Below are 53,703 nucleotides of genomic sequence, written 5' to 3'. Positions count from 1 at the left end.
CGCTGCTGCGCTACCTGGCGACCTTCGAGCACACGGTCGCCGTGATGCAGACCCCCGAGGCGCTCGTGCGCTGCGCCCGGGAGTACGTCGAGGACCTCGTGGCGGACGGGGTGGTCCACGCCGAGGTGCGCTGGGCCCCGGAGCAGCACACCGCCGGCGGCCTGTCGATGGCGGAGGCCGTCGAGGCCGTCCGGCTCGGGCTCTCGGAGGGAGTGCTGGCCGCGGAGGACGCGGGCCACATCGTGTCCGTCACCCAGATCCTCTGCGCCATGCGCCACGCCGAGCGCTCCCTTGAGGTCGCCCGCCTCGTGGTGGACAACCGGGACCGCGGCGTGGTGGCCTTCGACCTCGCGGGACCCGAGGACGGCTACCCGCCCGCCCGCCACCGGGCCGCCCTCGAGCTGCTCGCGGACGAGCTGGTGCCCGTCACCCTCCACGCCGGGGAGGCCGCCGGCATCGAGTCGATCCGGGACGCGCTGGCCACGGGCCGCGCCCTGCGCCTGGGCCACGGGGTGCGCATCGCGGAGGACATCGACATCGACTACCTGGAGGACGTCGCCGTCGTCGACCTCGGCCGCACGGCCGAGTGGGTCCGGGACCGGGGCATCGCCCTCGAGGTGTGCCCCACGTCCAATCTCCAGACCGGGGCCGTGGCGGCGTTCGGCGGCGGTCCCGAGCGGCACCCGGTGGACATGCTCTACCGGACCGGCTTCACGGTGACCATCTCCCCGGACAACCGGCTGATGAGCGGGACCACGGTCACGGACGAGCTGGCCCTGCTCGTGAAGCACTTCGGCTACGGGCTCGAGGACCTGGAGCGGCTGCAGCGCAACGCCGCGGCCGCCGCCTTCCTCCCGCTCGAGGACCGCACCGCCCTGGACGGGATGATCACCGACGGCTTCGAGGGGATGCACGCATGAGCCAGGGGCACGGCACCGACGACGTCGCGGCGGGGCTCGGCGTCCCGGAGCGGACCGGGCAGCGCTTCGCGGAGCTCGTGGCGGTCATGGACCGGCTGCGCTCCCCGGGCGGGTGCGCGTGGGACGGGCAGCAGACCCACGAGTCCCTCGTGCGCTACCTCGTGGAGGAGGCCTACGAGGTCGTCGAGGCCGTGGAGGCCGAGGGCGGGCCGGCGGCCCACGCCGGGCTGCTCGTCGAGGAGCTCGGGGACGTCCTGCTGCAGGTGGTCTTCCACTCCCGGGTCGCCCAGGAGCGCCCGCGCGCCGAGGGCGGCTTCGACGTGGCCGACGTGCTCGAGGCCATCACCGCCAAGCTGGTCCGCCGCCACCCCCACGTCTTCGGCGCCGGCGCCACCGGGGACGTCGCGGGGGAGCAGACCCTCGAGCAGCTGCACTCCCGCTGGGAGGACCTCAAGCGGGCCGAGAAGCCCGAGCGGACCGGGCCCTTCGACGGCATCCCGCCGCACCTGCCGGCCCTGGCCCTCGCGGAGAAGACCCTCGCGCGGGCCCGCAAGCACGACCTCGAGCCCGCGGTCCCCGCCGCGGAGGAGCCCGGCGGCCCGCGCACCGAGGAGGAGCTGGGCGAGGCGCTGTTCGCGCTCGTGCGCTCCGCCTCCGCCCGCGGGCTCGACGCCGAGCGGGCCCTGCGCGGGGCCGCCCGCGCGTACGCCGCCGCCCGGAACGGGGACTGATCCCGTCACGGGCCGCCCCCGCGGCCGGCCACCGGCGCCGAGTCGCTAGGCTGGAGCCGCCGGGGGCGCCCGGCCCCGCCGGTGCGGACCCTCGGCCGGTGCCCCGCACCGGGGCCCCGACCGCCCCACCACGCACGTTCCACCCACGTCAGCGACAAGCTCAGCACCAACGTCAGGAGCAACCCATGGCCATGATCACCGCAGTGCACGCCCGCCAGATCCTCGACTCCCGCGGCAACCCGACCGTGGAGGTCGAGGTGCTGCTGGAGGACGGCAGCTACGGCCGGGCGGCGGTGCCCTCGGGCGCCTCCACCGGTGCCTTCGAGGCCGTCGAGCGCCGTGACGGCGATAAGAAGGTCTACCTCGGCAAGGGCGTCCTCGACGCCGTGAAGGCCGTCGACGAGGAGATCGCCGAGGCCGTGATCGGTCTCGACGCGACCGACCAGCGGCTGGTCGACCGCACCATGCTCGACCTCGACGGCACGGACAACAAGGGCAGCCTCGGCGCCAACGCCATCCTGGGCGTCTCCCTGGCCGTGGCCCGCGCCGCCGCCAACGCCTCCGACCTCGAGCTCTACAAGTACCTGGGCGGGCCCAACGCCCACGTCCTCCCGGTGCCCATGATGAACATCCTCAACGGCGGCTCCCACGCAGACTCGAACGTGGACATCCAGGAGTTCATGATCGCCCCGATCGGTGCCGCGACCTTCTCCGAGGCCCTGCGCACCGGCGTGGAGGTCTACCACTCCCTCAAGGGCGTGCTCAAGGAGCGCGGCCTGGCCACCGGGCTGGGCGACGAGGGCGGCTTCGCCCCGAACCTCGAGTCCAACCGTGCCGCCCTCGACCTCATCTCCGAGGCGATCGAGAAGGCCGGGTACACCGTGGGCACCGACGTGGCGCTCGCCCTGGACGTGGCCTCCTCCGAGTTCTTCGAGAACGGCAAGTACAGCTTCGAGGGCAAGCAGCTCAGCGCCGCGGAGATGACCTCCTACTACGAGGAGCTCGTGCGCGACTACCCGATCGTGTCCATCGAGGACCCGCTGGACGAGGACGACTGGGCGGGCTGGCAGGCCCTCACCGCGTCCGTGGGCACCCAGGTCCAGATCGTGGGCGACGACCTGTTCGTCACCAACCCGGAGCGGCTGGCCCGCGGCATCGACGAGGGCGCCGGCAACGCCCTGCTGGTGAAGGTCAACCAGATCGGCTCCCTCACGGAGACCTTCGACGCCATCTCCCTGGCCCAGCGGCACATGTTCCACTGCATGATCTCCCACCGCTCGGGCGAGACCGAGGACACCACGATCGCGGACATCGCGGTGGCCACCAACGCCGGGCAGATCAAGACCGGGGCGCCGGCCCGCTCCGAGCGCGTGGCCAAGTACAACCAGCTGCTGCGCATCGAGGAGGAGCTCGGGGACGCCGCGCGCTACGCGGGGGCCTCCGCGTTCCCGCGCTACACCGCGAAGTGACCACCGGCGGCTGACCGGCCCCGCCGGTCCGTCGTCGTGCGGGGGGAGCGGCCGTTCCCGGCGGCCGCTCCCCCCGTGAGCGCTACACTGGTCCCCGTCCCCGCCCTTCCCCCGTGAGGTCGCCATGCCCGCTCCCCGCCCGCGCACCACCCGCCTGCTCGGCGGGCGCGACGCCGCGCCGGGCACCCGCGGGCGCGACGGCGGGACGGGCGGCGGCCCGGGCCACGGGCTGGGTGGCGGGTCCAGCGCCGTGGGGTCGCCGGTCCCCGCCCGCACCTTCAGCGGGCGGTTCCTGATCCTCACCCTCGTGGCCGTGCTCATCGTGTTCCTGGCGGCGCCGACCACCAAGATCTTCCTCGAGCAGCGGGCGGAGATCGCCCAGCTCGAGCGCGCCATCGCCGCCATGGAGGCCCAGCAGGCCTCCCTGGAGGACCAGGTGGACCAGTGGTCGGACGAGACCTACGTCAAGCAGCAGGCCCGGGACCGGCTCCTCTACGTGATGCCGGGGGAGCGGTCCTACCTCGTGGTGGGCGCCGAGGAGATGGACGGCGCCGTGGTGGACTCCTCGGCGGCGCAGGTCGAGGCCGAGAAGCCCGCCTGGGTGGACGCCCTCTGGCAGTCCGTGGTGGCCTCCGCCTACGAGGACGCCCGTCCCGCGGCGGGCACGGGAGCCGCCGGGGACACGGACGCCGCCGGGGACGCGGACGCCGACGGGGAACCGACCGGCAGCGAGGACGCGGACACCGCCGAGGACGCGGACACCGCCGCCGAGCCGGGCGGCACCGACGAGCCCGCGGCCCCCGGACAGCCGGGCAGCACGGACGAGCCCGGCGCGGGCCAGGACCCCGGCACCACCGAGCAGGCAGAGCAGACAGAGCAGAGCGTCCCGGCCGCCCCGGCGGACGGGGCCGGCGCGCCGCAGGACGCGGCGACGGACAGCCGCGGCAGCGCCGCGGAGTGAGGAACGGCGTGAACCCCCAGCACGGACACGAGCCCGGCGACCGGCCGGCCCCCGCACCCCGGGGACTCGGCGTGACGGCCGCGACGGTCGAGCCCACGGCCCTGGACCTCCAGGTGCTCTCCCGGCAGCTCGGGCGTCCCGTGCGCGACGTCGTCGAGATCCCGGCCCGGTGCACGTGCGGGAACCCGCTCGTGGCGGCCACCGCGCCGCGGCTGGCCAACGGCACCCCGTTCCCCACGGTGTTCTACCTGGCCCACCCCGTGATCACCGCGGCGGTGTCCCGGCTCGAGGCGGCCGGCCTGATGTACACGATGACGGACCGCATCGCCGAGGACGAGGCGCTGGCCGCAGCCCACCGGGCCGCGCACGAGGACTACCTCGCCGAGCGTGCCCGGATCGGTGCCGCGGCCGGCACCGGACCCGTACCCGAGATCGAGGGCATCTCCGCCGGCGGCATGCCCGTGCGGGTCAAGTGCCTGCACGTGCTCGCCGGCCACGCGCTCGCGGCCGGGCCCGGCGTGAACCCGCTCGGCGACGAGACCCTCACCGCCATCGCCGAGTGGTGGACCCCCGACGCCTGCCACTGCGACCCCGCCTGGCGCGAGGCCTGAGACCCACCCGCCCCCGACACCCCCGAGGACTCCCCATGCGCACAGGCGCCATCGACTGCGGCACGAACTCCATCCGACTGCTCATCGCCGACACCCGGGAGGAGCAGGGCCGCACGGTGCTCGACGACGTGGTGCGCGAGATGCGCGTGGTCCGGCTCGGCCAGGGCGTGGACGCCACCGGGTGGCTGGCAGAGGCGGCGCTCGAGCGCACGTTCGCGGCCACGGACGAGTACGCCCGGCTGCTGGCGGAGCACGGGGTGGAGCAGCTGCGCTTCGTGGCCACGAGCGCCACCCGCGACGCCGGCAACCGGGACGTCTTCCTCGCCGGGATCCGCGAGCGCCTCGGCGTGACCCCCGAGGTCATCAGCGGCGACGAGGAGGCCGAGCTGTCCTTCCGCGGCGCCGCGGCCGCCGTGGGCGGCGCGGATCCGGAGGACCGGGTCCTGGTGATCGACCTCGGCGGCGGGTCGACCGAGTTCGTGCTGGGCAATGCCCAGGGGGTGCGCGCGGAGCGCAGCGTGGACATCGGCTGCGTCCGCCTGACCGAGCGCCACCTCGGCTCCAACCCGCCCACCGCCGCCCAGCAGGAGGCCGTGCTGCGCGACGTCGACCACGCCGTGGACGTGGTCCTGCAGACCGTGCCCCTCACGGAGGCCACCCACCTCGTGGGCGTCGCGGGCACCATCACGACCGTCACGGCCCACGCCCTCGGGCTGTCCGCCTACGACCCCGCGGCCATCGACGGCGCCGAGCTGCCCGCCGAGCGGATCGCGCAGGCGTGCCGAGAGCTCACGGCCATGACCCGCGCGGAGCGCGCCGCGCTGCCCTACATGCACGAGGGCCGTGTCGACGTCATCGGCGGCGGCGCCCTCGTGTGGCGGCGGATCGTCGAGCGGGTGGGCGCCGCCACCGGTGGACGGGTGGACTCGGCGATCGCGAGCGAGCACGATATTTTGGACGGGATCGCCCTGTCCCAGGTCGGCTGACCCGCCCGGACCCCCCGACCCGGAAGGACACATGTCTCCCAGCGCACCCCGCCCCCGCCCCCCGCGCCACCGCGCCCTCACCCGGTGGGGCGCGGTGGGGGCGGCCTCGGCCGTGGTCGGCGCCGGCGCGCTGGTCCTGCCCGGGGCGGGGCCGGCGCAGGCCCGGCCCCCGGAGCCCGGCCCCGCCCCCAGCATCCCGCTCGAGGACCCCGTCAGCGTGGCACCCCCACCCGGTGACGGCGCCACCCCCGCCCCGGACACCTCCCGCATCGCCGAGGACGGGATCCGTCCGCTGCAGTACTGGCTGGACGAGTACGGCGTGCGGGAGGCCTGGGCGGAGTCCACGGGGGAGGGCGTGCGCATCGCCGTCATCGACACCGGGGTGGACGGCTCGCACCAGGACCTGGAGGGCGCCGTGGTGGCCGGCACCGACGTCTCGGGCGGCGGCTCCGCCGACGGCCAGGAGGGTCTCGGCACCGAGCCCGAGCACGGGACCCTCGTGGCGTCCGTGGCCGCGGGCCGCGGCCACGTGCCCCCGGGCGGTCGGGACGACGACGCCCCGGGCCGGCCCGCCGGCATCGTGGGCGTGGCCCCGGACGCCGAGGTGCTCGCCGTGTCCACCTGGCTGGGCGACGAGAGCCCGGAGGTCCGCAGCGTCGACGAGCAGCTCCCGGACGCCGTCCGGTGGGCCGTGGACAACGGGGCGGACGTCATCAACATGTCGGTGGGCTCCAACGCCACCTCGTGGCCCGAGAGCTGGGACGAGGCCTTCCTCTACGCCGAGGAGAAGGACGTGCTCGTCGTCGCCTCCGCGGGCAACCGGGGGTCGGGGCTCGTCCAGGTCGGCGCCCCCGCCACCATCCCCGGCGTGCTGACGGTGGGCGGCGTGGGCCGCACGGGAGAGGCGAGCTGGGAGTCCTCCTCGCAGGGGATCTCGATCGCCGTGGCCGGCCCGTCCGAGGACATGGTGGGCGCCATCCCCGGCGACCGCTACGCCTCGTGGGCCGGGACGTCCGCGTCCGCCCCGGTGGTGGCCGGCACCGCCGCGCTGATCAAGGCGAAGTGGCCGGAGATGAGCTCCGCCCAGATCGCCAACCGCATCGTCTCCACCGCCCGGGACACCGGCTCGCCGGGCAAGGACCCGCTCTACGGGTACGGGGTGCTGGACGTCGAGGCCGCGCTCACGGAGGACGTCCCCGAGGTCGACCGCAGTCCCCTCGGCAGCATGGAGCAGTGGGTGCGGGTGCACCGCCGCAGCGCCGCGGCGACCCCCACGGCGGGCCCGGCCGAGAGCTCGGCGCCCGTCACGGAGGAGGTCGAGGCGGAGGTCGCCCCGCCCGAGCCCGTCGCCCCGATCGACGAGACCGGGCTGCTGCCCGTCGTGGTGCTCGCCGGGTTCGGGCTGCTCGTGCTGGGCCTCACGGCGGGTGCCGTGGTGCACATCCGCCGCATCGTGGCCGCCGACCCGGACGGGGACCCGGGCGGCCGTTCCTGAGGCGTGCGCCGGAACACGGCGCGGAGGCCCCGGACGAGAACCGATATCGACAGCGTTCTGAGTAGACTCGGGGGCATGTCTTTCACTCAACTGGCCAAGGACCGTCCGCGCCTTCTGATCGTCGGCGGCGGCTACGTCGGCTTCACCGTGGCGCAGGAACTGCAGAAGCGGATCAAGGACTCCGGCGGAGTCGTGACCGTGGTGGATCCCAACCCGTACATGATGTACCTCCCCTTCCTGCCCGAGGTGGCCGGCGGCAACGTCTCCGCCCGCAGCGCGGTGGTGCCCCACCGGCAGCACCTCAAGGACTGCGAGATCGTCACCGGGCACGTGCTCGGCGTCGACCACGCGAACCGCACCGCGACCGTCAAGGGCATCGACGAGGGCGAGACCTTCGAGCTGACCTACGACGAGGTCGTCATCGCCGGCGGCTCCGTGACCCGCGCCTTCCCGATCGAGGGCCTCGCCGAGAACGGCATCGGCCTCAAGACCATCGAGGAGGCCGTGGCGGTGCGCAACTGGGTGCTCGAGCGCATCGAGGTCGCCTCCCTCACCACCGACGAGGAGGCCAAGCGCCGGGCGCTGACCTTCGTGGTGGTCGGCGGCGGCTACGCCGGCACCGAGACGATCGCCGAGATCGAGGACATGGCCCGCAGCGCCGTCGAGCGCAACGAGCGGCTCACGGTCTCCGACCTGCGCTTCGTGCTCATCGAGGCCATGGGCCGGATCATGCCCGAGGTCTCCGAGGAGCGCGCGGAGAAGGTCGTGGCGCACCTGCGCAGCCGCGGCATCGAGGTGCTGCTCAACACGTCGCTCGCCTCCGCGGTGGACAAGCACCTGAAGCTCGTCAACATGCAGGACAAGTCCCCGGCCGGCGAGTTCGGCACCGACACCCTGATCTGGACCGCCGGGGTGCAGGCGAACCCGCTCGTCAAGAGCACGGACTTCCCGCTCGACGAGCGCGGCCGCGTCCGTGCCGGGGCCGACCTGCGGATCACCGGCGACGACGGGCCCCTCGAGGGCGCCTGGGCCGCCGGCGACGTCTCCGCCGTCCCGGACCTCACCGGTGGGGGAGTCGGCGGGTTCTGCGTCCCCAACGCCCAGCACGCGGTGCGCCAGGCGCACACGATGGCCAAGAACATCATGGCCGCCCGCGCAGGCAAGCCGCTCGAGGACTACTACCACGAGAACCTCGGCGCGGTCGCCGGGCTCGGCCTCTACAAGGGCGTGGCCAGCATCAAGGGCCTCCCCGGTCTGCCGGCGAAGGGCCTGGAGTTCTCCGGCGTCGCCGCGTGGGCGATGCACCGGCTCTACCACGGCTACGCGATCCCCACCGTGGACCGCAAGGCCCGCGTCTTCACCGAGTGGGCCCTGAACTTCATGTTCGGCCGGGACACCACCACGCTGCGCCACGAGCGGGACCCGCGCACGCGGTTCCAGACCGCTGCCGGCAAGGCCCCCGCCCCGCGCAAGGCCAACCTCTGATCCGATCCGTCCACCGCTCGACCCCGTCCCGGCCACGTGCCGCGGCGGGGTCGAGCTGTTCCACGGGGCCGTGACGCCCCCGGCCCGGCCCCCGTGGCGCCTGCCCCGGGGGCCGGCAGGCCGCCCGTCCGTCAGTGGGTGTTCCGGGGGTGGGCGATCTCGCGGGCGTCCAGTTCCACGCTCAGCTCCTGGTGGCGCTCGAGCGTGACCGGGTGGGCGCCGGACGCGCTGCCGAGGTACTCGAGGTCGAGCTGCCGGCCGACCCTGCTGTGCAGGACGTGCAGCTCGGCCAGGGACAGCTCGGTCAGGTCGGCGGGGAACGCGTCCTCCGGCGCCAGGTAGGTCCTGCCGGTGGGCCGGGCGACGACCTCGCTCATGCCGCGGTCGTCCGGAACGGCATCGGGGTGCACCCGTACGGGGCGGGGACGGGGGGACGTCCGGATCCCGGCAGGAACCGGTGGGACGGGAGAGCGGGGTGGTGCACGGGAGCAGCCTCCTGCGGATGCGACGACATCGCGGCCGGCTGCTCGACCACCGTGCCAGCGTACTGGATCCTGCGCCCGGCCGACAGGCGCGGTTCCCGGCCGCGGCCCCGGCCCGTCCTGGTGGTGAGAGCGGGACGAGGCGATAGGGTGGGCGGCGTCCCGGTGACGCGTCCGGGACCGGCCCCCATAGCCCAATCGGCAGAGGCAGCGGACTTAAAATCCGCTCAGTGTCAGTTCGAGTCTGACTGGGGGCACGAAGAATCGTTAGCAATCCGCCCAGACTGGCGGAGTTGCTCACCGTCACTTGGGGCCGATTCGACATTTGGCCTCCATTTCCGACATGGAATCTGCACCGGAGGCGGCCCGAGGTCCGGTGGGAGCGCGTTCTGCGGTCGCCATCCGACTGGCAGTCCAAAAAGCACTCCACCAGGCTCGACGCGAGGCTCGACGCCGACGATTTCCACCATGAGGTCATTCTGGCCGAGCATTGCTACCCGGTGCTGCTCGCCGTCTCGGCCGCGCTGTTCCTGGCCGCCGGCGGCTTCCTGATGTCCGGGGACTGATCGCCTTCGCCACGGGCGGCGCGCGCCGACAGGGGCGTTGCGTGCTGCGCGGCCACGCCCCCCGACGTGGCCTGCGCTGTGTCGGGCCGCTCGTGAGCTGCTCACCGACAGCTTCAGCTTAGAGAGCCTGACCGCACCCCGGCAGCCCCACTTCCGTGCACAAGCATGTGGTGCTGCGACGCCGATTGCCTGGACTACTTCGGCGCCTCGACGATCCGCAGGCCCGGAACATCCTCGGCGACTTGGTAGGCGACGGCCCGCCACCACCTGGCCGTGAGCGGCAACGGTGCGCCCGGCAGATCGAGGGCCGGCATGTCGGCGTCGCGGTCGTAGACCTCGAAGACCGGGTCGGGCCCGGTGTGCTCGAGCAGGTGGGCGGCCAGGTGATCTGCGACCTCGGCGGTGTACGCCTCGATCCGTTCCACGTCCTCGCGCACGACCTTCAGCTCGATCGGCGTCATCCGCCCGTCGGCCGGCGACTGCACCGCGGGCACCGACTGCGGGCGGGACTGCGCCCAGGCGGCCAGGTCCTCGCTCACGAGCCCTCCACCGTCTGCCCGGTGTCGTCCTCGGGGTGGGCGGCGCCGAAGGCCCAGTTCCACGGGGTGGTCAGGAAGTCGTAGGCGTCCTGCGGGAAGCCGTCGGCGTCGATCAGGTCCCGGGCGGCGAGGGCGATCAGGGCGTGGGCCACGGGCATCTGAAAGCTGGTGGCGGTGGCTTCGGCGGCGCGCTCCAGGGCGTCTCCGGACGGGGGAGCGGAGTCGGGGCGGGTGTGCCGGTGCATCAGGAGGAACAAGTCGGTGGCGATCGCCTGCGACAGGCTCCGCCACGACCCGAGGATCTGGTCCAGGGCGTCCTGGCGCCCGGCGGCGGCCGCGGCGCCGACCGCCAGCTTCACGGCAGCCTGACCGAGCGCGTCGTAGTCCACCTCGACGGGGGTGTTGTCGGTGACGAACTTCTGGTGGAGCTCGGCGGCCTTGCGCAGCGCCTGCGACTGCTCGAGGCCGATGTCCGCAGCCTTCTCGAAGACGGCCTGGACCTGCGGGCCCTGGGGACCGGCCGCGGCGGCGAGGACCTCGGGGTTCTGCCAGGTGGGGGTGCTCATCGCGCGGTGCTCCTCGGGGGGTCGGAGGCGGTGAGCGACGTGTTCGCCCGGTGCCTGCTGGTCGCACCGTAGCAGTCGTCCCGACGGCGACAACGAGCCTTCAAGAGCCGGTAAGCGTCTGGCCGCGTTCGCCGCTCGAGCCGAAGGATTGCTCGAGAGATGTCCTCGAAACGCTTCCGGCCCCCTAGGAGGCGCGGACCTTCAGCGCGTCCTCGGCGTTGAAGTCATCAGGGCCCACCGGCCAACGGCAAACCTCGCTGTCCAGGTCGGAACCGAGCCGGCCCAGCGGCAGCGGGTCCATCACGGAGAGCATCTTCGCCTCGGCGGCGAAGCGGGTGGGACCGGGGACGTTCACCGCGACGCGGCCCGTGGCCCGGATCTCCAGCACCAGCAACCTTCCGGTCTCGAAGCAGTACTCCCCATCTACCTCGACACCCGTCACACCTCCGCTACCGCGGCCGACCCGCACGACCTGAGGGCCGCGAGCAGGCGAGCATTTCGTGCTCGAACACCGGGGCGGAGACACCTGCCCTACCGGGCGTGGCCTCAGCCCCTCGACGCGCCCTCCGTGAGACGGTCGAAGGCATCGGAGGCTTGTGTCGGTGAAGCGAAGGAGCAGCAGATGATGACCCGGTGCACGCGCGCGATGCTGGCGGTGACGATCGCTCTCGTCGTCGCTGGTTGCTCGCAGGACTCGGTCGACCTGTACGCCGGCGAGCAGACCGAGGACGACACGCTTCCCGCGGAGATCGATGCCGCGGAGTACGGCTGGGATGCCGACAGCTCTCGGTTGCTGGCCATCCACGAGGGCGCCGAGTTCTACCTCGTGGCCGGGGAGGAAGGCGACTGCCTGCTCACCTACGACCCGACGGCAGCCGGGGACTGGGTCGCTGGTTGCACTCCCGGCGGGCGCGTGGGCACCAGCGGGCAGTTGGGCATCAAGGCGGACTTCGCTCCGGCCGGCCTTCCGGGGGAGGAACCAGAGGGATGGGTGCGGCTCACCCCACAGCTGCAGATCGAGACCGGCTGATCCAGTCGCGTCGCGGCGACAGACTGCGTGCCGCCGGCGGCCGTGAGGGATGTCGGCCGTTGTTCCGGGGATCGGGTCTACCCCCGGCCGGTGTGGTCGGCGATCATGAGGCATGGCCGAGCACGCAGACCCGGAGGAGACACCGCGGTTCGTCACGTTCCAGCCGTGGCGGATCCGGATCGCGATCGCCGTCGTGTTCCTCGTACTGATCGTGGTCGCGGCCGAGCTCGTGCCGGAGGGACCGTATCTGCTGACGACCGGACCTGTCTTCGTAGTCGGCTACACAGCGCTCTCGTTCGCTGTGCATCGATCGGTCGTCCTCAGTCTGGGGGACCACGCCGTGGAGATCCGGCAGGGCTGGCGCAAGCAGCAGCAGATCCCGTACGAGCAGATCACCGAAGCAGCCGTCGGGCCGCGCACCGAGTGGTGGCGCATCGGCCGGCGCCGAATGGACGACGGGGCCACCGGCTACCTGATGGGCGGGCCCAGCGTGCGCATCGCCACCGGGGAATCGTCGGTGGTGGTCTCGGCCGAGGAGTCCTACCGGGTGGCCGGGGCGATCCAGCGTCAGCGCGAGCACGTCATCGCCGAGCGAGCATCAGGCACGGAACCGACCGGGCGCTGAGACAACCGAGTCGGCGCCCCATCAAGGGAGAACAATGAGATGAGACCACTTCGATACTCGATCAACGTCACGCTCGACGGCTGCTGCCATCACGAGGCAGGGCTTCCCCCGGACGAGGAGTCGATGCGCTACTGGACCGCTGAGATGGAGCGAGCCGATGCCCTGCTGTTCGGCCGGGTGACCTACGAGATGATGGAGTCGGCGTGGCGGAAGCCGGCCACGGGCACGTGGCCTGACTGGATGGAGGAGTGGGAGATCCCGTTCGCCGAGGCCATCGACCGGGTGAAGAAGTACGTCGTGTCGAGCACACTGAGCGAGGTCGATTGGAACGCCGAGCTGGTGCGAGGCGACCTGGGCCAAGCGGTTCAACGGCTCAAGCAGGAGCCGGGCGAGGGTCTGTGGGTGGGTGGCGTGACGCTGCCGACGGCGTTGGCTGATCTGGGACTGATCGACGAGTACGAGTTCGTGGTGCAACCGGTCCTTGCCGGACACGGGCCGACGCTGCTCGCCGGTCTGCGCGAGCGCGTCCAGCTCGAGCTCGTGGACCGCCATGAGCTCCGGTCGGGGGCGGTCGCCCAGCGATACCGGCCCGCGCGAGTGACAGCCTGACGACCCGAGCCAGGACAGCGGCCGGCCGATGCCCGGGTACTGGGAGAAGCACCACGACCGGACACCCGAGCACGTGCCGCACCTGCCGGTCACCGGCGTCGTGCGCTCCGTCCAGGCGCTGCACTACGCCTTCGACGAGGGCGCGGACCCCGGCGTGCTGATCATCCGCCCCGACAGCGAAGTGGCCGTGGAGCTCGACGCCGTTCCCGGCGCCGGGACGCAGCTGCCGGGGCGCACGCGGGAGCACGAGGTGCTGGCCTACCGGGTGCAGCTGGAGGTCGCCGACGACGCGGAGCTGCCGGCCTACGTGCCGGACGAGCAGGCCTTGCTCGTTCCGGTCATCGGATCGTCGACCGGTGCGGCAGGTGCGCTATTCGGGTGCAGTCGTCGGTGCGGCGGACACGCCCCAGAAGGCCTCGTAGCCCTCGGCTTCAGCTGCCACCGTGACCGTCTCCGGCGTCGTGTCGTCGGGGGCGCCGAGCTGCACGGTCGTGGTCACCGGTGAGCCCGCGCAGTCCCCTTCGCCGTAGGACCCGTGTTCCCCGATCAGACTGATCCGTCCGGAGGATAGATCGGCGTCAGCCCCCGGGTCAGCCGGTGCGCACGCCATCGTGACCGCGTACCACCCGGGCTCCACATCGGTCGTCGAACCGGTGGCGCGACTGCCGTCGGTGCCGGTGCTGCCGGCGATGGAGAATCCTCCCTCGGCGACAGCAGGAAGGGTGTTGGCCGCCCACGTTTCGAGGTCGACCGAGGTAGCCGATGAGGACTCCGTTGACGGGCCGCAGGCTGTGATCATCAGCAGCACGGCGGCGGCAGCCAGGGCTGCGGACGTACGGCTTGTCATGTCCGTCACCCTAGTGCCCCGCCGGGGCAGCAGGCCGTCAGCCGGTGCGCTCGGCGGCGTGCAGGGCGTCCAGGTAGGCCCAGCCGCGGCGGGCGCGGAGGACCGGGACCACTGCGATCAGCATCATCAGGACGGCGGTCACCGCCCACCACGTCTCGGTGCGCAGGATCCAGACGGCGACGACGCCGGCGATCCCGGCCACGATCGTGGTCGCCGACTCCAGCTGAGTGCAAGCCAGCACCCCGGCGGCGACGCGGGTGCCCGGATCGTCCGGGACCAGACCGGAGGAGGCGGTGATCCCGATCGATCGGCGCAGCGCTCCCTTGTCCTGGTGGACGTCGAGGCGGGCACGGGGCGCCTGGACGAGGCGCTGCACGATGAGCGCCAGTCCCAGGAGCAGAGCCGGTCCGAAGGTGACCCAGGGGCTGCGTGCGGTACCGCTGTCGTCCAGTCCCCAGTGGACCAGGGCTGGGAACCCGACCGTGAGCACGGCGGCCGCCGGCACGGCGCGGGCGAGGACCTGGCCGCCGGTCGGCACGGGCACCTCGGCGGTCTGCTGGGCGGACTCGTTCATGGTGCCGAGGCTACCGGCCCCGTCCGGGCGCCGGCGCGCACGGCCACGAGGCCGGCGGCGGAGATCGTGACGCCGGCGGGTCATCGCAGGAGGTTCCGCTGCAGCCACAGGGTGCACCACATCTTCAGGCGCAGCTCGTCCCAGCCGGGGACGTCGACGATCAGGGCGGCGGGTCCGTACCGGTGGACCGATACGACGCCGTCGCGATCGCACAGCTCGGAGATCAGCAGGGGCACGATCTCCGGGCGCTCGGCCGGGATGTCTTCGCGCAGGCCCAGGTCGAAGCAGTCGAGCTCGGCGACGACCGTCACCAGCGGCTCGTCGACGGCAGCGGCCTCCGGTCCTCGCCCGTTCAGAGCGTCGACGGTCCGCTGGACGTGGGTGCGCATCTCGGTGCCGGACATCGGATCGCGGCCGTGGGCCGACTGGTAGACGCTGTAGAGCGGCAGGGCCGGCAGGAAGATCTGGTGGTGGTCCGAGGCGAGCACCGGGTAGTTCAGCAGCGGGTGGTCACTGATGCGGTGCTCACCGACCTGCCAGGACGCAGCGGGGACCGCGGCGGTCAGGAGCTGGCCGAGGTAGGTGGCGAAGCCGTCGACGAGTGCGATCGTGGCGACCGGTGGGTGCGGGTCCACGAGTCGTCCGTGGCGTGCCCAGGACGGCCAGGAGGGGCGGGTGGCATCGTCTTCCAGTGACCGCGGGTCGACGCCGAGCCGCGCGGCCCGAGCGGTGAGCCATGCCCACAGCGGGGAGACGGAGTAGAGGGACCCGTCGAGCGTCTCACGCGTGTCCAAGCCGGCGCCGGTCAGTGCTGCGCGAAGCCTCTCCAGGGCCGGTTCGCGTTCGGCGAGGTAGACGTCGAGGGCGTCGGCGGTCTGGCGCGCGTCCATCGATTCGTACGGCTGGTCTCCCATGGGCGTGACCCTACTGCCGGGTTCGCAAGCTGCGGAACCTCTGGTGCGCTTCGCGGCCAGCCGACCAGGCGGATCGTGCTGAAGGCCTCCCGGCTGCCACCCTCCGTGTGCGTGACAGCCCGGGGGTGCGGGGACAACGGCGGGTGGGAGGATAGCTTGAGACCATGGCCGACCCCCGACGAGCCCTCTGCTGCGCTCCCTGCGTCCTCGACTCCGGTCAGGCATCGACGATGCCCGCCGCCCCGCTGGTGCGCGGCGGTTCTGGGATGCCCGGGTGAGCACCGTGCTGTACGCGGTCTGGGCGCTGTTCGTCGCCGGGGCCGCCGGCTCCGTCGTCCACACGGTCCGGAAGAACAGGCGGCACGAGCGGCTGACCGCCCACTGGCCGAGGGCGGAGGCCACCGTGACCGGCAGCCGGGCCGGCTGGACCAGCGGCGTCGGCAGCACCAGCCGGTCACGCCGCTTCTGGCCCACGTACCGGTTCGCCGACCTGCAAGGCACAGCGTTCACCGGGGCCTCGGAGATCTCCTGCGGCGCACGGCCTGTGCCGGGGACGGTCGTGGAGGTGGCCTACAACCCGGAGGACCCGACGGAGTCCTTCCAGGTCTCGAACCAGACGAGGGTCGCGTTGGGCTGCCTCATCCCGTTCTTCGTCGTCTTCGCCGCCGTCCTGTTCTGGTTCATCACCGTCCTCCCACTGCCATGACCACAACCTGTCCCTCGTGGAGGGGGCCGCTCTCCAGTCGATGGCGGCCCCGGCCGCCGAACCGATGAGCAGACGCGGGCGTCATGCCCGGGCAGCGGCAACCGGGAGAGAAGTAGCCGCTGCGCTTGCGCGCCCCACCGTTCATCCCACTCATCAGCGAGGACAGGCCATGATGCAGGACCGCCAGCGGCGTGATGACGCCATACGGGCAGAGCACCAGCAGGCGCTGGCGAGAGGTGAGAAGCGGGTGCTCCGCACGACGGCCACCGGCGCGCTGCACAGCTACGCGGGTGACGAGATCGGGTTCACCCCGGGCCGCGGCCATGTGCAGGTCAGCACCTGGTGGGGCATGGGCATCGTGACGACGGTGCTCTGGATCGGCGTCGTCTTCTCCTTGGTGCTGCTCGTCGCCCCCGTGGCGCAGGGCGATCCGCCGATGTGGAGCGCCCTGTTCCTCACCGGGATCGGGGGACTCCTCGGCTGGTACACCTTCAGGATGGCCAGGGACGAGCACCGCGCGTCCAGGGTGCGCAAGCAACGCGGCGTCCCCGCGCCCGGCACCAGCGGGAGCCTGCCCTCGTAGCGGATGACCGCAGGCCGCGGCATCTGCCGGCGCCGTCGAAGCTGTCGGGACCCGAGCGGACCACCTCGAGCACACGAGGCGCGGGCGCTCTAGTGGATCGACAGACGCCGGCCGGCCGGCACGCGCAGGGGCGGGCCGTGGCCCGGTGCCAGGACGTCGAAGTCCGTGTCGGAGAGCAGCCGGACCGCGGTCCGCGATGCGGTCGGCAGATCGTGGTGGAACGGGTCGGCGAGAAGCTGCGGGACACCGTGCTTCTCGGCGACCATGTGGTCGGTGATCACCGCGTCGCCGGAGGCGAGCACCCCGGTGCCACCGATGAGGTAGGAGGTGTGCCCGGAGGTGTGTCCGGTGGTCGCCACCGGGCGCGGGCTCCCGGGGACGTCCAGGGCGGTCGCGTCGGGGGTGAAAGGAGTGAGCGCCTCGGGGTCCACGGTGACGTCCTTGAGGCCGCCGACCCGGATGGCGTGGATGCTCCAGGTGAGCCACTTCCACGAGCGGGCAGCGCGGGGGAGGGACTCCTTGGGCCCGATCTGCTCGCGGGCGGTGCCGGCCATGTTCGGCACCTCGGCGGCCGAGCAGTGCACCGGGACGCCGGCGGCGACGAAGCGGCCCAGGGTGCCGATGTGGTCGGCGTGGGCGTGGGTGATGACCACGGCGTCGGGCAGGCCGGGCACCCCGGCCGCCCGCAGGGAGGCGTCGACGAGCGTGCGGTCACCGGGGTAGCCGCAGTCGATCAGGGTGCAGCTGCTGCCTTCGCGCAGGATCAGCCAGTTGGCGGCGGGGCCGGTCACCAGGGTGGTGCCGGAGCCCAGGTCGTGCAGGTTCTCCGCGGTGGTCCATCGGGTCATGCGGCTCGAAGCTCCTGGGCGAGGTTGAAGGCAGTGATGTACAGGGTGTCACGGAAGCCGGCCCAGCTCATCCGATGGGGACGCGCAACGGGCCCGAAAGTACGCCACCAAGCCGATCCTTCGAGAACTCACCACCGGCGGCTACCGACCCGGGCCGGAGTGCGCCGGGCTCGCCGGCGAAGATCTCCGAGGAATCCTCGGGGACCGATCGGGTAGACCGCAGCAGTGCGGACAGCGGTTCACAACTGCAACTCCTAGGCTGAGGAGTGCCGGTGGAGAGCACTGCCGGGCCGACCTGGAGGGAGCCTCACGTGGGCATCGCCGTCATGGCTCCGCTGTTCCTCGTGGTGACCGCCAACATCGTGCTCACCCTCGCGCGCAGACCGATCGCGGCACGTCTGTCGTCCACCCCGCGGGAGGTCCCGAAGGTGGCCGCCTCGCTGGCGGTGACGTCCTTCCACGTCGCGATCCTGGCGATGAGCGTGGTGTTCACCGTGATGCTGATGCTCCAGGTGCTCTACGCCAATCCGTCGGTCTTCGCGACCGTAGCCCCTGTTGGGGCACTGGCCCTGTTCGCGATCTTCTACGCTCAGGCACGCTTTATGTCGGAGAAGATGGCACGCAGCGTCCATCGCAGCTGGCGGATCGGTGCGGCTCGCGGTGAGACCGCGGAGATCTACGCCGAGGTGTTCCGTGCACGGTCCTGGATCCTGGCCCTGGGACTGATCGGTCCGGTGCTGGTGCTGCTGGCCAGGGTGTTCTTCTTCGGGGCGCTGGGCGATGTCGGGCAGATGCCGGCCGGGATGCTGCTGGACTGAGCGCTATTCCTCCCCGTCCTGGTGTTTCCGGCGCAGATCCCGAGCGCGACGCCTCTCACAGCACGCCTTCGCCGACGTCTTCGTCGTCGGGCTCCTCGTCGGGCCGGTCCTCGGATGCGGTCACGACGCTTCCTTGCTCCTGCGCGCGTGCTGGGCTCGACGCCGCCGCCGCACCATGCGCCGGAAACACTCCGCCGCGGCGACCTCGCCGGTCCTGCGTCATCGGGACGCCTCCATCCCCGGGTCGCGGCGGGGCCGGGCGTCCCAGGCCATCCGGGTCCCCAGGAACACGGCGCCGATGCCCGTGATGAACCAGTCCCACTCCCCGAGAATGAGACGGATCCCGATGACCCAGGCGATGAGGATGACGACGTCCAGCGTCAGCAGCTTGGCTCGTCTCGACAAAGTGGACCTCCCGGATCGCCGTCGTGGTCCTCGCATCGTGCCACGCAGCAACCAGGACGGTCTGACCCCTCATTCGGGGGCGGCCGGCGCCGGCGGGATCCCGCGGAGGGCGTCCATCGTCCTGGCGTGAGCGGACTCCGTCCGAGCACCCAGGATGAACGCCGTCCCGATGATGGGTCCGATCACCCAGGCCGAGGAGAATCCGGCCACGACGAGCAGCAGCACGGTCACCGCCCAGGCCACCACCCCGGCCATCCAGCACAGCACCACCGTCGGTGTCGCCGTGGTCACGTAGTCGGTGGTCCGCGGCAGCACCTCCGGGTCGCCCTCTTCCTCGAGCTTCTGGTGCCTGGCCCGGGTGCGGGAGTGCATCACGAAGCACACCGTCAGAGTGATCAGCCCGGCGACGGCATTGGACAGTCCGTACCCGCCGGTGGCGAGCACCCAGTCCCACACCGCCGTGCCTACCGTGTCGAGGACGAAGGTGGTGGCGAAGTACGCCGGGATCCACCACCACCGGAACGCCCACCGCTCGCGCGGCGCACCGGCACTGCCGGCGTCGCCGATCCCCTCCGTGCTCACGCGCCACCCCCGCCCTCGGACCACCCGTGGGGACAGCGTAGTCAGCAGCGCCGGTGCCGTCTCCGCACACATGAGTGGTGAGCCAGGCGTGGCGCACGGATCCTCAGCCGGTGCGGCCGGTGGTGTGCAGCGCGCGGAGGCAGGCCCAGGCGTGCCGCGCCCGCACGACCTGGGTGACAGCCAGGGCACCGATGACGACGGCGAACGCCGCCCACGGCGGCTGCGGCACCAGGAGCCGGGCGACCAGGAACTCGATGAGCAGCACCGGCCGCCACGGGGTGTGCTGCGTCAGCGGGTCCACCTCGCCACGGTAGGGGGAACGGGCGGTCCAGGCGGCCGAGCACCTGCCCGGAGGTGTGTCTCAGCGCGGCAGGTGGCGCTGCAGCCACAGCGTGCACCACAGCTTCAGCCGCAGCTCGTCCCAGCCGGAGACGTCCACGACCAGCGCGGCGGGCCCGTACCGGTGCACCGACTCGACGCCGTCGCGGTCGCACAGCTCGTCGATCAGCTGCTCCACGACCTGCGGGTGCAGGGTCGGGATGTCCTCGCGCAGCCCCACGTCGAAGCAGTCGACCTCGGCGACCACCGTCACCAGCGGCTCTTCGACGGCGGCGGCCTCCGGGCCCTCGCCGTGGAGGGCGTCCACGGTCCGGCGGATGTGGGCGAGCATCTCCGTCCCGGTCATCGGGGCGCGCCCGTGGGCGGACTGGTAGGCGCTGTAGAGCGGGATGCCGGGGAGGAAGACCTGGTGGTGCTCCGAGCCCAGCACCGGGTAGTTGAGCAGCGGGTGGTCGGCGATCAGGTGCTCGCCGACCTGCCAGGTCGCCTCCGGTGCCGCGTCGCCGACGAGCTGCTCGAGGTAGGAGACGAAGCCGTCCAGCAGCGCGATGGTGGCGGCCGGCGGGTGCGGGTCCACGAGCTTGCCGTGCCGGGCCCAGCTCGGCCACGCGGGGCGGGTGGGGTCCTCGGCGAGCGGACGCGGGTCCACGCCGAGCTCGGAGGCCCGGGCGCTGATCCAGGCCCACAGCGGGGACAAGGAGTAGAGGGAGCCGTCGAGCATCTCGTCGGGCTCCAGGCCGTGCTCGGCCAGTGCCGCGCGCAGGCGCTCGAGTGCCGGACCGCGCTCGGCGAGGTACGCGTCGAGCGCGTCCGCGGCCTGGCGCGCCGTCATCCACTCGTACAGCAGAGTCCCCATGGGCGTGACTCTACTGCGGGGACGCCGGTGGCGGGACCGGTGGGGCGGCCGGCGCGTGGACTCCGGGACCTCGGCGCGTGCGGTGCCCAGCAGGGCGCCGGACGCGCCGCGGCCCCGCTCCGACAGGACGGAGCGGGGCCGCGGCGGGACCGGTGCCGGGTCAGCGGTAGTCGATCCGGATGGATCCTCCCGGGCGCCAGGTGATGGAACCGCCCTGGTAGTACTGCACCACGGAGCGGTCGGCGCGGGTGATCTCACCCGTCCGGGGGAAGCCCAGGCGGCTCTTCGTGCCGCCGAGCGCCACGTAGGCGTTGCCGATCGAGCCCTTGGTCTCCTGGGCGTAGGTCCTGGGGCTCCAGTAGATCCGGCCCTTCTGGAACACCTGGTAGACGCCGCCCGTGCCGGTGGACGCCTCGTCGGTGGTGGGGTAGCCCAGGGCACCGGCCGTGCCGCCGGAGCGGTTGTGCTGGGCGCCGATCGAGCCCTTGAGGGCGTGCGCCCCGCCGGCGGCGCTCCAGACGATCCGGCCCTTCTGGAAGGACTGGGAGGTGCCGCCCCGTCCGTCGGCGACGGCCCCGGACGTGGGGTAGCCCAGCGACCCGCGCTCGCTGCCGGCCCGTGAGTAGGCCGCGCTGGTGGCGCCGGTGATCGGGTGGGCGCCGTGGGCGGAGCTCCAGAGGATGCGGCCCTTCTGGAAGGTCTGGTAGAACCCGCCGATGCCGTTGCTCCGCCGGTCCGCGGTGGGGTAGCCCAGGGCGCCCTTCTCGTTGCCCGCCGCGGCGAAGACCGTCTCGATGTCCCCGGTCAAAGCGTGGGCCCCGGTGCGGGAGGACCAGAGGATCCGGCCGTTCTGGAACAGCTGGTAGGCCCCGCCGATGCCGTTGGACTTCTCGTCCGAACGGGGGAAGCGCAGGACGCCGGCGGCGGTGCCGTTGCGCTTGTAGGCGGTCTCGACGCCGCCCCGCACCCAGTAGGCGCCGGTGGCCGAGGACCAGTAGATGGTGCCCTTGGCGAAGCTCTGGCGGACCCCGCCGGCGACGGCCTGCTCGTGGGAGGTCGGGGCCCCGGTCTGGCTCTTGATCCGCTGGTACAGGGCCCCGATCGCGCCCTTGGTGGTGTAGGTCGGGGTGGGCGCGGCCGGTGCGGCGGTGTCGGCGGCCTTCGTGATCCACAGCGCGTCGTGGGAGTTCAGCGTCTTGCCCCCGGGGAGGCTGTCCCAGGCGTCCCCGGAGTCGAGGATCAGCTGCTTGTACTGGTCGGAGCTCAGCGTCGGGTTCTTCTGCTTGAGCAGGGCCAGGGTCCCGGCCACGTGCGGGGTGGCCATCGACGTGCCGTAGTCGAAGCGGCTGTTGGGCGCGACCGGTCCCCGGGTGCCCGTGTTGCCCGCGGACAGGATGTGGTGGCCCGGGGCGTAGATGTCCACGGCGCCGCCGTGGTTGGAGTAGCTGGCCCGCACCCGGTCCGAGCCGATGGCCCCGACCGTGATGACGTTGTAGCAGTTGCCCGGGGCGTACTCGATCGCCGGGCGGCCGCTGTTGCCCGCGGCCACGGCCACCGGGATGTTCCGGAACCAGGCGGTGTTGATGGCGTTCTGCAGCGTGGCCGGGCACCCCCCGCCCATGGACAGGGACATGTTGATCACGTCGGCGCGCTTGCGCGGGGCGGGGGCCCCGGCCACGGCGTCGCCGGCCAGCCAGCGCACGGCGTCGGCCATGTCGGAGACGTAGCCGAAGCCGCACGCGCCCAGGGCCCGGGCGTTGAGCAGGGTGGCGTCGGGGGCGATGCCCACGGTGCCGTAGCTGTCCCGCTTGGCGGCCACGGTGCCGGCCACGTGCGTGCCGTGCCAGATGGAGTTGGTGGCCGCGGAGCCGGCGTAGCACTGGCCGGCCGTGGAGTAGGTGCCCGGGTCCCGCGGGTCCGCGTCCCGGCCGTTGCCGTCGTTGCCGAGAGCGGCCGTGGAGACGAAGTCGTAGCCGCCGATGGTCTGGGAGTCCAGGTCGGGGTGGTTGGCGAAGCCTGTGTCGACGACCCCGACGGTCACGCCCTTGCCGGTGGCGGTGTCCCACGCCTCGAAGGCGCGCAGGTTGGTGAGTGCCCACAGGGACGGGACGCCCGGGTCCGCGGCGGTCGCGGCGACGGAGCCCATGTCCTCCGGCTCCGCCTCGTCCGAGCCCGGGATCCGGGCGGTCGAGACGAGCCGGTCGGGCTCGGCGTAGGCCACGGCCGGGTCCTTGGTGAGCTCCTCGGCCAGCTTCTCGGCCTGGTCGGTCGAGACCTCGCCGGCCAGCTCGACGACGGCCGCGCCGTCGCCGGTGGTCCGGACCTCGGTGGTGTCCTCGGCCTCCGGGACGTGGGCCTCGGCGGCGGCGTCCTCGACGACCTGCTCCGACTCGGCGTCGGTCACGGGGGTGCGGTACTTGACGATCATCCGGTCGGTGATCTCGGGCGGGGCCTCGGCGCTGACCTGCTGGGCGGACAGGGTCGTGGCGTTCTCGGCGGGGGCGGCGGTCGCGGGCGTGAGAGGAGCCAGCACGAGGGCCAGGGAGAGGGCGGACAGGGTGGGGGCGAGCATGGATCGTTGCATGGGCGAACTCCTGGGGGCTGGGGGGATCCCGGAAAAGGTTCTCACATGCAAATCAATGCGAACAGATCTAAAACAAGATCACGGCTTCATCACGAAGTGTGACGCCAGCCCCGTCGGCCCACGGTCCCGTCGGGGCGGTTCAGGCCGTCCCCACCAGCACGGCGAGCCACTCGAGATGGCGCAGCAGCGAGGGGACGCCCGCGGTCAGCAGGGCCACGGCGGTCGCGGACGTCGCGCGGCCCAGGTGCCTCCGCGCGGAGGCGCGGGCGCCGCGGGACCGGCGGCGGGCGGCCGGGGCCAGGTCGAGCGCGACCTGGACGAGGCTCCACAGGGCAGTGGCGCCCGCCCCGGCGACGACGAGGCAGCCGTAGAGGAGGACGGCTCCGGGCAGCGGGACCACGGGGCGTGCCGCCGCTCAGCCCGCGAGGACGGCGGCGGTCAGGCCCACGGCGAGCACCGCGGCCACCGCCCAGGTGAGCCTGTAGGCCCGGCGGTAGTGCTCCTCGCTGCGGAGCTCGAGCCAGGCGGCGGTCGCCGGGGCGGCGTCCGGAGAGGTCCGCGCGCGCTCCAGCCGGCCGATCGCCCCGAGGTAGCGGCTCCAGTGCAGGACGGCCAGGGCCCCGACGGCGAGCAGCACCGGGATCGCGGCCAGCGGCACCCAGTGGGCGGGGGACTCGGGCATGAGGGGCCTCCGGATCGGGACAGCGGTCGTTCTCCCCAGCATGTGTGCACCAGCAAAGACCTGTCTGTCCGCTCTCCTGGGGGCCGGGGCCCGCGCCGGCCGGGCCGCCCGCACGCCCTCGGCTTAAGCACAGCAGTTCTCATGCTTTCGTCAGGCAGGCCTTGCTACGCTGGTCGCACATCTCGCACATCAGTGCCACGGAAGGACCCCTCAATGGCCGGCGGTAACCCGCTTCTCCGCGATCTCTCGAAGCCGGGCGCAGGCAGCGCCCAGTCCCACGGGAACCAGTACGGACAGACCTCCTACGGAACCCCCTACCAGCAGCAGCCCGGCTACGGACGGACCGGCTACCAGCAGGGCGCCCCGTACTCGGCCGAGCGCCTGGACTCGATGTACAACGCCCCGGCCGCCGGGACGAACCAGACCGGCCGGATGACCTACGACGACGTCATCATGCGCACCGCCACGGTGCTCGGTGCCGTGGTCGTCGGCGCGCTCGCCGGCTGGATCATGCCGATCCTCACCATCCCCGGCGCCCTCGTCGGTCTCGTCCTCGGCCTGGTCAACGCCTTCAAGCGCGAGCCCTCGCCCGCGCTGATCCTCGCCTACGGCCTGTTCCAGGGCATGTTCCTGGGCGGCATCTCGGGGATGTTCGAGGCCATGTACCCGGGCATCGTGGTGCAGGCCGTCATCGGCACCATCGCCGTGTTCGTCTCGGTGCTCGTGCTCTTCCGCTCCGGCAAGGTCCGGGCCTCCCCGCGCGCCACCAAGATCTTCATGGTCGCGCTCATGGCCTACGCCGTCTTCGCGCTGGTCAACCTGGGCGCGGTGCTGCTGTTCGGCTTCAACATCCGCACGGACAGCCCGCTCGGCCCCTGGCTGGGCCTGCTCATCGGCGCCGTGGCCATCCTGCTCGCGGCCTACAGCTTCGTGCTGGACTTCGACAACATCAAGCGCGGTGTCGAGGTCGGCGTCCCCGAGAAGATGGCCTGGTCCGCGGCCTTCGGCCTGACGGTCACGCTGATCTGGACCTACGTCGAGATCCTGCGCATCCTGGCGATCATCCGGGAGATGACCTCGAACTAGGTCCCCGCCCCGCCTGCACCACCCACGACGGCCCGGCACCCGCGCACCGCGGGTCCCGGGCCGTCGTCGTGCCGTGACCCGCGGGCGGACGCGGGGGAGGGGCTCAGTGGTACGAGATCCGAGGCCCGGGCGTGGGACGGGTGGCCGTGTGCTCGGCGGCCACGGCGCGGGGCGGGCGGCCCACGAACAGCCAGCCGAGCAGCTTCTCCTCCTCCGTCAGCCCGTAGAACGCGCGGACCGCGTCCTCGCCCTCGCCGTCCCGGTGGGCCCACACGGTGCCCCAGCCGGCGGCCCAGAATGCGGCCTCGAGCAGGGGGCGGGCCCCGTGCGCCGCGTTCAGCTGCTCCTTCCGCGGGATGCCCAGGGTGTCGTCGGGGCTGAAGACGAGCGCGCACCCCAGGCCGCCCGTGCTCGCCCACTTCAGGGCGCCCCGGAAGGCCGCGAGCCGGCGCAGCTGCTTGCCCTTGAGCCGGGGGAAGGGCGCCGACATGTTGGGCACCCGGGTCAGCCCCGCCAGCGCGGCCGCGAGCTCCGGCGCGGAGCGGCGGGTGGTCACGGCCACCCGCCAGCTCAGGCCCGGATCGGCCGCCGCGGTCCCCGCGGCGGCGCGGAGCACGGCCTCCAGCTCCTCCCGCGGCGGAGCGTCCGGGGTCAGGCCGGGAGCCGGCCGGCGCTGGGCGAGAACGCGGAGGAAAGTGCGTGACATCCCGCCAGTCTTCCACCGCGCGCGCCCCGCGTGCCGGACCGGCCCGCGGAATCGTCGTCCGGCCCCGGCCGGGGGGCGCCCGGCGGTCGGACCGCCGTGCCAAGATGGCTCCATGCCTTCGACATCGCACGACGCCGAGCGGCCGCTGCGGCCGGGACCCGGCACCGAGCTCCCCCCGCTGCACGGCAACGCCGCGGGTGGCGTCGCGGTCTCGGTGCGGGTGGCCGCGGCGTGGTCGTGGCGGCTCATCATCATCCTCGCGGCCGTGGGGCTGCTCGGGTACATGCTGTCGACGATCACGGTGGTCATCATCCCCGTGCTCATCGCCGGCCTGCTCGCCGGGCTCCTGTTCCCGCTGGTGAAGTGGTTGCGCGGACAGCACGTGCCGGCGGGCCTGGCCTCGGGCACCGCGGTGCTCGTGCTCATCGGCCTCGTGACGGGTCTGCTCGTGCTCGCCGGCCGGCAGATCGTGCTGGGCTTCGCGCAGCTGTCCGAGAACGTGGTGGTCGGCACCCAGCAGCTGCTGGGCTGGCTCGAGGACGGGCCGCTGAACCTCAGCGCCGACAGCGTGAACGACTGGATCGACGACCTCGGCACCACGATCCAGGACAACAGCGAGGCCATCCTCTCGGGCGCCATGTCCTTCGGCTCGACGGCGGGCAACGTGCTGACCGGCATCATCATCATGCTCTTCACCCTGCTGTTCTTCCTCATGGACGGCGAGCGGATCTGGCTCTTCCTCGTCCGGCTGTTCCCGGTCAGCGCGCGGCGGGCCGTCAACGGCGCCGGCCGCCGGGGTTGGACCTCGCTCGTGCAGTACGCCCGCATCCAGGGCTTCGTGGCGTTCGTGGACGCCGTGGGCATCGGACTCGGCGCGGCGCTGCTCGGCGTCCCCCTCGCCCTGCCCATCGGCATCCTCGTGTTCCTGGGCTCCTTCATCCCGATCGTGGGCGCCGTGCTCACCGGCGCGGTCGCCGTGCTCGTCGCCCTCGTGGCCAACGGCTTCGGCACCGCCCTGGCCATGCTCGCCGTGGTGCTGCTGGTGCAGCAGATCGAGTCCAACGTCCTGCAGCCGCTCGTGATGGGCCGGGCCGTGTCCCTGCACCCCCTCGCGGTCTTCCTCGCCGTCGCGTCCGGCACCATCCTCTTCGGCATCGCGGGCGCCCTGTTCGCGGTGCCCGTGATGGCCTTCCTCAACACGGTGGTGCGCTACCTCGTGGGCGGGACATGGAAGGCGGACGACGAGATCCCGTGGGAGCCGTACTACTTCCCGTGGGAGATCAAGAAGCACGCGCGCAAGAACGATCTCACCCGCGACCAGGTCATGGCCCAGCTCCAGCGCTTCCGCCGGACCCGCGCGAAGGAACGGCTGCAGGCCGCGCTCAAGCGCGGCCGACGGGACGACCGCGCCCGGGCCGCCGCCGGCACGGGTCAGGGCCGCGGCCGCAGCGACGAGCAGGGGGTCGGCCAGGGGGCGGGTTCCGGTGCTCCCGCCTCGCCGGAGCGCTCCCCGGGCAGCGACTAGGATGAGGACCGCGCCCGCCGCCGGCGGGCGCTCACCGTGGCACGACCCAGCGGGTCCCGCACGGCCCCGCACCGACGCACCGACCGGGAAAGAAGACGCACCGTGAGCCTGGCCGAACTGCCCGTCCGTCTCGCCGACATCCAGGACGCCGCCACGCTCCTCGAGGGCGTGATCGACCGGACCCCGGTGACCCACTCCCGGGCGCTCTCGCGGCTCATCGGCTCCGAGGTCAACCTCAAGGCCGAGAACCTGCAGCGCGCGGGCTCCTTCAAGGTCCGCGGCGCCTACGTGCGGATGGCCAAGCTCACCGACGAGGAGAAGGCCCGCGGTGTCGTGGCGGCCTCCGCCGGCAACCACGCGCAGGGGGTCGCCCTCGCCGCCGCCAAGCTGGGCATCACCGCCCGCATCTACATGCCGCTGGGCGCTGCCCTGCCCAAGATCGCCGCGACCCAGGACCACGGCGCCGAGGTGATCCTGCACGGCACCAGCGTGGACGAGGCCCTCGCCGAGGCCCAGCGCCACGCCACCGCGACCGGGGCGGTGTTCGTCCACCCCTTCGACCACCCGGACATCGTGGCCGGGCAGGGCACGCTCGGCCTCGAGGTGCTCGAGCAGGTGCCCGACGTCGACACCGTCATCACCGGGGTGGGCGGCGGGGGGCTGCTCGCCGGCATGGCCGTGGCGGTCAAGGCCCGCGCCGAGCAGCTCGGCCGGCCGATCCGGCTCATCGGCGTGCAGGCGGAGAACGCCGCCGCCTACCCGCCGTCCCTCGCGGGGGACGCGCTCGTGACCCTCGACCGGGTCTCGACCATCGCCGACGGCATCGCCGTGGGCAAGCCCGGCCAGCTGCCGTTCAGCATCATCAAGGAGCTCACCGACGACGTCGTGACGGTCTCCGAGGACTCCCTCGCCCAGGCGCTGATCTTCCTGCTCGAGCGCAACAAGCTCGTGGTGGAGCCGGCCGGCGCCGTCGGCGTCGCGGCCCTCCTGGACGGCCGCCTGCAGGCCGCGTACCCGGACCTCGGCAACACCGTGGTGGTGCTCTCGGGCGGCAACGTCGACCCCATGCTCATGCTCAAGGTCATCCAGCGGGGGCTCTCCGCCGCCGGCCGGTACATGACCATCAAGATGATGCTCACCGACCGCCCGGGCGAGCTCGCCCGCATCTCCGAGCTCATCGCCGTCCAGGACGCCAACGTCACCGGCGTGGACCACACCCGGATCGGCGGCTCGCTCAGCCTGGGGGACGTGTCCATCACCATCGACATGGAGACCAAGGGGCACGAGCACTGCCGCCAGATCCTCCGGGCGCTCGAGGCGGAAGGCTACCACCCCGTCGTCGTGCACTGACCGCCGCCGGGCACCGGTCCCGGCCCCCGACGACGACGGCGCCGGTCCCCGCGGGGACCGGCGCCGGTGTCGTCCGGGGGCGGCGTCAGGTGCGGCGCCGGCCGGTGAGGTAGGTGACGAACGCGCTGACGAACGTCGCGAAGACGAAGACGTTGCGCAGGCTGCCGGGGGCGCTCGCGGCGGGGTCGCCCTGACCCGCGAAGTGCAGCACCACGGCCACGACCCCGAGCACCGCCGTCAGGACCATCAGCGCCTTGGTGCCGGGGCCGGGGCTGCGCAACCAGTGGGTCGTCACGGGAGCCTCAGACCTTGAACGGCTTGGCGTCCAGGATCTTGACCGGGATCTCCTTGCCGTTGGGGGCGGTGTAGGACAGCTCGTCACCGACCCGGTGGCCGGAGATCGCGGAGCCCATCGGGGACTTCTCGGAGAAGACCTCCAGCTCACTGCCGGCGGCCAGGTCCTCGGCCACCTCGCGGGAGCCGATGAGGAAGGTCATCGCCTCGCCCGCGATCTCCGCGGTGACGACCATGCCGGCCTCCACGACCCCGTCGTCGGCAGGGGCCTCGCCGACCTGGGCGTTCTCGAGCAGGTTCTTGAGGTGGACGATGCGCCCCTCGTTCTTGCTCTGCTCCTCGCGGGCGGCGTGGTAGCCGCCGTTCTCCTTGAGGTCGCCCTCCGAGCGCGCCTGGTCGATGCGCTCCACGATCTCGTGCCGGTACGGGCCGGAGATGTGGTCGAGCTCCTTCTTCAGGCGGTCGTAGGCCTCCTGGGTCAGCCAGGCGCCGGTCTTGTTCGTGGTGGTCACAATCTCTCCTCGGTGAACGGTCGGTCGGGCCGCGGCAGTCCTCCCGGGGTCCGGGCGGGTCCGCGGCGGACCGGGACGACGGCGTGGGGGCCGCCGGCGGTGCGGGGGTCCGCTACGCAAAGACCCCGCCCCGGTGCGGGTCGTCCGTTTCGGACGGTGTCCGGCTGCCGGGGACGGGGAGTCCTGCTGCCCAGTCTAGGCGGGGCGGGCGGACAAGCCCAAAGGCCCGACGGCGGCGGCGACACACGGGCGGGACGACCGCCGGGGGCTCAGTCCTCGAGCCAGCAGGAGTCCACGACCGCGGTGGTCGCCAGGTTGGTGGTGCGCACGGCCGCGCGGTGGGAGCTCGTCCCGCCGTCGCCCAGGCGGTCCTCGGGCACGGCCCCGATGGTCACCTCGGACCAGCCCACCACGGCGTACTCCTGGTTGAGGGCCTGCACCGCGCACGTGACGACGTCCTCGGGACGCTTGGTGAGCTCGAAGTCCGCCGTGGCCCGCGCCTCCGAGACCACCTCGAAGCCGATGTCCTTGAACGTGGGGGCGCTCTGCCGCGCCGTGACCACCCAGACGACGAAGACGGCGGTGACCAGGGTGGCCGCCAGGGCGAGACCGATCCAGCCGCGCGTCCCGATCCGGCGCTCGCGGCGGGGGGCTCCGTAGCGGTCGCGGAGCAGGTCTGGGGAGTCGGTGGACACGGCGGCCTCGGGTCTCGGGGGCAAGGGGGCGGCGCCGGGCCCGGCGACCGCCCGACCACTGTAGCCGAGGCCCCTGGGAGCACCCCGGGCGCAGGACCGCCCGGCGAACGCGTAAAATGGGCGGCGGCCCGTGCCCGCACCGGCCGCTTCCCCGACTCCCCGACCGTTCCCGAGAGGACCTCCCGAGTGACCTCCCTGTCAGAGATGCGCCTGCTGGCCGTCCACGCCCACCCCGACGACGAGTCGAGCAAGGGCGCCGCGACCATGGCCCACTACGTCCGGCAGGGGGTCGAGGTCATGGTGGCCACGTGCACCGGTGGGGAGCGGGGCTCGATCCTCAACGCCGAGATGGAGGGCCACCCGCACGCCGAGCGGGACCTGACCGGTCTGCGCCGGCACGAGATGGCGCAGGCGGCCGCCGCGCTGGACGTCGACCACCGCTGGCTCGGCTTCATGGACTCGGGGCTGCCCGAGGGGGACCCGCTGCCGCCGCTGCCGTGGGGCTGCTTCGCCCTGCAGCCGCTCGAGCGCGCCGCCGCGCCCCTGGTCCGGCTCGTGCGCCGGTTCCGCCCGCACGTGATCCTGACCTACGACGAGAACGGCGGCTACCCGCACCCGGACCACATCCAGACGCACAACGTCTCCGTCGAGGCGTTCCGCGCCGCCGGCGACCCGGAGCGGTACCCCGGCCTCGGCGAGCCGTGGACCCCGCAGAAGCTCTACTACGACCGGGCCTTCAACCTCGAGCGCTTCGTGGCCCTGCACGAGGCCCTCGAGGAGCGCGGCCTGCAGTCCCCGTACGCGGCCCGGATCGCGATGCTGCAGGAGAGCGACCCGGAGGGCCACCGCCCGCCGGCCCCCCGGCACGAGACCACCACCAAGGTGCGCTGCCCGGACACGTTCGCGCTGCGGGACGAGGCGCTGCGCAGCCACCGGACCCAGGTGGCGCCGGACGGGATGTTCTTCGCCGTCTCCGCCGAGCTGCAGTCCCAGGTGTGGCCGTGGGAGGACTACGTCCTGGCGGAGTCCCGGGTGCCGACCGACCTGCCGGAGCACGACCTGTTCGCCGGGATCGTGGGCTGAGCGCCGGGATGACCACCGTGCTGAACGTGCTCGCCCTGCTGCCGGCGATGGCGCCCAACCCGATCGACGAGGGCACGCTGCGCCCCGGCCTGGACCCCAGCCAGGTGACCCCCGGGATGCTGGGGTTCCTCATGACGCTGCTGCTGGCCGTGGCCGTCATCTTCCTCGTGCGCGACTTCAACCGCCGCAACCGGCGGCTGCGCTACCGCGCGGAGTACGCCGAGCGCCGCGCCGCGGAGGAGCGGGCCGGCGGCCCCGCCGGGACCGACAGCGCCGGGACGGGCGGCGCCGGCGCAGCCAGGACCGGCGCCGACGGCGACCCGGCCGGGGGAGGGCCGGCGGCGCGGGCCCAGCAGCCGGAGGGGCCCGAGCCGCGCGGCTGAAACCGGGGACCGACCCCGGGTACGGAACCCGGGACCGGGACCCGCGGAGCCCGCGGAGCCCGCGGAGCGGCCGGGCGGGGCGGAGCCGCTCAGCGGAGCATCGCGAGCATGATCGCCACGTAGTGCAGCACGAAGCCCAGCACCGTGAAGGCGTGGAAGACCTCGTGGAAGCTGAACACCTCGGGGAGCAGGCGCGGCCGCCGGGTGCCGTAGACCACGGCGCCGGTGATGTAGGCGATGCCGCCGGCGGCGGTCAGCGCGGCCGCCGGGGGGCTGGTCTGCCAGAACTGCGGCAGGTAGAAGAGGGCCAGACAGCCCATCACCACGTACAGCGGGGTGTACAGCCAGCGGGGCGCCAGGGTCCACAGCAGCCGGAAGAGCACCAGACCGGCGGCGCAGGACCAGATCACGACCAGCAGCAGCCGGGACTGCGGCGGGTCCAGCAGCGCGACCGCCAGCGGGGTGTAGGTGCCGGCGATCAGCAGCGCGATGTTCGAGTGGTCCATCCGGCGCAGGACCATGTGCAGCCGCCGGGGCCAGTAGGCGCGGTGGTAGATCGCCGACACGCCGAACAGCAGGATGCCCGTCACGCCGTACACGGCGCACGCGATCCGCAGCTCGGTGCTGGGCGCCAGCAGGATCGCCACGAGACCCAGGGCGACGACGACGGGCGTGAAACTCGCGTGGATCCAGCCCCGCCACGCGGGCTTGCGCTCCACGAGTCCCTCGATCCCGTGCTCGACCGCCTCCTCGACGCGGCCGGCGGCCCGGCGGGCGGCGCTGTGCGTGTGCTCCATCATGTTCCTCCCGGCGTGCTGTGCGTGAGTCCGTCCGGTCTCCCACCGGGTAGTTTAGGAGGCGTCGCCGAGAGCCGGCCGGGTCCGTGATCACCACCACGCCCGGCACCGTGGCCCCCACCACGTCCGGCCCGACCCCCGACACCGTGCGCGAGAACCCGGGAGGAAGCACAGATGCCCAAGCCACGGCCGCTCTACCGGTTCTACGAGCGCCGGCTCTCCGCCGAGCTCGATCCGCGGCGGCTGCCCAAGCACGTCGGCGTCCTCGTGGACGGCAACCGGCGGTGGGCCAAGCAGTTCGGCGCCTCGACCGCGGACGGGCACAAGGCGGGCGCGCAGAAGATCGTCGAGTTCCTCGGCTGGTGCCGGGAGCTGGACATCGAGGTGGTCACCCTCTACATCCTCTCGACCGAGAACCTCAAGCGCCCGGCCGCGGAGCTGGAACCCCTGCTCGAGATCATCTCCGACCTCATGGACACGCTCACCGAGACGGGCATCTGCCGGGTCCAGCCCGTCGGCGCCCTCGAGATGCTGCCGCCGCGGCTCGCGGCGTGCCTGGCCGACCTCACGGAGCGCACCGCGGGCAACGCCGGCCCGCACCTGAACATCGCGGTCGGCTACGGGGGCCGGCAGGAGATCGTGGACGCCGTGCGGGAGGTCCTCACCGATGCCCTCGACGCCGGCGCGGACGTCCGGGAGCTCGCGCAGAGCCTGTCCGTGGAGGACATCTCCCAGCACCTCTACACGCGCGGGCAGCCGGACCCGGACCTGCTGATCCGCACCTCGGGCGAGCAGCGGCTGTCCGGGTTCCTCATGTGGCAGTCCGCCTACAGCGAGTACTACTTCTGCGAGGCGCTGTGGCCGGACTTCCGGCGCGTCGACTTCCTGCGGGCGCTGCGCGACTACGCCTCGCGGCAGCGGCGCTTCGGCGGCTGAGCCCACCGGACCCCGCCCGTCGTCGTCCCGGACGCCGTCCCCGGGCGCGGCGCCGGGCACGCCCGGGGCGGTCGCCGGCAATTTGCGCGCCGTTCACCGTTTCTGCTCGCGCGGCGGGTCCGGTCCGCATACGTTGTCCTCAGGCGGACGGCGCTGACGCCGCCCGCCGGACCGAGGAGGAAGGGCCACCATGAGCATCTCCAAGAAGCAGGAGCGCATCACCGACATCTCCGCCCCCCTGGGTGCCGGGGTGCGCTCCTACGTGATCGACACCTCGGTGTTGCTGTCCGACCCCCGGGCGATCCTGCGCTTCGCCGAGCACCAGGTGGTGCTGCCCGTCATCGTCATCACCGAGCTGGAGGGCAAGCGGCACGACCCGGAGCTGGGCTACTTCGCCCGGCAGGCCCTGCGGCTGCTCGACGACCTGCGCGTGGAGCACGGCGGGCTCAACCGGCCCGTGCCCCTCGGGGACCAGGGCGGGAGCCTGGTGGTGGAGCTCAACCACGTCTCGGACACCGTCCTGCCGGTGAGCTTCCGGCTCAAGGACAACGACTCCCTGATCCTGGCGGTGGCGCTGAGCCTCGCCAACGAGGGCAAGGACGTGTGCATCGTCTCCAAGGACCTGCCCATGCGGGTCAAGGCCTCCGCCCTGGGCCTGGAGGCGGAGGAGTACCGGGCCGAGTGGGTCGGCTCCGACGTCGAGTGGTCCGGGACCGCGGCCCTCGAGGTCCCCGACGACGTGGTGGACCGGCTCTACGGCGGCGAGGCCGTCGTGGTCCCGGGCGCCGAGGGGCTGCCGGCCAACACGGGCCTGACCCTGCACTCCGTGCGCGGCAGCGCCCTGGCCCGGGTCCGCGCCGACGGCTCCGCCCGGGTGGTGCGCGGGGACCGGGACGTCTTCGGCGTGCACGGGCGCTCCGCCGAGCAGCGGCTCGCCATCGACCTCCTGCTGGACCCCGAGGTGGGCATCGTGTCGCTGGGCGGGCGCGCCGGCACCGGCAAGTCCGCCCTGGCCCTGTGCGCGGGCCTGGAGACGGTGATGGAGCGCCGGGAGCACCGCAAGGTCATGGTCTTCCGTCCCCTCTACGCCGTGGGCGGCCAGGAGCTCGGCTACCTGCCCGGCTCCGAGGAGGAGAAGATGAACCCGTGGGGCCAGGCGGTGTTCGACACCCTCGGGGCGCTGGTCTCGCAGGAGGTCGTCGAGGAGGTGCTCGACCGGGGCATGCTCGAGGTGCTGCCCCTGACGCACATCCGCGGCCGGTCCCTGCACGACGCCTTCGTGATCGTGGACGAGGCGCAGTCCCTCGAGAAGAACGTGCTGCTCACCGTGCTGTCCCGGATCGGGCAGAACTCCAAGGTGGTCATGACCCACGACGTCGCCCAGCGCGACAACCTCCGGGTCGGCCGCCACGACGGCGTGACCGCCGTGGTCGAAGCGCTCAAGGGCCACCCGCTCTTCGGCCACGTCACGCTGACCCGTTCGGAGCGCTCACCGATCGCCGCCCTGGTCACGGAGGTCCTGGGCGACCTGGACAGCTGAGCCGGGGGCCTCAGGGGCCGACGGGCCAGGGCAGGTGCCTGCTCACGTCCGTGAGGTCCAGGGGCACCGAGCGGAAGAGGTCGTCGATGAAGTACTCGTCCACGGCCTCGATCCGCAGGTCGTGGCCCGTGCCGGCCAGCGGGCCCTCGAGCACCTCGGAGCGGACGCAGACGGCCGTCCGCTCGTCCAGGAGCACCCGGGTGCGGGCCGGGGCCAGGGGGTGCCCCGGCGTCGTCGGGGTGTAGGCGTGGCCGGGGACCACCACGGCGCCGCGCACGGGCCGCCCGTGGTGGGTGCCGGTGCGGACGTCCTCGACCGTGCAGGGCCGCCGCTCCGGCAGGTAGGGCGGCACGGGGGCGTCCCCGGCCAGCTCGACGGGGTCGAGGATGGCCTGCCAGCGGCCGCCGCCGAAGACGGGGTCCCCGTAGGCCGCCTCGGGCCTGCGCTCGACGAGCCCGGAGTCCGTGAACACCGGGGCCACCAGCTGCGGCGCGAGCAGCCACGAGGCCGAGGTCGAGGCGACGTAGAAGTCGTCGCGCGACTGCTCCCGCGTGGTGGCCGTGTAGAGGGGGGTGCCGTCCAGGGCCTCGACGCGCAGGCCGTCCGGGCGGCGGACCCAGGCCCGGACGGGCCGGCGGGGCGCGGCGTCCGCGGGGGCCGGCCAGGACAGCACGAACCGCAGGGTGTCCCAGCGCCACGGGGAGGAGCGGCTGAGCGCGCAGAACTCGTCCTGGTCGGTGGGCGCGGGGACGGGGGAGCGGTGCATGACCCCAGTCTAGGGAGGGCCCCGCGCGTCCACAGGCACCCCGTCCCTGCGGGGGCCGGGGCTACGATGCCCGGTGTGGGCACCTTCCTGACCGAGCAGTTCACCCGCGGGGACGCCGCCGGGTGGGCCGCCGGGGCGCTCGCGCTGCTCGGCACCGCTGTGCTCGTGGTCGCGTGCGCGTGGCTGTGGCGCACCGACGTGCGGGAGCACCGGCTGCCCGGCCGCGTGGTGCGCCCGCTGTACCCCGGGTGCGGGGTGCTGCTGGGCGGGGCGGCGGTGCTGGCCGGCGAGCCGGTCCGGCTGCTGTGGATGCTGTGGGGCCTGGTGGTCGTGGGCGGGCTCTACGTCCTGCTCCGCATGCTCCACCCGGCCGGGATGGGCATGGGCGACGTCCGGCTCTCCGGTCTGCTCGGCATGTGCCTGGGCTTCGTCTCCGTCTGGCACGCCGTGCTGGGGGCGGCGGCCGGGTTCGTGCTCGGCGGTCTGGCCGGGGCGGTGCTCGTGGTGCTCGGCCGGGTCGACGCCCGCTCCCGGGTGGCGTTCGGTCCCGCCATGATCACCGGGGCCCTCGGGGTCCTCCTGCTGCTGTGACCCGCGCCGGCCTGCCAGAATGGGCCGGACCCCACCCCAAGACACTGCACGAGGAGCCCGCATGCCCACCCCCGAGTTCGTCCTGTCCCTGCGGGAGAAGATCGGCCACGATCTCCTGTGGCTGCCTGCCGTCACCGCCGTGGTGCTGCGCGAGGACGGCCGGGTGCTGCTGGCCCGGCGCAGCGACAACGGCAACTGGGGACTGGTGAGCGGGATCGTGGAGCCCGGCGAGGAGCCGGCGGTCACGGCGGTGCGCGAGTGCCTGGAGGAGACCGGCGTCGTCGCCGTCGTGGAGGAGCTCGTGGCGGTCAGGGCGGGGGAGCCCGTGCGGTACCCCAACGGGGACCGCTGCCAGTTCCTGGACCACACCTTCCGCTGCCGCTGGGTCTCCGGCGAGGCCCGCGTCAACGACGACGAGTCGCTCGAGGTCGGCTGGTACGCCATGGACGAGCTCCCGCCGATGCCGCCCCACCAGCTCGAGCGGCTGCGGGCCGCGCGGGCGCACAGCGGCCCGCCCCGCTTCGTGGTCTGAGCCCCCCGGATGCCGCGAGGGGTCGCGAACTGTGCCCGGACACGGCGAGGGGTCGCGTCCGGAGGGAATGCCGCAGCATTTCCGTCCGGACGCGACCCCTCGGTGCGCCGGGAGCGCAGGGTCAGGCGTTGGGGCCCGTCATGGTGGTGACGTCCAGCGCCCGGTCCAGCTGCTCCTCGGTGAGCTGGCCGTTCTCGACGTAGCCGAGGGCGATGGTCGCCTCGCGCACCGTCATCTTGTTCGCCACGGAGTGCTTGGCGATCTTCGCGGCGGCCTCGTAGCCGATGGCCTTGTTCAGCGGGGTCACGATGGACGGGGACGCCTCGGCGAGGAAGCGGCAGCGCTCCGTGTTCGCCTCGAGCCCGTCGATCATCTTCTCCGCCATCACGCGCGAGGAGTTCGCGAGCAGGCGGATGGACTCCAGCAGGGCCGAGGCCATGACCGGGATGCCCACGTTGAGCTCGAACGCCCCGTTGGTGGAGGACAGCGAGACGGTGGTGTCGTTGCCGATCACCTGCGCGCAGACCTGGATCGTGGACTCGCAGATCACCGGGTTGACCTTGCCGGGCATGATCGAGGAGCCGGGCTGGAGGTCGGGGATGAGGATCTCGCCGAGGCCGGTGTTGGGGCCGGAGCCCATCCAGCGCAGGTCGTTGTTGATCTTCATGTAGCTGTAGGCGACGTTGCGCAGCTGCCCGGAGGCCTCGACCAGGCCGTCCCGGTTGGCCTGGGCCTCGAAGTGGTTGCGGGCCTCGGTGATCGGCAGCCCGGTCTCCTCGGCGAGCAGCTCGATGACGCGGGCGGAGAAGCCGGCGGGGGTGTTGATGCCGGTGCCCACGGCGGTGCCGCCCAGCGGGACCTCGGCCACCCGCGGCAGCGAGGACTCGACCCGCTCGATGCCGTAGCGGACCTGCGCGGCGTAGCCGCCGAACTCCTGGCCCAGGGTCACCGGCGTGGCGTCCATGAGGTGGGTGCGCCCGGACTTCACGACATCCTGGAACTCCGAGGCCTTCCGCTCGAGCGACTCGGCGAGCTGCGTCATGGCCGGGACCAGGTCGTTGATCAGCGCGCCCGTGACGGCGACGTGCACGGAGGTCGGGAAGACGTCGTTGGAGGACTGGGAGGCGTTGACGTGGTCGTTGGGGTGGACCTCGACGTCCGTGCCCTCGAGCGCCTGGTTGGCGAGGGTCGCCAGCACCTCGTTGGTGTTCATGTTGGAGGACGTCCCGGAGCCGGTCTGGAAGACGTCGATCGGGAAGTGCTCGTCGTACTGCCCCGTGGCGACCTTGTCCGCGGCGTCCGCGATGGCCCGGGCGCGCTCGTCATCGAGCACCCCCAGCTCCGCGTTCGCCGTGGCGGCGGCCTTCTTGATCTGTGCCAGCGCGACGATGTGCTGGGGCTCGAGGGGCTTGCCCGAGATGGGGAAGTTCTCGACCGCACGCTGGGTCTGAGCGCGGTACAGGGCGTTCGCGGGAACGCGGACCTCGCCCATGGTGTCGTGCTCGATGCGGTACTCGGTGGTCTCTGCGGTGGTATCAGCCATGGCGCCAGTCTAGGACAGCGCCGGGTGACGCCCGGCACGGCGACCCGGGGTGACGGCCGCCGCGCCGGGCACCCGGTTCAGCGGCCCGGAAGCCAGGTGCCGTGCCCGTGGACGAGCTCCGCCTGGCCGTCCTCGAGGTGGTAGAAGACGCCGACCACGGCGACCTCGCCGTTGGAGACCGCGTCCGCGATCACCCGGGACTGCTCCATGAGGCGGGACGCCGTCTGCTTGGTGTGCTCCACGACCGCCGCGTTGACGTCCTGGTGGCCGTGGCGCTGGGTCTCGAGCACGGAGGGCATGATCCGCTCGATGAGGTCCCGCTGGAAGCCGCGGGGCATCTGCCCGGAGCCGGCGACGCTGTGCGCGGCGGTCACGGCCCCGCACGAGTCGTGGCCGAGGACCATGATCAGCGGCGTGCCGAGGTTCGCGACCGAGTACTCGATCGAGCCGAGCACGGCGTCGTCGATGACCTGCCCGGCGGTGCGCACCACGAACGCGTCGCCCAGGCCGAGGTCGAAGATGATCTCGGCGGCCAGCCGTGAGTCCGAGCAGCCGAAGATCACGGCGAACGGATTCTGCCCGCCGGCCACGGACTGCCGCCGGGAGGCGTCCTGGTTGGGGTGCATGGACTCGCCCGCCACGAAGCGGGCGTTGCCCTCGCGCAGGCGCTGCCAGGCGGCGGCCGGGGTGCGGGGCGAGGTGTCGTCGGGGCGGGTGTCCGGGGTCATGGCATCTCCGTGGTTCGCGGGGCAGGGGCGTCGGTGAGGTCCTCGGCGACGGCGGCGGCCAGCCGGTCCAGCTCGGCGCCGGACGCGTCGCCCTTGAGCACGACGGTGGAGCCGTTGACCTCACCGGTGTACACGGTCAGCGCGTCCTGGTTCCGGGACTCCTCCCGGACGTGGACGTCCCACGGCACGCCGCCCACGTCGACCGTCGCGGTGGCGGGGACGGCCTCGGCCTGCTGGGCCAGCCACGTGGGGTTGGCCATGGACGTCTGCACCAGGCCGATGAAGCTGCCCTGCGGGGTGGCCCAGCCGATCTCCCAGAAGGGCACCCCCTCGGCGGCGCCGCCGTTCCACCGGGCGTAGTTGGCGGTCCAGTCCTCGCCCGGCTCCGGCACGACCGGGGTGAAGGGCGCCTCGTCCGCGACGAAGTCCGCCTCCTGGGCGACGTCGACGTCGGGGCGGTACGGCTGGGCGTCGGGGCGGGGCTGGAGCCACACGAACGGCAGTACCAGCAGGAGGAGGACCGCCATGGAGATGATCATCCCCTGCACCGGGGCGTTGAGCCGTCGGGCCTGCTTCTCCGTGATCTGCGGGAGCGGCTGCTCCGGGGCCTCGGCGGCCTCGGAGCCCGGCGCGGTGCCGGGGCCCGCGGCCGCGGGGTGCTCTGCCGAGGGGTGCTCTGCGGGACGGTCGGGGGTCGAGGAGCTCACCCGTCCATTGTGCCCTGTCCGCCGGCCCCTGTCCGCCGCGCCCGCCCTCCGTCCGCCGCGCCCGCCCTCCGTCCGCCGCGCCCGCCCTCCGTCCGCCGCGCCCGCCCTCCGTCCGCCGCGCCCGCCCTCCGTCCGCCGCGCCCGCCCTCCGTCCGCCGCCCCCGCTCCCTCCGCGCCGGGCCCGCCCGGACGCACCCGGCCGCAATGTGGCCCAGGTCGCGGTCCGCGGAGGCGTGGGCGATATGCTGGGCGGGACGTGGACCGCGCCCGCGGCCGAGCCCGGCCCGGGGGTCCCGAAGAACGTGAACTCGAAGGTGAGGAACAACGTGGCCGAAGAATCCACCGGAACGATCCCCGCGCGCACCAACAACGTGGCCGACCGCAACCTGGCGATGGAGCTGGTGCGGACCACCGAGGCGGCGGCGATCGCCGGCGGCCAGTGGGTCGGCGCCGGCGACAAGAACGCCGCGGACGGGGCGGCGGTCGACGCCATGCGGTCCCTGCTCTCCACCGTGCACTTCAACGGCACCGTGGTCATCGGCGAGGGCGAGAAGGACGAGGCCCCGATGCTCTTCAACGGGGAGCAGGTGGGTGACGGCTCCGGGCCGGCCTCCGACGTCGCCGTGGACCCGATCGACGGCACCCGCCTCACCGCGCTGGGCATGAACAACGCCCTGGCCGTCATCGCGGTGGCCGACGGCGGGTCGATGTTCGACCCCTCCGCCGTCTTCTACATGGACAAGCTCGTGGTGGGCCCGGAGGCCGCGGACTTCGTGGACCTGCGCCTGCCCGTCAAGCAGAACCTGCACCTCGTGGCCAGGGCCAAGGGCGTCAACATCAACCAGCTCACCGTGTGCGTGCTGGACCGCCCGCGCCACCAGCAGCTCGTCGACGAGATCCGCGCCACCGGCGCCCGCACCCGGATGATCCTCGACGGGGACGTGGCCGGGGCGATCGCGGCCTGCCGTGAGGGCACCGGCGTGGACGTCATGATGGGCATCGGCGGCACCCCGGAGGGCATCGTCACCGCGTGCGCCGTCAAGGCCACCGGCGGCATCATCCAGGGCCGGCTCGCCCCGGTCGACGACGACGAGCGCCAGAAGGCCCTCGACGCCGGACTGGACCTGGACGCGGTGCTGACCACCGACGACCTCGTCACCTCGGACAACTGCTTCTTCTCCGCCACCGGCATCACCGACGGGGACCTGCTGCGCGGCGTGCGCTACCGCGGCCGCCGCATCACCACCCAGTCCATCGTGATGCGCTCCCGCTCCGGGACCGTGCGGATGGTCGAGGCCGAGCACCTGGCCTCCAAGTGGGAGAAGTACGCGCGCCACTGAGCCTGCCGCTGAGCCTGACACCGGGCCGGCGCCGGGCCCGGCCGGCACGGCCGTGACAGGACCCCCGCACCGACCTCCGGTGCGGGGGTCCTCCTGTCCCCGTCGCACCGTGTCCGGCCCCTCTCCCAGCCCGTCCCGGCCCTAGACTGGAGGCCGAACTGCGGGCGCCGACCGCGGTCCCCCAGCCGGGGCGGAGCGCCCGGGTGACGAGGAGGATCCCCACGTGAGCACCACGGTCAGCCCCTGTCCCAACCGCAAGACCTGGGACGCCACCGTCCGGGTGACCGGCGGGCACCCGCAGCAGCTGTGGGGCATCGGCGAGGCCCAGGCCTCCGCCGAGGGCCCCGGTCTCCGGGTCGACCGCGTCATGGTCCACGACGCCGAGCAGCGCACCGTGGGCTACGCGCAGCTCTACCTGCGCTCCGAGGCCGAGCGCGTGGTCGCCGGGACCGTGCACTGCCACGTCCACCGGCCCGAGGACCTGCCCGTGGTCGCCGCGGCCCTCGCCGACTGGGCCCGGGAGGAGCACTCGGCCGTCCTGCTGCGCTTCCAGGCCGACACCCTGCGCGCGCCCGGCACCCCGGAGGCGCTGGAGGCCGCCGGGTTCACCCGGCCCGCCGCGGACGCCGGGCCGGAGGAGTCCCGGCGGCTGGAGGTGGTGCTGGGGGAGACCGAGCGGGACCTCTCGCGGCGGCTCTCGGAGGCCACCCTGGACCGCTGCCGCACGGCACTGCGCACCCCGGGCGTGACGGTGCGGGAGGTCACGGCGGGCAGCCGGGTCCTCGCGAACATCGGGCTGCGGACCCGGCTCATCACCCAGCTGCTGGAGGACCTGGGCGAGGACTCGCTGCTGCTCGTGGCCACCGAGGCCGCCGAGGACGGCCGCGAGGCCGCCCTGGGCTACCTGTGGTTCGTGCACACGCGCGGTCTGGCGATGATCTATCGGCTCGGCTTCACCCGCCGGGGCCGGGACCTGGGCGTGGACGACGCCCTGCTGCTGACCGGGATCGTCGAGCTGCAGAAGCGGCGCGTGCAGCGTCTCGACGGCGGCGACCCGGACGAGACGGAGGTGCCGCTCGTGGTCCGCGAGCTGGCGGCGACGGAGCGCCCGGTGCTGGGCCCCTGGGAGAAGGCCCTGGGCCGTGGCCCGGCGGGGGAGTTCTCGGAGGACGTCGCCGAGGCCGCCGCCGAGGCCTCGGGGACCGCGGTCGCCGCGGAGCTGGGCCTGGGCGAACCGGCCCCGGCGTGGTCTCCCGACCTCGGGGAGCCGGACGACGTGCCCGAGGACGACGACGGCGCGTCCCGTCCCGTCCGGGGGCGTGCCCGGCGGGCCCGGGACCTCACCCGCCGCGTGGTCGGCGAGAGCATCTCCGCCCTCCGGGACGCGGCGGGGCGCTGAGACCGGGCGCTCAGGACTCCCGGCGGCGCATCCCGGCGACGGACTCCCGGAGCCGACCGGTCAGGCCCGGGAGGCTCTTGCGGGCCGAGACGGCGGCCTCCCGGGCGGCGCGCACACCGGTGTACGCGGCGTACTTCCCGCGGCTCAGCGGCAGGTCCCAGGTCCCGGGATAGGACTCCGGGCGGCCGCCGAAGGACTTCTTGAACTTCGTGAAGCCGTGCCACGGGTGGTCCGGGCCGGCGTCCTCGGGCGCCGTGCCGAAGAGGTCGAAACGGCTCAGTCCCTTCTGCTTGGCGTCCAGGACCATCCGCACGACCAGGGGGATCCCCGCCGAGAGCCTGCGGTGCTCGAAGTCCATCGCGGCGTGGGCATAGGTGCGGGTGTCGTCGGAGTCGTAGACGAGGGAGGCGCCGATGGGCTCCCCGTCCAACCGGGCCACGTAGAGGGCCGCCGCGCCCACGGGCATGAGGCTGCGGGCGGCCTCGCGCAGATAGGCGTCCTGCTGCCGGGCGAAGTCCTTGCGCTCGGCCGTGGCCTCGAGGAAGCCCAGCAGCACGTCGACGTCCTCGGGGTCGGCCGAGGTCGTGAAGGTCACGCCCTTCTTGGCGATGTTGCGGTGCAGGTTGCGGTTGGTGGACTTCATGTCCTTGAGGATCGCGTCCTCGTCCTGGATGAGGTCGATGACCTGGGTGTGCCCCGGCTGCACCTGCCGGGGGGCGGGGCGCAGCCCGCGCCGGCGCAACGACGCCTCGGGCGTCTCGAGCCCGTCCGTCACCGCGGCGTCGACGGGCTCCACCCGCACGAACCAGCAGCGCTCGGACCGGGCGGTGCGGGCGAGGTCGTCGAGCGCGGCTTCGAAGGCCTGCGGGGTCCGCGCCTCGGGACCGTACGGGCAGTAGAGGTAGCGGCCCGTCCGGCCGCCCTCGAGGATCGCGAGGTAGCGCCATCCGTCCCCGGAGGCCTGGAACACCTTGTGCCCCAGGTTCCGCTGGAATCCGGCCCATGCGTTCGACTGCAGTATGTTCGCCACGCCCCCACTGTACCGGGGCGTCGGAGCGCCGCCGGCGCCCCGCGATCCGGGCCGGTCAGGGCACCGAGCAGGTGCCGTTGGGCGTGAGCTCTTGCGTCCCCACGAGGGGCTTCGCCGCCGCGAGGGGGGCGGCCATCGCGATCCCGGAGCCCACCGGGGTGCCGGCCGGCAGGGCCTGCGCGTCCCGCGCGCCGCGGTCCGTGGCCTCCTCGAGCACCCGGTCGAGGTCCTCGTGCAGCAGGTCGAAGTCCGGGTAGGTGGGGAAGGACGGGTCGTAGTACGGCGGGCCGGCGGCGTACTGCACGAGCTCGTGCTCCTTGGCCTTGAGCGCCACGTCCACGAACGAGCCGATCTGGCTCTGCGGGATGTCGGTCTCGACGACCTGTGTGCCCGAGTTCGCGAGCTCCTCGAAGCGGGTCAGCACGTTGACGGGGTTGAGCTGCTTGAGCATCGCGGCCTGCACGCAGCGCTGGCGCGCCTGGCGGTCGTAGTCCGTGGCCCCCTCGCGGGACCGGGCGTACCAGAGGGCGTGGTAGCCGTCCAGGCGCTGGACGCCAGGCTCGATGTACCCGAAGATCTCGTTCGGCAGGCCCGTCACCAGGTCGGTGCCGCCGCCGATCGGAACGCGCCCGCCGACGTCGATGGTGATCCCGCCGAGGGCGTCGACGAGCTGCTCGAAACCGTTCATCTCGACGATCGCGTAGGCCTGGACCTCGATGCCGAGGACGCCCGAGGCGGCGTCCTTCATGGCCTCGGCCCCGGGGTCCGCGGCGTCGGGGTAGAGCTCGGCGTGGTTGTTCGTGACGTCGGTGTAGAGGGCGTTGAGGATGCACTCGTCGCCGCAGTTGAAGCCCTCGGGATAGACGTCGGCCAGCGGCGAGTCCGAAGGGAAGGGCGCGTTCTGCAGGTTGCGCGGCAGGGAGACGGTCACGGTCCGCCCGGAGTCGGCGTCCACGCTGAGCACCGTCATCGAGTCGGGGCGGCGGCCCGAGCGGTCCTCCCCGGAGTCGGTGCCCATGAGCAGGATGTTGTACCGCCCGTCCGCGGGCCGGAAGGGCAGCCCGCCCCCGAAGACGTCCGAGACCGCGCCGCGCGTCACGGAGAGCAGGTAGGCGGACCAGGCCAGTCCGCCGGAGGTGACGAGCATGAGCGCCACGGTGGCCGCGGCCACCGCGCGGCGGGTCCGCTGCACGAGCAGGCCGGGCCGGACGAGCCGGAGCGTGTCGAAGAAGAGCAGCGCCCATCCCACCGCCAGGGCCACGAGCCCGGCGATCAGCAGCAGGGACGTGAACGAGTTCGTCAGGAACCAGACCAGGGGAGTGCGCCACAGCACCAGGGACAGGAGCGCCAGCGCCGCCGCGGCCCAGACCACCACGTCGACCTTGAGGGCCGCCCGGCCGACGGCCCGCCGGCCCGCGACGAGCTGCGCGCTGCCGGGGACCACGAGCGTGGACAGCAGCAGCGTCCACGCGCGCCGGGCCCGGGTGCCGTCCCCGGCGTGCTGCGGGTGGCGCAGCGGATCCGTGAGTCGGGGCGGGCTCGCCGCGTCGTCGTCGACGCCCCGCACGGCCGTCACGGCGTCGGGCGGGAGGTCCCGGGACCGGGAACCCTCGGCGGACGGGTCGTGGGGCGGGCGGGGATCGTGCTCAGCGCGGGGGGTGTGGCCGTTCACGGGCAGCTCCGGCGAGGAAGGGCGGGCAGGGGGAAGGACGGGAGGGCGGGAGCGCGGGCGCCCGGGTCAGCCGTCGAGGCGGGTGCGCAGGGCGGCGCCCTTGGCGTGGGCGGTCTCCCGGAGCTCGTCGGCGAAGCGCAGGAGCTGCCCGCGCAGGACCTCGGCCTGCGGGTCCGCGCCGGCGGCGAGGATCCGGGCGGCCAGCAGCCCGGCGTTGCGCGCCCCGCCGATGGACACGGTGGCCACCGGGACGCCGGCGGGCATCTGCACGATCGACAGCAGCGAGTCCATGCCGTCGAGGGTCTTCAGGGGGACGGGGACGCCGATCACGGGCAGGGGCGTCACCGAGGCGAGCATCCCCGGCAGGTGGGCGGCGCCGCCGGCCCCGGCGATGATCACCCGCAGCCCCCGCTCGTGCGCCCGCCGACCGTACTCGATCATCTCGGTGGGCATCCGGTGGGCGGAGACGACGTCGGCCTCGTACGCGATCCCGAACTCCTCGAGGGCGGTGGCGGCGGCCTCCATCACGGGCCAGTCGGAGTCCGAGCCCATCACGACGCCGACGACGGGCTGCTGCTTCTCGTTCACTGGTGCTCCTGGGCTGCTCGGCGGGTGGGGGCCGCCATCGCGGTCCGGTCTGGGGCTACGCTATCCGTCCCGGCTGGACGGGCCGTGGGAGGCACGCGGGTCAGGCCTGCCCGTCGCGCAGCACGGCGGCCACGCGGGTGGCCCGCCGGCGCAGCTCCGGGATCTCGTCCGCGGTGCCGGTGAGGTTGACGTGGCCGATCTTGCGCCCGGGCCGCACGGCCTTGCCGTAGTTGTGGATCTTGGCGCGGGGCTCTGCGCCCATGGCCGCCCGGTAGGCGCCGAAGAGGTCCTGGTTCGCCCCGCCCAGGTAGTTCTTCATCACCGCGGACCCGCCGATCAGCCCGGTGTCCCCGAGCGGGAGGTCCAGCACGGCGCGCAGGTGCTGCTCGAACTGGCTGGTCACGGATCCGTCCATGGTCCAGTGCCCGGAGTTGTGCGGGCGCATGGCGAGCTCGTTCACCAGGAACCCGGTACCGCGGCCGGGGGTCTCGAAGAGCTCCACGGCCATCACTCCGGTCACGCCCAGCTCGGTGGCCAGCGTCCGGGCGGCGTCCGCGGCCGCGGCCGCGACCTCGGGGCGCAGCTGCGGGGCGGGCGCGAGCACCTCGTCGCAGACGCCGTCCACCTGGATCGACTCCACCACCGGCCACGCCCGCACCTCGCCGGAGGGGGTCCGAGCCACGAGCGCGGAGAGCTCGCGGGAGAACCCGACCTTCTCCTCCGCCAGCAGGGGCCCGTCCGTGCGGGCGAACCACTGCGCCGGCTCGGCGCCGCGGGCGTCCTCGGCGGTGCCGAGCACCATGACGCCCTTGCCGTCGTAGCCGCCGCGCGGGGTCTTGAGCACCACCGGCCAGCCCGTGCGCTCCCCGAAGGCGATCAGCTCCTCGACGTCGGCGACCGCCTCCCACCGCGGGTTCGGCAGCCCGAGGCGCTCCACGGCCGCGCGCATCCACAGCTTGTCCTGGGCGTGCACCAGCGCGTCCGGGCCCGGGCGGACGTCCACGCCCTCGGCGAGCAGGGTCTGCAGGTGCTCGGTGGGCACGTGCTCGTGGTCGAAGGTCAGCACGTCGACGCCCGCGGCGAACCGGCGCAGCACGTCGAGGTCGGTGTAGTCGCCCACGGGGGCGGTGGGCACGGCGGCGACCGCCGAGACGTCGGGGCCCTCGGCGAGCACGCGCAGCTCGATCCCCAGGGCGGTGGCGGAGGGCGCCATCATGCGGGCGAGCTGCCCGCCTCCGACGACGCCGACGACAGGGGCGGTCACAGAAGAATTCACCCGACCAGGGTATCCCGGTCCGCCGGGACCGCTCGGCGGGCCGGGATGCCCTGCCTCCGGGGCCGCCCGCCGCCCGGTCTCCGGCGTCGTGCTCCCGCCTCGGCCCCGGCACCTGCCCGGCGCGGGCCCCGCGACGGCCAGGGGACTGTGCTGTAACTCTCCGGTGCCGTGCAGGAGGGGCGGGGTAGGATGTGCCGAGGTCCGCCGCGGGTGCTCGTCCGTGGGCGTCGACCGCCGCGCCGGCCGGCGCCCACCGCCTCACCACCTGGGAGACCTGAAGCCGCGTGAACCGCCTCGTCGACCGTTTCGATGCCCTGTGGCACCTCTTCGTCAAGGAACTCATGAAGTTCGGCGTCGTGGGCGCCCTCGCGTTCGTGATCAACGCGTCGCTCACCTGGATCCTGATGCACACGGTGTTCGAGGACGGCCACCTCAAGGCGAAGTTCGTGGCGACCGCCGTGGCCATCGTCTTCGCGTGGGTCGCCAACCGGCTGTGGACCTTCCGGCACAAGCGCCAGTCGGACAAGCGCCGCGAGCTGGTCCAGTTCCTCGTGGCCAACGGCATCGGCATGGCCATCGAGCTCGGCTGCCTCGGCTTCAGCTACTACGTGCTGGGTCTCACCAGCGCCTACGCGTCCTTCGTGTCCGGCACGATCATCGGGACCATCCTCGGCACCGTCTTCCGGTACTTCGCCTACCGCTTCTGGGTGTTCACCGAGGAGCTCGACGAGGACCCCAACTTCGCGGACACCGCGGCCCTCGAGATCGCCCTGATCACGGGTCACCAGCCCGCGGAGGGCGCCGAGCACCCCCACCGCGCGCACCAGCACCCCCACCGGGAGGGCGCCCGCCACCGCGCGGGGAGCGCGGCGGCCCCCGGCTCGGACACCCACGAGAGCCACGAGAGCCACGGGAGCACGGAGCCGGCGGAGGGGCGCTGAGCCGTTCCGCTCAGAAGGCCACGGCGTTCTCGGCCGCCAGGACTGACCGCCAGCCGTCGTCGGCCGCGTCCGCCGGGCGGTCCGTGACGACCGCGGCCCGGCCCCCGGCCAGCACGGCCAGCACGCGCAGCAGGAACTCGGCGTCCATCCGCCGGCCCGGCACGTGCACGGCCGACGCCGTCCCCCACGCGTCCTCCCGCCCGGCCGCGAGCTCGCCCGCGGCCGGCATCAGCCGGTCGTGCGGCAGGAAGCCGTCGTCGGTGCCCGCGGCCCGGAGCGCGGCACCGTCCGGCGCCGGCTCCTCGAGGCCGTCGTAGACGTCCGCGTGGGAGCGGACCTCGGCGCAGTAGTCGAGGACGTCCCCGTCCGGCAGCTCGCCGCGGTGGCCGAGCGAGAGCGCCGGCCGGTCCAGGACCACGGCCCGCGCCCCGGCGGGCACCCGGTCCAGCAGCGGGGGAGTCGCCCCCTGCGGGTCGACGAGGCCCACCACGGCCCGGTCCCCGGGCTCCGCCGCGCCCTCGCGGGGATCGACCACCCGCACCGCGGCCCCCATGGTCCACGAGCCGAGGACGGCCGCGAGACTGCGCCAGTGCACCTCGTCGCCGACGGCCACGAGGTCGCCCGCCTCGAGGTCGAGCTCGTCCACCCACAGGTTCGCGGTCTTGGCCACCCAGTTGTCGAGGACCCGCCCCGAGAGCTCCACGCGCTCGCCGTCCCGGCCGTACCAGATCAGGGCCGGGCGGCTGCTGCTGCGCAGCTTGTCCACCAAGCGGGGGACAGATCGGGGGGTCGGGGTGTCCATGGTTCCTCCTCGTGGCTGCCGTGCCCGCGGCGGCGGTTCGGCATATGCGTAGGGCCGCATTCTTCGCCCTCTGCGGCATTCCTGTCGAAAATCGGGCCGTGACGTGGAAAAACGTCTACTCCCAAAGACATTCTTCCCGGATATCGTGGCATGGGCGGTCACCCGGGACGGGTTGACTCCGTACTAGTTACACACGTGTAATTGGGAAGTCCGGCAGACGATCAGCAAGGATACGTTCTCCGGGATGCACAGGGTCGGCGACCCCCGTACTGCGCCGCACCCGAGCAATCGTGTCGGATGGAAGGAAAGTCATGGGAGAGGCCGCACGACAGCAGGTCGTGGAATCCAGCCCCCTCGAGGCCCGTCGGCTGAGCATGCGCTCGGTGCCAGAGGACTGGTTCGTCGATCCCGTCGACCCCCGGGCCGCCGAGCGGCACGTCCGCCGGGCGGCCGGGAGCATGGAGGACCAGGCCACGGCCTACCTCCGGGCCCACGAGGCCGTCCAGAACCTCTCCGGCGCCGGAGCGGCCCCCGCTCTCGACCTGCTCGAGGCACCGGCCGCCGACGAGGGCTCCGACTGGAGCGCCGTGGCCGGGCTGTACGCCGTGGACGAGGACGAGGGCGAGCTCGCGTGGCAGACCGACGCGCTGTGCGCCCAGACCGATCCGGAGGCCTTCTTCCCCGAGAAGGGCGGGTCCACGCGTGACGCCAAGCGCGTGTGCGAGGCCTGCCCCGTGCAGGCGGAGTGCCTCGACTACGCGATGAGCAAGGACGAGAAGTTCGGCATCTGGGGCGGGCTCTCCGAGCGCGAGCGCCGCCGCCTGCGCCGTCTCGCCCGCTGAGGTAGTTTCGGGCCATGAGCTCCTCCGGCAGTCCCACCCGCCTCTGCTCCCGCCAGACCTGCAGGCGGGACGCCGTCACGACCCTGACCTACGTGTACTCGGACTCGACCGCCGTCGTCGGCCCGCTCGCCGGACACGCGGAGCCCCACGCCTACGACCTGTGCGCCGTGCACGCCGACCGGCTCACGGTGCCCCGGGGCTGGCGCGTGGTCCGGCTGGAGCCGCCGGAGGCGAGGGCCCGGCGCGAGGACATCGGCGCCGTGGCGGAGGCGGTCCGGGAGGGCGAGCCCCCGGCGCCCGTCCGCGACCGCCCGCGGACGGTGCTGCGCGACGTCTCCCTGCCGCGACCCTCATCCCCGGCATCCCCGGCACCGCACGCGCCGCGTCCTGAGGGCTCCCGCACGACCCCCCGGACCGGCGGCCGGGCGGGTGCCCCGGAGCGTGCCGCACCGGGCGGCCCGACGACGGCCCCGCAGCGCCCCTCGGTGCCCGCCCCGGAGAACCCCCGGGCTGCCGGCGCGGAGGCCCCCCGGGGCCCCGCCACCGGCATCTCTCGCCCGGCCGTGCCCGAGCGCGCTCCGCGGCCGGCCCCGGAGCCGGCCCCCGAGATGCCGTGGAACGACGTCCCGGTGCCCGCGGCCCTGCACCGGGCGCACCTGCGCCGGCCCGCCGTGCCCGGGGGCTCCGCCCGGCCCGAGGCCTGAACCGCGCGTCCCCGGCCGGTTCCGCACCGTGCCCGTGCTCCGCCCCTAGGATGAGCCGCAGACCGCACCTGTCCGGTGCGGACGGCTCTTCCCCCCGGAGCACCAGGAGTCCCCCCATGACTGTCCCTGCAACGACGCAGCCGGCCCACGAACTCCACACCGAGTTCCACACCGGTCTCCGCACCGAGAACCGCCACGAGAGCAGGCCGGCGCGGCATCACGAGACACCGGCCGACCGCCGCCCCGCCCCCTGGGCGCTGCCGGTGCCAGAGCCCGAGCCGGTGCCCCCCGTGGCGGTCGCCCTGGCGCCCGGTCTGCTCGAGCTCCTGCGGTGCCCCCTCACGGGCGGGACGCTGATCCCCGTGGACGCCGACCGGCTGATGAGCGACCGCCCGTTCCGAGACGGGGTGCACCCGGTCTATCCGATCGCCCACGGCATCGCCTGCCTGACCCCCGGGCGATGACGCACCGCACACGTCGCAGGGGGTCACGAAGGCGTTAACATTCGTGACCGATGGGTGGCGGGTGAGGTCCTGCGCGGCCTGCGGACCTATCGTGGGAAGCAGTTCCCCAGCGTTCCCCCCACCCCCCAGACGCCCGAGGTGCCGCTTCCCATGCCCCTGTCCTCCTGCCCGGTTCCCGCGCCCCCCGCCCCGCGAGCGCTGCCGGCCCCCCGGCGCCTGGTCGCGCTGGGGGCCGTGACGGTCCTGCTCGCCACCGGCTGCGCGCAGGCCTCCGGGGCGCCCGCGGCAGAGCAGGCCGCCACCGCCCAGGCCGCCACCGCCCCGACGGCCACTGCCCCGGCCACGCCGTCACCGAGCGGGCCGGCCACGGCCGCACCGGCCGAGGTCACCGTCGCCCCCGCGGACGCGGCGGTCGAGCACAACCCCGTGGAACCGGTCGTGGTGCGCGCCGACGGGGGCGAGCTGACCGACGTCGTGCTGGTGCCCGCCGCCGGCGGGGAACCGGTGCCCGGGGAGCTTTCCGCCGACGGCCGCACCTGGACCAGCACCGCGGTCCTGGCCTTCGACACCCCCTACGTCCTGCACTGGAGCGCCGCCTCCAAGACGGGACCGACCACGGGCACCAGCACGTTCACGACCGTCCTCGCGGCGAACGAGGTCGACGCGCGCCTCAACGTGGCCGAGGGCGGGGTCTACGGCACCGGTCAGGTCCTGGAGTTCACCTTCTCCGAGCCCGTCGTGCACAAGGAGCAGGTCGAGGAGGCCGTCACCGTGGACGGCGGCGGCGACCGGGCGGGCGCCTTCCGGTGGTACTCGGACACGATGCTGCGCTACCGCCCCGCCGAGAAGTGGGCGCCGCGCTCGGAGATCACGGTCTCCCTGAACCTCCTCGGACTCGACGTGGGCCACGGCATGGTGGGCAACCACGACCTGCGCCGGAGCTTCTCGACCGGCGCCGAGCACTACGCCCGGGTGGACAACGAGACCAAGACGCTGACCGCCTGGGTGGACGGCGAGGTCGCGGGGACGTTCCCCGTGACCCTGGGCAATCCGGACTGGCCCTCGACCACCGGGCAGAAGGTCATCATGGAGCAGGCCCCGACGTACCTGTTCAAGGCCTCCTCGCTGGAACTGGAGCCGGGGGACCCGCACTGGTACGACACGTTCTGGGCCTCCAACGTGTCCCGGCTGACCGCCAGCGGCGAGTTCGTGCACCAGGCGCTGCCCTCCGCGCTGCCCGTCCTGGGGATCGCCAACGTCTCCCACGGATGCGTGGGCATGCCGCCCGAGGGCGCGAAGTTCATCCACGACGTGTTCCGGCCCGGGGACGTCGTGGAGGTCGTGGGCACCGGCTACCCGCAGGCCGATCCCGACGACGGGTACGGCGACTGGAACATCCCGCTCGAGCACTACGCGGACGAGGAGTGGAAGGGCGACTGGTGAGCCCCCGCCGGTGAGCCCCCGCAGGTGAGGGAGCGGGCCGGCGGTGGGTAGGATCGGGACCGGCCGGAGCGGACCCGCCCGCCCCGGACCACCGACCCCCTCCGACCGAAGGACCCGCCCGTGGCCACCCCCAGCAACGACAAGGCGCCCTGGCAGCAGGCAGACCCGCCCGCGGACGACCGGCAGCGCGAGGAGCCCGTGTGGACGGGCCTGCTCCCCGCCGTCGTCCCCGCGGAGAGCGCGTCCGAGGACGCGCACGACGACGACCGCCCCGGTGGGCGCGGCGGGAGCCGCGGCGCCGGGACGGGCCGCACGGGGGGCGGCGCCCGCGCCGTCGGGGCCGACGAGGCCGCGGGGGACGAGGACCCGGACGCGGAGGCGCGCCGCCGATCCGCGCTGCGCCGGGACGCGCTGGCGGACGAGCCGCGGCTGCCGCGGCTGCAGCAGGTCCTCCTGGCGCTCGTGCTCCCGCTCGCGCTGCTCGCCGCGGCCGTGCGCGTGGTGGCCACGCCGCTGTTCCTGTGGGCGGAGTACCACCGCCCGGGCTTCCCGGCGGACTCCTACGGCTTCTCCACCGAGGAGCGGATGGTCTTCGGCTCCTACGGGCTGGACTACGTCATGAACTGGGCCCCGGCCGGGTTCCTCGGCGGGCTGCAGGACGCGGACGGCGCCCCGCTGTTCCTGGGCTCCGAGGTCGCGCACATGACCGACGTGAAGATCGTGCTGCAGGCCGCGCTCGCGGTGGTCGCGGTCCTCGCGCTGCTCGGCCTCGTCTCGTGCCTGTACCTGCGGGCGAAGGCCCCGGGGGCCGCCTCCGGCGCCCTGTTCTTCGGCTCGTGGCTGACCGTGGCGCTGCTGGTGGCGCTGGCCGTCGCCGCGGTGCTCGGCTGGCAGCAGTTCTTCGCGCTGTTCCACTCCCTGTTCTTCGCGGACGGGTCCTGGACCTTCCGGGCCTCGGACACCCTCATCCGGCTGTACCCCACCCAGTTCTGGATGGACGCCGCGATCGCCGTGGCCGGCCTCGCCCTCCTGGGGGCGCTCGCGGTCATGGCCGCCACCTGGCCCACGGCCTTCCGCCGGCACCGGGCCCTCGACCGGGTGCGCCGGCGGCAGGAGCTCAAGCGGCGGCTGGCCGGTCGCTGAGCCGGCGGGTCAGATCCAGGCGGTGAACCACATCCGCTCCCGCCACTGGGCGTACTCGACGGTCTCCGCGTACCAGACGGGGGCGAAGTGCGCGCTGAGCAGGAGCACCGCGGCCGTGAACACCCCCACCACCGCGAGACCCGCGCGCCGGCGCCGCACGGTGTCCCCGGGACGGCCCAGGACCAGGCCGAGCATGCCGGCGAGCATGAGCATCAGGGCCGGCTGCACGGGCAGCGCGTAGAAGTAGTACATGGTGCGCTCGGGGTACAGGAACCAGGGCAGGTACCCGGCGGCGAACGCACCGGTCAGCGCCCCGAAGCGCCAGTCCCGCCGCACGGCCCACAGCCACGCGGCCACGAGCACGGCGGCGATCGCCGTCCACCACAGGAGCGGGTTGCCGAGATTGAGGATCGCCTGCGAGCAGTGCTCCACCGCGCACCCGGACCTGCCCCGCTCCGGGTCCTCGTAGAAG

The 53,703-nt window shown here is 73.4% G+C and carries 62 protein-coding genes, 1 tRNA gene and 1 pseudogene (2 of these 64 running past the window's edge); 34 read left to right on the top strand and 30 right to left on the bottom strand.

Translation table 11 applies throughout. The features are described from left to right. The 8 genes from CK505_RS05340 to CK505_RS05305 form a co-directional block, all read left to right on the top strand. Window positions 1-920, top strand: partial view of an adenosine deaminase gene (locus tag CK505_RS05340; RefSeq protein WP_017832193.1) — the 3' portion only. The gene continues 205 nt to the left of window position 1, outside the view; the window shows 920 of its 1,125 coding nt (coding positions 206-1,125); its start codon lies beyond the left edge, outside the window; its stop codon occupies window positions 918-920. Next, window positions 917-1,651: a MazG family protein gene (locus tag CK505_RS05335; protein WP_017832194.1), complete on the top strand. Its 735-nt coding sequence runs from the start codon at window positions 917-919 to the stop codon at window positions 1,649-1,651. Before CK505_RS05340 ends, CK505_RS05335 begins: the two co-directional genes overlap by 4 nt. Window positions 1,652-1,836: 185 nt before the next feature. Next, the gene (eno, locus tag CK505_RS05330; protein ID WP_017832195.1) at window positions 1,837-3,120 is read left to right on the top strand and encodes a phosphopyruvate hydratase; all 1,284 of its coding nucleotides are present in this window, start codon (window positions 1,837-1,839) and stop codon (window positions 3,118-3,120) included. Between the two features lie 124 nt (window positions 3,121-3,244). Continuing rightward, complete coding sequence (locus tag CK505_RS05325; RefSeq protein WP_095650471.1) at window positions 3,245-4,081, top strand: septum formation initiator family protein; 837 nt, start codon at window positions 3,245-3,247, stop codon at window positions 4,079-4,081. A gap of 71 nt (window positions 4,082-4,152) precedes the next feature. Beyond that, complete coding sequence (locus CK505_RS05320) at window positions 4,153-4,692, top strand: DUF501 domain-containing protein (RefSeq protein WP_031282342.1); 540 nt, start codon at window positions 4,153-4,155, stop codon at window positions 4,690-4,692. 35 nt (window positions 4,693-4,727) lie between these two features. After that, window positions 4,728-5,678, top strand: coding sequence for a Ppx/GppA phosphatase family protein (locus CK505_RS05315; RefSeq protein WP_035927032.1), 951 nt, complete (start codon window positions 4,728-4,730; stop codon window positions 5,676-5,678). Between the two features lie 31 nt (window positions 5,679-5,709). Then, on the top strand, window positions 5,710-7,173 hold the full coding sequence (locus CK505_RS05310) for a S8 family serine peptidase (protein WP_095650470.1): 1,464 nt from the start codon (window positions 5,710-5,712) through the stop codon (window positions 7,171-7,173). 75 nt (window positions 7,174-7,248) lie between these two features. Continuing rightward, a complete protein-coding gene (locus tag CK505_RS05305; RefSeq protein ID WP_035927034.1) occupies window positions 7,249-8,658 on the top strand; it encodes an NAD(P)/FAD-dependent oxidoreductase in 1,410 nt (469 codons plus the stop codon). 131 nt (window positions 8,659-8,789) lie between these two features. Here the strand turns inward: CK505_RS05305 and CK505_RS05300 are convergent, their stop codons facing one another. Beyond that, entirely contained in the window at window positions 8,790-9,035 is a 246-nt protein-coding gene (locus CK505_RS05300) for a hypothetical protein (protein ID WP_017832201.1), read from the bottom strand. A 288-nt stretch (window positions 9,036-9,323) separates the two neighbouring features. Here CK505_RS05300 and CK505_RS05295 point away from each other — a divergent pair. Together CK505_RS05295 and CK505_RS05290 are read left to right on the top strand one after the other, a co-directional pair. Next, window positions 9,324-9,397, top strand: a tRNA-Leu gene (locus tag CK505_RS05295). A 36-nt stretch (window positions 9,398-9,433) separates the two neighbouring features. Then, complete coding sequence (locus CK505_RS05290; protein WP_035927039.1) at window positions 9,434-9,706, top strand: hypothetical protein; 273 nt, start codon at window positions 9,434-9,436, stop codon at window positions 9,704-9,706. 194 nt (window positions 9,707-9,900) lie between these two features. Here CK505_RS05290 and CK505_RS05285 read toward each other — a convergent pair whose 3' ends face one another. The 3 genes from CK505_RS05285 to CK505_RS05275 all read right to left on the bottom strand — a co-directional run bounded on the left by CK505_RS05285 (window position 9,901) and on the right by CK505_RS05275 (window position 11,253). Further along, complete coding sequence (locus CK505_RS05285) at window positions 9,901-10,245, bottom strand: hypothetical protein (protein WP_035927044.1); 345 nt, start codon at window positions 10,243-10,245, stop codon at window positions 9,901-9,903. After that, window positions 10,242-10,811, bottom strand: coding sequence for a hypothetical protein (locus CK505_RS05280; protein WP_052132941.1), 570 nt, complete (start codon window positions 10,809-10,811; stop codon window positions 10,242-10,244). Before CK505_RS05280 ends, CK505_RS05285 begins: the two co-directional genes overlap by 4 nt. A gap of 184 nt (window positions 10,812-10,995) precedes the next feature. After that, on the bottom strand, window positions 10,996-11,253 hold the full coding sequence (locus CK505_RS05275; RefSeq protein WP_109149401.1) for a hypothetical protein: 258 nt from the start codon (window positions 11,251-11,253) through the stop codon (window positions 10,996-10,998). A 183-nt stretch (window positions 11,254-11,436) separates the two neighbouring features. On the opposite strand from CK505_RS05275, the gene CK505_RS05270 reads away from it, so the two are divergent. The 4 genes from CK505_RS05270 (at window position 11,437) to CK505_RS05255 (ending at window position 13,580) form a co-directional block, all read left to right on the top strand. Beyond that, window positions 11,437-11,841, top strand: a complete 405-nt coding sequence (locus CK505_RS05270) for a hypothetical protein (protein ID WP_141246785.1) — start codon at window positions 11,437-11,439, stop codon at window positions 11,839-11,841. A 112-nt stretch (window positions 11,842-11,953) separates the two neighbouring features. Continuing rightward, window positions 11,954-12,466, top strand: coding sequence for a hypothetical protein (locus CK505_RS05265; protein ID WP_095650468.1), 513 nt, complete (start codon window positions 11,954-11,956; stop codon window positions 12,464-12,466). Window positions 12,467-12,505: 39 nt separating this feature from the next. Continuing rightward, window positions 12,506-13,075, top strand: coding sequence for a dihydrofolate reductase family protein (locus tag CK505_RS05260; RefSeq protein WP_095650467.1), 570 nt, complete (start codon window positions 12,506-12,508; stop codon window positions 13,073-13,075). A gap of 28 nt (window positions 13,076-13,103) precedes the next feature. After that, complete coding sequence (locus CK505_RS05255) at window positions 13,104-13,580, top strand: hypothetical protein (protein ID WP_095650466.1); 477 nt, start codon at window positions 13,104-13,106, stop codon at window positions 13,578-13,580. Between the two features lie 379 nt (window positions 13,581-13,959). On the opposite strand, the gene CK505_RS05250 is transcribed toward CK505_RS05255, so the two are convergent. Beyond that, window positions 13,960-14,496: a hypothetical protein gene (locus tag CK505_RS05250; RefSeq protein WP_035927081.1), complete on the bottom strand. Its 537-nt coding sequence runs from the start codon at window positions 14,494-14,496 to the stop codon at window positions 13,960-13,962. Window positions 14,497-14,576: 80 nt separating this feature from the next. Beyond that, window positions 14,577-15,410 carry a hypothetical protein gene (locus CK505_RS05245; RefSeq protein ID WP_229588194.1) on the bottom strand — a complete coding sequence of 278 codons (834 nt, stop codon included), beginning with the start codon at window positions 15,408-15,410 and terminating at the stop codon, window positions 14,577-14,579. 274 nt (window positions 15,411-15,684) lie between these two features. Here CK505_RS05245 and CK505_RS05240 point away from each other — a divergent pair, with 274 nt between their 5' ends. After that, the gene (locus CK505_RS05240; protein ID WP_095650464.1) at window positions 15,685-16,116 is read left to right on the top strand and encodes a DUF3592 domain-containing protein; all 432 of its coding nucleotides are present in this window, start codon (window positions 15,685-15,687) and stop codon (window positions 16,114-16,116) included. Between the two features lie 247 nt (window positions 16,117-16,363). Then, on the top strand, window positions 16,364-16,699 hold the full coding sequence (locus CK505_RS05235; protein WP_255250892.1) for a hypothetical protein: 336 nt from the start codon (window positions 16,364-16,366) through the stop codon (window positions 16,697-16,699). Window positions 16,700-16,788: 89 nt separating this feature from the next. Here CK505_RS05235 and CK505_RS05230 read toward each other — a convergent pair whose 3' ends face one another. Then, a complete protein-coding gene (locus CK505_RS05230) occupies window positions 16,789-17,547 on the bottom strand; it encodes an MBL fold metallo-hydrolase (protein ID WP_095650462.1) in 759 nt (252 codons plus the stop codon). A gap of 311 nt (window positions 17,548-17,858) precedes the next feature. Between CK505_RS05230 and CK505_RS05225 the strand changes: the two genes are divergently transcribed. Continuing rightward, window positions 17,859-18,365, top strand: coding sequence for a hypothetical protein (locus CK505_RS05225; protein WP_141246784.1), 507 nt, complete (start codon window positions 17,859-17,861; stop codon window positions 18,363-18,365). Window positions 18,366-18,420: 55 nt separating this feature from the next. On the opposite strand, the gene CK505_RS18400 is transcribed toward CK505_RS05225, so the two are convergent. The 8 genes from CK505_RS18400 to CK505_RS05190 all read right to left on the bottom strand — a co-directional run bounded on the left by CK505_RS18400 (window position 18,421) and on the right by CK505_RS05190 (window position 23,813). After that, on the bottom strand, window positions 18,421-18,588 hold the full coding sequence (locus CK505_RS18400; RefSeq protein WP_176475293.1) for a hypothetical protein: 168 nt from the start codon (window positions 18,586-18,588) through the stop codon (window positions 18,421-18,423). Continuing rightward, entirely contained in the window at window positions 18,585-18,770 is a 186-nt protein-coding gene (locus CK505_RS05220; RefSeq protein ID WP_095650460.1) for a hypothetical protein, read from the bottom strand. The genes CK505_RS18400 and CK505_RS05220 overlap by 4 nt, the downstream gene beginning before the upstream one ends. Window positions 18,771-18,839: 69 nt before the next feature. Next, window positions 18,840-19,352: a hypothetical protein gene (locus CK505_RS05215; RefSeq protein WP_095650459.1), complete on the bottom strand. Its 513-nt coding sequence runs from the start codon at window positions 19,350-19,352 to the stop codon at window positions 18,840-18,842. Window positions 19,353-19,455: 103 nt separating this feature from the next. After that, window positions 19,456-19,653: a hypothetical protein gene (locus CK505_RS05210; RefSeq protein ID WP_095650458.1), complete on the bottom strand. Its 198-nt coding sequence runs from the start codon at window positions 19,651-19,653 to the stop codon at window positions 19,456-19,458. 60 nt (window positions 19,654-19,713) lie between these two features. Next, a complete protein-coding gene (locus CK505_RS05205) occupies window positions 19,714-20,547 on the bottom strand; it encodes a hypothetical protein (RefSeq protein ID WP_095650457.1) in 834 nt (277 codons plus the stop codon). 160 nt (window positions 20,548-20,707) lie between these two features. Next, on the bottom strand, window positions 20,708-23,131 hold the full coding sequence (locus tag CK505_RS05200; RefSeq protein WP_141246783.1) for a S8 family serine peptidase: 2,424 nt from the start codon (window positions 23,129-23,131) through the stop codon (window positions 20,708-20,710). Between the two features lie 139 nt (window positions 23,132-23,270). After that, on the bottom strand, window positions 23,271-23,531 hold the full coding sequence (locus tag CK505_RS05195) for a hypothetical protein (RefSeq protein WP_035927104.1): 261 nt from the start codon (window positions 23,529-23,531) through the stop codon (window positions 23,271-23,273). 15 nt (window positions 23,532-23,546) lie between these two features. Next, a complete protein-coding gene (locus CK505_RS05190) occupies window positions 23,547-23,813 on the bottom strand; it encodes a hypothetical protein (protein ID WP_017832219.1) in 267 nt (88 codons plus the stop codon). A gap of 213 nt (window positions 23,814-24,026) precedes the next feature. On the opposite strand from CK505_RS05190, the gene CK505_RS05185 reads away from it, so the two are divergent. After that, entirely contained in the window at window positions 24,027-24,899 is an 873-nt protein-coding gene (locus tag CK505_RS05185) for a Bax inhibitor-1/YccA family protein (RefSeq protein WP_017832220.1), read from the top strand. A 103-nt stretch (window positions 24,900-25,002) separates the two neighbouring features. On the opposite strand, the gene CK505_RS05180 is transcribed toward CK505_RS05185, so the two are convergent. After that, window positions 25,003-25,605 (bottom strand): nitroreductase family protein, encoded by a 603-nt coding sequence (locus CK505_RS05180; RefSeq protein WP_052132943.1) that lies wholly within the window; start codon window positions 25,603-25,605, stop codon window positions 25,003-25,005. Window positions 25,606-25,717: 112 nt separating this feature from the next. Here CK505_RS05180 and CK505_RS05175 point away from each other — a divergent pair, with 112 nt between their 5' ends. Next, window positions 25,718-27,130 carry an AI-2E family transporter gene (locus tag CK505_RS05175; protein WP_095650455.1) on the top strand — a complete coding sequence of 471 codons (1,413 nt, stop codon included), beginning with the start codon at window positions 25,718-25,720 and terminating at the stop codon, window positions 27,128-27,130. A gap of 102 nt (window positions 27,131-27,232) precedes the next feature. Further along, a complete protein-coding gene (gene ilvA, locus CK505_RS05170; protein WP_017832418.1) occupies window positions 27,233-28,480 on the top strand; it encodes a threonine ammonia-lyase in 1,248 nt (415 codons plus the stop codon). An 85-nt stretch (window positions 28,481-28,565) separates the two neighbouring features. Here ilvA and CK505_RS05165 read toward each other — a convergent pair whose 3' ends face one another. The 3 genes from CK505_RS05165 to CK505_RS05155 all read right to left on the bottom strand — a co-directional run bounded on the left by CK505_RS05165 (window position 28,566) and on the right by CK505_RS05155 (window position 29,981). Beyond that, window positions 28,566-28,775 carry a hypothetical protein gene (locus CK505_RS05165; protein ID WP_017832417.1) on the bottom strand — a complete coding sequence of 70 codons (210 nt, stop codon included), beginning with the start codon at window positions 28,773-28,775 and terminating at the stop codon, window positions 28,566-28,568. Between the two features lie 7 nt (window positions 28,776-28,782). Beyond that, on the bottom strand, window positions 28,783-29,286 hold the full coding sequence (gene greA, locus CK505_RS05160; protein ID WP_017832416.1) for a transcription elongation factor GreA: 504 nt from the start codon (window positions 29,284-29,286) through the stop codon (window positions 28,783-28,785). A gap of 269 nt (window positions 29,287-29,555) precedes the next feature. Then, window positions 29,556-29,981: a DUF4307 domain-containing protein gene (locus CK505_RS05155; RefSeq protein ID WP_017832415.1), complete on the bottom strand. Its 426-nt coding sequence runs from the start codon at window positions 29,979-29,981 to the stop codon at window positions 29,556-29,558. Window positions 29,982-30,185: 204 nt separating this feature from the next. On the opposite strand from CK505_RS05155, the gene mca reads away from it, so the two are divergent. Both mca and CK505_RS05145 read left to right on the top strand, forming a co-directional pair. Further along, window positions 30,186-31,064, top strand: coding sequence for a mycothiol conjugate amidase Mca (gene mca, locus CK505_RS05150; RefSeq protein WP_031282471.1), 879 nt, complete (start codon window positions 30,186-30,188; stop codon window positions 31,062-31,064). Between the two features lie 8 nt (window positions 31,065-31,072). Continuing rightward, on the top strand, window positions 31,073-31,447 hold the full coding sequence (locus tag CK505_RS05145; protein ID WP_095650454.1) for a hypothetical protein: 375 nt from the start codon (window positions 31,073-31,075) through the stop codon (window positions 31,445-31,447). Window positions 31,448-31,536: 89 nt separating this feature from the next. On the opposite strand, the gene CK505_RS05140 is transcribed toward CK505_RS05145, so the two are convergent. Continuing rightward, window positions 31,537-32,244, bottom strand: coding sequence for a hemolysin III family protein (locus CK505_RS05140; RefSeq protein WP_035927115.1), 708 nt, complete (start codon window positions 32,242-32,244; stop codon window positions 31,537-31,539). Window positions 32,245-32,418: 174 nt separating this feature from the next. Between CK505_RS05140 and CK505_RS05135 the strand changes: the two genes are divergently transcribed. Together CK505_RS05135 and CK505_RS05130 are read left to right on the top strand one after the other, a co-directional pair. Further along, window positions 32,419-33,180 carry an isoprenyl transferase gene (locus CK505_RS05135; protein WP_095650453.1) on the top strand — a complete coding sequence of 254 codons (762 nt, stop codon included), beginning with the start codon at window positions 32,419-32,421 and terminating at the stop codon, window positions 33,178-33,180. A gap of 190 nt (window positions 33,181-33,370) precedes the next feature. Further along, entirely contained in the window at window positions 33,371-34,720 is a 1,350-nt protein-coding gene (locus CK505_RS05130) for a PhoH family protein (protein ID WP_017832410.1), read from the top strand. Window positions 34,721-34,730: 10 nt separating this feature from the next. Here the strand turns inward: CK505_RS05130 and CK505_RS05125 are convergent, their stop codons facing one another. Then, complete coding sequence (locus CK505_RS05125; protein WP_017832409.1) at window positions 34,731-35,486, bottom strand: hypothetical protein; 756 nt, start codon at window positions 35,484-35,486, stop codon at window positions 34,731-34,733. A gap of 75 nt (window positions 35,487-35,561) precedes the next feature. On the opposite strand from CK505_RS05125, the gene CK505_RS05120 reads away from it, so the two are divergent. Both CK505_RS05120 and CK505_RS05115 read left to right on the top strand, forming a co-directional pair. After that, on the top strand, window positions 35,562-36,077 hold the full coding sequence (locus CK505_RS05120) for a prepilin peptidase (protein ID WP_095650452.1): 516 nt from the start codon (window positions 35,562-35,564) through the stop codon (window positions 36,075-36,077). 61 nt (window positions 36,078-36,138) lie between these two features. Then, a complete protein-coding gene (locus CK505_RS05115; RefSeq protein ID WP_095650451.1) occupies window positions 36,139-36,609 on the top strand; it encodes an NUDIX domain-containing protein in 471 nt (156 codons plus the stop codon). A 121-nt stretch (window positions 36,610-36,730) separates the two neighbouring features. Here CK505_RS05115 and CK505_RS05110 read toward each other — a convergent pair whose 3' ends face one another. The 3 genes from CK505_RS05110 to CK505_RS05100 all read right to left on the bottom strand — a co-directional run bounded on the left by CK505_RS05110 (window position 36,731) and on the right by CK505_RS05100 (window position 39,587). Then, window positions 36,731-38,152: a class II fumarate hydratase gene (locus CK505_RS05110; RefSeq protein ID WP_095650450.1), complete on the bottom strand. Its 1,422-nt coding sequence runs from the start codon at window positions 38,150-38,152 to the stop codon at window positions 36,731-36,733. Window positions 38,153-38,229: 77 nt separating this feature from the next. Further along, window positions 38,230-38,880 carry a carbonic anhydrase gene (locus CK505_RS05105; RefSeq protein WP_095650449.1) on the bottom strand — a complete coding sequence of 217 codons (651 nt, stop codon included), beginning with the start codon at window positions 38,878-38,880 and terminating at the stop codon, window positions 38,230-38,232. Further along, entirely contained in the window at window positions 38,877-39,587 is a 711-nt protein-coding gene (locus CK505_RS05100) for a DUF4245 domain-containing protein (protein ID WP_017832404.1), read from the bottom strand. The genes CK505_RS05105 and CK505_RS05100 overlap by 4 nt, the downstream gene beginning before the upstream one ends. A gap of 392 nt (window positions 39,588-39,979) precedes the next feature. Here CK505_RS05100 and glpX point away from each other — a divergent pair, with 392 nt between their 5' ends. Together glpX and CK505_RS05090 are read left to right on the top strand one after the other, a co-directional pair. Then, complete coding sequence (glpX, locus tag CK505_RS05095) at window positions 39,980-40,927, top strand: class II fructose-bisphosphatase (protein WP_109222828.1); 948 nt, start codon at window positions 39,980-39,982, stop codon at window positions 40,925-40,927. 223 nt (window positions 40,928-41,150) lie between these two features. Next, complete coding sequence (locus CK505_RS05090; protein WP_095650448.1) at window positions 41,151-42,326, top strand: hypothetical protein; 1,176 nt, start codon at window positions 41,151-41,153, stop codon at window positions 42,324-42,326. A gap of 10 nt (window positions 42,327-42,336) precedes the next feature. Here CK505_RS05090 and CK505_RS05085 read toward each other — a convergent pair whose 3' ends face one another. From CK505_RS05085 to CK505_RS05070, 4 genes are all read right to left on the bottom strand, one after another. Further along, window positions 42,337-43,356 (bottom strand): peptidoglycan bridge formation glycyltransferase FemA/FemB family protein, encoded by a 1,020-nt coding sequence (locus CK505_RS05085; protein WP_095650447.1) that lies wholly within the window; start codon window positions 43,354-43,356, stop codon window positions 42,337-42,339. A 55-nt stretch (window positions 43,357-43,411) separates the two neighbouring features. Then, entirely contained in the window at window positions 43,412-45,028 is a 1,617-nt protein-coding gene (locus tag CK505_RS05080; RefSeq protein WP_095650446.1) for an LCP family protein, read from the bottom strand. Between the two features lie 66 nt (window positions 45,029-45,094). Then, the gene (gene purE / locus CK505_RS05075) at window positions 45,095-45,580 is read right to left on the bottom strand and encodes a 5-(carboxyamino)imidazole ribonucleotide mutase (RefSeq protein WP_095650486.1); all 486 of its coding nucleotides are present in this window, start codon (window positions 45,578-45,580) and stop codon (window positions 45,095-45,097) included. Between the two features lie 136 nt (window positions 45,581-45,716). Beyond that, window positions 45,717-46,832 (bottom strand): 5-(carboxyamino)imidazole ribonucleotide synthase, encoded by a 1,116-nt coding sequence (locus tag CK505_RS05070; protein WP_051063720.1) that lies wholly within the window; start codon window positions 46,830-46,832, stop codon window positions 45,717-45,719. 344 nt (window positions 46,833-47,176) lie between these two features. Here CK505_RS05070 and CK505_RS05065 point away from each other — a divergent pair, with 344 nt between their 5' ends. Beyond that, window positions 47,177-47,833 carry a GtrA family protein gene (locus tag CK505_RS05065; protein WP_095650444.1) on the top strand — a complete coding sequence of 219 codons (657 nt, stop codon included), beginning with the start codon at window positions 47,177-47,179 and terminating at the stop codon, window positions 47,831-47,833. 10 nt (window positions 47,834-47,843) lie between these two features. On the opposite strand, the gene CK505_RS05060 is transcribed toward CK505_RS05065, so the two are convergent. Continuing rightward, on the bottom strand, window positions 47,844-48,635 hold the full coding sequence (locus CK505_RS05060) for a TIGR03089 family protein (protein WP_141246782.1): 792 nt from the start codon (window positions 48,633-48,635) through the stop codon (window positions 47,844-47,846). A 311-nt stretch (window positions 48,636-48,946) separates the two neighbouring features. Between CK505_RS05060 and CK505_RS05055 the strand changes: the two genes are divergently transcribed. The 5 genes and pseudogenes from CK505_RS05055 to CK505_RS05035 all read left to right on the top strand — a co-directional run bounded on the left by CK505_RS05055 (window position 48,947) and on the right by CK505_RS05035 (window position 53,231). Then, window positions 48,947-49,477: a WhiB family transcriptional regulator gene (locus tag CK505_RS05055; protein ID WP_095650442.1), complete on the top strand. Its 531-nt coding sequence runs from the start codon at window positions 48,947-48,949 to the stop codon at window positions 49,475-49,477. Window positions 49,478-49,491: 14 nt separating this feature from the next. Then, window positions 49,492-49,773: pseudogene (locus tag CK505_RS18815) on the top strand (DUF3499 domain-containing protein); the annotation flags it as partial. 524 nt (window positions 49,774-50,297) lie between these two features. Then, window positions 50,298-50,645, top strand: a complete 348-nt coding sequence (locus tag CK505_RS05045) for a hypothetical protein (RefSeq protein WP_095650441.1) — start codon at window positions 50,298-50,300, stop codon at window positions 50,643-50,645. Window positions 50,646-50,795: 150 nt separating this feature from the next. Beyond that, window positions 50,796-52,088, top strand: a complete 1,293-nt coding sequence (locus tag CK505_RS05040; RefSeq protein WP_095650440.1) for an Ig-like domain-containing protein — start codon at window positions 50,796-50,798, stop codon at window positions 52,086-52,088. Window positions 52,089-52,208: 120 nt separating this feature from the next. Beyond that, on the top strand, window positions 52,209-53,231 hold the full coding sequence (locus tag CK505_RS05035; protein ID WP_081615703.1) for a TIGR01906 family membrane protein: 1,023 nt from the start codon (window positions 52,209-52,211) through the stop codon (window positions 53,229-53,231). 9 nt (window positions 53,232-53,240) lie between these two features. On the opposite strand, the gene CK505_RS05030 is transcribed toward CK505_RS05035, so the two are convergent. Further along, a protein-coding gene (locus CK505_RS05030; protein ID WP_255250891.1) for a dolichyl-phosphate-mannose--protein mannosyltransferase crosses the window boundary here: on the bottom strand, window positions 53,241-53,703 show its end. Its footprint extends 1,181 nt past the window's final position; only the last 463 of its 1,644 coding nucleotides appear in the window; the start codon falls outside the window, past its right edge; its stop codon occupies window positions 53,241-53,243.

Source organism: Kocuria sp. WN036, assembly GCF_002287015.1.
Classification (GTDB): domain Bacteria; phylum Actinomycetota; class Actinomycetes; order Actinomycetales; family Micrococcaceae; genus Kocuria; species Kocuria rosea.
Note: the sequence above shows the minus strand (reverse complement) of the source record. Positions and strands in the feature narration are given on the sequence as shown.

Bases quoted from the DNA above. Each gene is read 5' to 3' on its own strand.
- CK505_RS05335 (WP_017832194.1), top strand. From the start codon at position 917: ATGAGCCAGGGGCACGGCACCGACGACGTCGCGGCGGGGCTCGGCGTC.
- eno (WP_017832195.1), top strand. From the start codon at position 1,837: ATGGCCATGATCACCGCAGTGCACGCCCGCCAGATCCTCGACTCCCGC.
- CK505_RS05325 (WP_095650471.1), top strand. From the start codon at position 3,245: ATGCCCGCTCCCCGCCCGCGCACCACCCGCCTGCTCGGCGGGCGCGAC.
- CK505_RS05315 (WP_035927032.1), top strand. From the start codon at position 4,728: ATGCGCACAGGCGCCATCGACTGCGGCACGAACTCCATCCGACTGCTC.
- CK505_RS05310 (WP_095650470.1), top strand. From the start codon at position 5,710: ATGTCTCCCAGCGCACCCCGCCCCCGCCCCCCGCGCCACCGCGCCCTC.
- CK505_RS05305 (WP_035927034.1), top strand. From the start codon at position 7,249: ATGTCTTTCACTCAACTGGCCAAGGACCGTCCGCGCCTTCTGATCGTC.
- CK505_RS05300 (WP_017832201.1), bottom strand. From the start codon at position 9,035: ATGAGCGAGGTCGTCGCCCGGCCCACCGGCAGGACCTACCTGGCGCCG.
- CK505_RS05280 (WP_052132941.1), bottom strand. From the start codon at position 10,811: ATGAGCACCCCCACCTGGCAGAACCCCGAGGTCCTCGCCGCCGCGGCC.
- CK505_RS05270 (WP_141246785.1), top strand. From the start codon at position 11,437: ATGACCCGGTGCACGCGCGCGATGCTGGCGGTGACGATCGCTCTCGTC.
- CK505_RS05265 (WP_095650468.1), top strand. From the start codon at position 11,954: ATGGCCGAGCACGCAGACCCGGAGGAGACACCGCGGTTCGTCACGTTC.
- CK505_RS05260 (WP_095650467.1), top strand. From the start codon at position 12,506: ATGAGACCACTTCGATACTCGATCAACGTCACGCTCGACGGCTGCTGC.
- CK505_RS05255 (WP_095650466.1), top strand. From the start codon at position 13,104: ATGCCCGGGTACTGGGAGAAGCACCACGACCGGACACCCGAGCACGTG.
- CK505_RS05250 (WP_035927081.1), bottom strand. From the start codon at position 14,496: ATGAACGAGTCCGCCCAGCAGACCGCCGAGGTGCCCGTGCCGACCGGC.
- CK505_RS05245 (WP_229588194.1), bottom strand. From the start codon at position 15,410: ATGGGAGACCAGCCGTACGAATCGATGGACGCGCGCCAGACCGCCGAC.
- CK505_RS05230 (WP_095650462.1), bottom strand. From the start codon at position 17,547: ATGACCCGATGGACCACCGCGGAGAACCTGCACGACCTGGGCTCCGGC.
- CK505_RS18400 (WP_176475293.1), bottom strand. From the start codon at position 18,588: ATGACGCAGGACCGGCGAGGTCGCCGCGGCGGAGTGTTTCCGGCGCAT.
- CK505_RS05205 (WP_095650457.1), bottom strand. From the start codon at position 20,547: ATGGGGACTCTGCTGTACGAGTGGATGACGGCGCGCCAGGCCGCGGAC.
- CK505_RS05200 (WP_141246783.1), bottom strand. From the start codon at position 23,131: ATGCAACGATCCATGCTCGCCCCCACCCTGTCCGCCCTCTCCCTGGCC.
- CK505_RS05190 (WP_017832219.1), bottom strand. From the start codon at position 23,813: ATGCCCGAGTCCCCCGCCCACTGGGTGCCGCTGGCCGCGATCCCGGTG.
- CK505_RS05185 (WP_017832220.1), top strand. From the start codon at position 24,027: ATGGCCGGCGGTAACCCGCTTCTCCGCGATCTCTCGAAGCCGGGCGCA.
- CK505_RS05180 (WP_052132943.1), bottom strand. From the start codon at position 25,605: ATGTCACGCACTTTCCTCCGCGTTCTCGCCCAGCGCCGGCCGGCTCCC.
- CK505_RS05175 (WP_095650455.1), top strand. From the start codon at position 25,718: ATGCCTTCGACATCGCACGACGCCGAGCGGCCGCTGCGGCCGGGACCC.
- mca (WP_031282471.1), top strand. From the start codon at position 30,186: ATGCGCCTGCTGGCCGTCCACGCCCACCCCGACGACGAGTCGAGCAAG.
- CK505_RS05145 (WP_095650454.1), top strand. From the start codon at position 31,073: ATGACCACCGTGCTGAACGTGCTCGCCCTGCTGCCGGCGATGGCGCCC.
- CK505_RS05140 (WP_035927115.1), bottom strand. From the start codon at position 32,244: ATGGAGCACACGCACAGCGCCGCCCGCCGGGCCGCCGGCCGCGTCGAG.
- CK505_RS05135 (WP_095650453.1), top strand. From the start codon at position 32,419: ATGCCCAAGCCACGGCCGCTCTACCGGTTCTACGAGCGCCGGCTCTCC.
- CK505_RS05130 (WP_017832410.1), top strand. From the start codon at position 33,371: ATGAGCATCTCCAAGAAGCAGGAGCGCATCACCGACATCTCCGCCCCC.
- CK505_RS05125 (WP_017832409.1), bottom strand. From the start codon at position 35,486: ATGCACCGCTCCCCCGTCCCCGCGCCCACCGACCAGGACGAGTTCTGC.
- CK505_RS05115 (WP_095650451.1), top strand. From the start codon at position 36,139: ATGCCCACCCCCGAGTTCGTCCTGTCCCTGCGGGAGAAGATCGGCCAC.
- CK505_RS05110 (WP_095650450.1), bottom strand. From the start codon at position 38,152: ATGGCTGATACCACCGCAGAGACCACCGAGTACCGCATCGAGCACGAC.
- CK505_RS05105 (WP_095650449.1), bottom strand. From the start codon at position 38,880: ATGACCCCGGACACCCGCCCCGACGACACCTCGCCCCGCACCCCGGCC.
- glpX (WP_109222828.1), top strand. From the start codon at position 39,980: ATGGAGCTGGTGCGGACCACCGAGGCGGCGGCGATCGCCGGCGGCCAG.
- purE (WP_095650486.1), bottom strand. From the start codon at position 45,580: ATGGGCTCGGACTCCGACTGGCCCGTGATGGAGGCCGCCGCCACCGCC.
- CK505_RS05070 (WP_051063720.1), bottom strand. From the start codon at position 46,832: ATGATGGCGCCCTCCGCCACCGCCCTGGGGATCGAGCTGCGCGTGCTC.
- CK505_RS05060 (WP_141246782.1), bottom strand. From the start codon at position 48,635: ATGGACACCCCGACCCCCCGATCTGTCCCCCGCTTGGTGGACAAGCTG.
- CK505_RS05055 (WP_095650442.1), top strand. From the start codon at position 48,947: ATGGGAGAGGCCGCACGACAGCAGGTCGTGGAATCCAGCCCCCTCGAG.
- CK505_RS05045 (WP_095650441.1), top strand. From the start codon at position 50,298: ATGACTGTCCCTGCAACGACGCAGCCGGCCCACGAACTCCACACCGAG.
- CK505_RS05040 (WP_095650440.1), top strand. From the start codon at position 50,796: ATGCCCCTGTCCTCCTGCCCGGTTCCCGCGCCCCCCGCCCCGCGAGCG.